The 55672-nt window shown below is 64.2% G+C and carries 57 protein-coding genes (2 of these 57 only partly in view); 32 read left to right on the forward strand and 25 right to left on the reverse strand.

Annotated features, from left to right (window positions below):
- Window positions 1-227 carry the end of an isochorismatase family protein gene (locus R3P93_RS15385; RefSeq protein ID WP_068048205.1) on the forward strand. Its footprint begins 346 nt before the window's first position, so 227 of the gene's 573 nt are visible here — the last part of the coding sequence; its start codon lies beyond the left edge, outside the window; its stop codon occupies window positions 225-227.
- On the opposite strand, the gene R3P93_RS15390 is transcribed toward R3P93_RS15385, so the two are convergent.
- The 3 genes from R3P93_RS15390 to R3P93_RS15400 all read right to left on the reverse strand — a co-directional run bounded on the left by R3P93_RS15390 (window position 224) and on the right by R3P93_RS15400 (window position 2483).
- Window positions 224-559, reverse strand: a complete 336-nt coding sequence (locus R3P93_RS15390; protein ID WP_149406597.1) for a cupin domain-containing protein — start codon at window positions 557-559, stop codon at window positions 224-226. The genes R3P93_RS15385 and R3P93_RS15390 overlap by 4 nt on opposite strands.
- Window positions 556-1797, reverse strand: coding sequence for a globin domain-containing protein (locus R3P93_RS15395; RefSeq protein WP_188078698.1), 1242 nt, complete (start codon window positions 1795-1797; stop codon window positions 556-558). Before R3P93_RS15395 ends, R3P93_RS15390 begins: the two co-directional genes overlap by 4 nt.
- Window positions 1798-1880: 83 nt before the next feature.
- Window positions 1881-2483: a hypothetical protein gene (locus R3P93_RS15400; protein ID WP_149406598.1), complete on the reverse strand. Its 603-nt coding sequence runs from the start codon at window positions 2481-2483 to the stop codon at window positions 1881-1883.
- Window positions 2484-2532: 49 nt separating this feature from the next.
- Between R3P93_RS15400 and R3P93_RS15405 the strand changes: the two genes are divergently transcribed.
- Both R3P93_RS15405 and R3P93_RS15410 read left to right on the forward strand, forming a co-directional pair.
- Window positions 2533-3945 carry a glucose-6-phosphate dehydrogenase gene (locus R3P93_RS15405; RefSeq protein WP_149406599.1) on the forward strand — a complete coding sequence of 471 codons (1413 nt, stop codon included), beginning with the start codon at window positions 2533-2535 and terminating at the stop codon, window positions 3943-3945.
- 146 nt (window positions 3946-4091) lie between these two features.
- Window positions 4092-4238, forward strand: coding sequence for a hypothetical protein (locus tag R3P93_RS15410; protein ID WP_156516122.1), 147 nt, complete (start codon window positions 4092-4094; stop codon window positions 4236-4238).
- Window positions 4239-4305: 67 nt separating this feature from the next.
- Here the strand turns inward: R3P93_RS15410 and R3P93_RS15415 are convergent, their stop codons facing one another.
- Window positions 4306-4512, reverse strand: coding sequence for a PspC domain-containing protein (locus tag R3P93_RS15415; RefSeq protein ID WP_068048215.1), 207 nt, complete (start codon window positions 4510-4512; stop codon window positions 4306-4308).
- A 155-nt stretch (window positions 4513-4667) separates the two neighbouring features.
- Here R3P93_RS15415 and R3P93_RS15420 point away from each other — a divergent pair, with 155 nt between their 5' ends.
- The 5 genes from R3P93_RS15420 to R3P93_RS15440 all read left to right on the forward strand — a co-directional run bounded on the left by R3P93_RS15420 (window position 4668) and on the right by R3P93_RS15440 (window position 11324).
- On the forward strand, window positions 4668-6560 hold the full coding sequence (locus tag R3P93_RS15420; RefSeq protein WP_149406600.1) for a lipase family protein: 1893 nt from the start codon (window positions 4668-4670) through the stop codon (window positions 6558-6560).
- Window positions 6517-7134 (forward strand): hypothetical protein, encoded by a 618-nt coding sequence (locus R3P93_RS15425; protein WP_149406601.1) that lies wholly within the window; start codon window positions 6517-6519, stop codon window positions 7132-7134. The genes R3P93_RS15420 and R3P93_RS15425 overlap by 44 nt, the downstream gene beginning before the upstream one ends.
- Before the next feature lie 260 nt (window positions 7135-7394).
- Complete coding sequence (ppk2, locus tag R3P93_RS15430; protein WP_188078699.1) at window positions 7395-8339, forward strand: polyphosphate kinase 2; 945 nt, start codon at window positions 7395-7397, stop codon at window positions 8337-8339.
- Between the two features lie 958 nt (window positions 8340-9297).
- The gene (locus tag R3P93_RS15435; protein ID WP_094668700.1) at window positions 9298-10131 is read left to right on the forward strand and encodes an alpha/beta hydrolase family protein; all 834 of its coding nucleotides are present in this window, start codon (window positions 9298-9300) and stop codon (window positions 10129-10131) included.
- A 122-nt stretch (window positions 10132-10253) separates the two neighbouring features.
- Entirely contained in the window at window positions 10254-11324 is a 1071-nt protein-coding gene (locus R3P93_RS15440; RefSeq protein ID WP_094641021.1) for an alpha/beta hydrolase, read from the forward strand.
- 3 nt (window positions 11325-11327) lie between these two features.
- Here the strand turns inward: R3P93_RS15440 and R3P93_RS15445 are convergent, their stop codons facing one another.
- Window positions 11328-13361 carry a prolyl oligopeptidase family serine peptidase gene (locus R3P93_RS15445; RefSeq protein WP_149406602.1) on the reverse strand — a complete coding sequence of 678 codons (2034 nt, stop codon included), beginning with the start codon at window positions 13359-13361 and terminating at the stop codon, window positions 11328-11330.
- A gap of 115 nt (window positions 13362-13476) precedes the next feature.
- On the opposite strand from R3P93_RS15445, the gene lpdA reads away from it, so the two are divergent.
- From lpdA to R3P93_RS15495, 10 genes are all read left to right on the forward strand, one after another.
- Entirely contained in the window at window positions 13477-14892 is a 1416-nt protein-coding gene (lpdA, locus tag R3P93_RS15450; protein WP_149406603.1) for a dihydrolipoyl dehydrogenase, read from the forward strand.
- A 226-nt stretch (window positions 14893-15118) separates the two neighbouring features.
- The gene (locus R3P93_RS15455; protein ID WP_068048004.1) at window positions 15119-15934 is read left to right on the forward strand and encodes an MlaE family ABC transporter permease; all 816 of its coding nucleotides are present in this window, start codon (window positions 15119-15121) and stop codon (window positions 15932-15934) included.
- Window positions 15935-16028: 94 nt separating this feature from the next.
- Window positions 16029-16808: an ABC transporter permease gene (locus R3P93_RS15460; RefSeq protein ID WP_231893723.1), complete on the forward strand. Its 780-nt coding sequence runs from the start codon at window positions 16029-16031 to the stop codon at window positions 16806-16808.
- Window positions 16809-16810: 2 nt separating this feature from the next.
- A complete protein-coding gene (locus R3P93_RS15465; RefSeq protein WP_149406604.1) occupies window positions 16811-17848 on the forward strand; it encodes an MlaD family protein in 1038 nt (345 codons plus the stop codon).
- The gene (locus tag R3P93_RS15470; protein WP_068048013.1) at window positions 17845-18852 is read left to right on the forward strand and encodes an MlaD family protein; all 1008 of its coding nucleotides are present in this window, start codon (window positions 17845-17847) and stop codon (window positions 18850-18852) included. The genes R3P93_RS15465 and R3P93_RS15470 overlap by 4 nt, the downstream gene beginning before the upstream one ends.
- On the forward strand, window positions 18849-19859 hold the full coding sequence (locus R3P93_RS15475) for an MlaD family protein (RefSeq protein ID WP_149406605.1): 1011 nt from the start codon (window positions 18849-18851) through the stop codon (window positions 19857-19859). The genes R3P93_RS15470 and R3P93_RS15475 overlap by 4 nt, the downstream gene beginning before the upstream one ends.
- Complete coding sequence (locus R3P93_RS15480) at window positions 19859-20968, forward strand: MCE family protein (protein ID WP_141215319.1); 1110 nt, start codon at window positions 19859-19861, stop codon at window positions 20966-20968. Before R3P93_RS15475 ends, R3P93_RS15480 begins: the two co-directional genes overlap by 1 nt.
- On the forward strand, window positions 20959-21993 hold the full coding sequence (locus R3P93_RS15485) for an MlaD family protein (RefSeq protein WP_317533376.1): 1035 nt from the start codon (window positions 20959-20961) through the stop codon (window positions 21991-21993). Before R3P93_RS15480 ends, R3P93_RS15485 begins: the two co-directional genes overlap by 10 nt.
- Window positions 21990-22934, forward strand: coding sequence for an MlaD family protein (locus R3P93_RS15490; RefSeq protein WP_317533377.1), 945 nt, complete (start codon window positions 21990-21992; stop codon window positions 22932-22934). Before R3P93_RS15485 ends, R3P93_RS15490 begins: the two co-directional genes overlap by 4 nt.
- A 16-nt stretch (window positions 22935-22950) precedes the next feature.
- Window positions 22951-23529 carry a hypothetical protein gene (locus R3P93_RS15495; RefSeq protein WP_156517177.1) on the forward strand — a complete coding sequence of 193 codons (579 nt, stop codon included), beginning with the start codon at window positions 22951-22953 and terminating at the stop codon, window positions 23527-23529.
- On the opposite strand, the gene R3P93_RS15500 is transcribed toward R3P93_RS15495, so the two are convergent.
- Together R3P93_RS15500 and R3P93_RS15505 are read right to left on the reverse strand one after the other, a co-directional pair.
- Window positions 23526-24308: a class I SAM-dependent methyltransferase gene (locus tag R3P93_RS15500; protein WP_317533378.1), complete on the reverse strand. Its 783-nt coding sequence runs from the start codon at window positions 24306-24308 to the stop codon at window positions 23526-23528. The genes R3P93_RS15495 and R3P93_RS15500 overlap by 4 nt on opposite strands.
- Window positions 24305-24865, reverse strand: coding sequence for a carboxymuconolactone decarboxylase family protein (locus tag R3P93_RS15505; protein WP_269595107.1), 561 nt, complete (start codon window positions 24863-24865; stop codon window positions 24305-24307). Before R3P93_RS15505 ends, R3P93_RS15500 begins: the two co-directional genes overlap by 4 nt.
- A 91-nt stretch (window positions 24866-24956) precedes the next feature.
- Between R3P93_RS15505 and R3P93_RS15510 the strand changes: the two genes are divergently transcribed.
- Window positions 24957-25880: an iron-siderophore ABC transporter substrate-binding protein gene (locus R3P93_RS15510; protein WP_317533379.1), complete on the forward strand. Its 924-nt coding sequence runs from the start codon at window positions 24957-24959 to the stop codon at window positions 25878-25880.
- Window positions 25881-25927: 47 nt separating this feature from the next.
- Here the strand turns inward: R3P93_RS15510 and R3P93_RS15515 are convergent, their stop codons facing one another.
- The 6 genes from R3P93_RS15515 to urtA all read right to left on the reverse strand — a co-directional run bounded on the left by R3P93_RS15515 (window position 25928) and on the right by urtA (window position 31442).
- The gene (locus tag R3P93_RS15515; protein WP_317533380.1) at window positions 25928-26596 is read right to left on the reverse strand and encodes a GntR family transcriptional regulator; all 669 of its coding nucleotides are present in this window, start codon (window positions 26594-26596) and stop codon (window positions 25928-25930) included.
- An 11-nt stretch (window positions 26597-26607) separates the two neighbouring features.
- The gene (urtE, locus tag R3P93_RS15520) at window positions 26608-27300 is read right to left on the reverse strand and encodes an urea ABC transporter ATP-binding subunit UrtE (RefSeq protein WP_094641033.1); all 693 of its coding nucleotides are present in this window, start codon (window positions 27298-27300) and stop codon (window positions 26608-26610) included.
- Window positions 27293-28123, reverse strand: a complete 831-nt coding sequence (gene urtD / locus R3P93_RS15525; RefSeq protein ID WP_317533381.1) for an urea ABC transporter ATP-binding protein UrtD — start codon at window positions 28121-28123, stop codon at window positions 27293-27295. Before urtD ends, urtE begins: the two co-directional genes overlap by 8 nt.
- Window positions 28120-29211, reverse strand: a complete 1092-nt coding sequence (gene urtC / locus R3P93_RS15530; protein WP_317533382.1) for an urea ABC transporter permease subunit UrtC — start codon at window positions 29209-29211, stop codon at window positions 28120-28122. The genes urtD and urtC overlap by 4 nt, the downstream gene beginning before the upstream one ends.
- The gene (gene urtB, locus R3P93_RS15535; RefSeq protein ID WP_037186827.1) at window positions 29208-30092 is read right to left on the reverse strand and encodes an urea ABC transporter permease subunit UrtB; all 885 of its coding nucleotides are present in this window, start codon (window positions 30090-30092) and stop codon (window positions 29208-29210) included. Before urtB ends, urtC begins: the two co-directional genes overlap by 4 nt.
- 72 nt (window positions 30093-30164) lie before the next feature.
- Window positions 30165-31442: an urea ABC transporter substrate-binding protein gene (gene urtA / locus R3P93_RS15540; protein WP_094641034.1), complete on the reverse strand. Its 1278-nt coding sequence runs from the start codon at window positions 31440-31442 to the stop codon at window positions 30165-30167.
- 181 nt (window positions 31443-31623) lie between these two features.
- On the opposite strand from urtA, the gene R3P93_RS15545 reads away from it, so the two are divergent.
- The 3 genes from R3P93_RS15545 to R3P93_RS15555 all read left to right on the forward strand — a co-directional run bounded on the left by R3P93_RS15545 (window position 31624) and on the right by R3P93_RS15555 (window position 33014).
- Window positions 31624-31836, forward strand: a complete 213-nt coding sequence (locus tag R3P93_RS15545; RefSeq protein WP_068046235.1) for a helix-turn-helix transcriptional regulator — start codon at window positions 31624-31626, stop codon at window positions 31834-31836.
- Window positions 31833-32354, forward strand: a complete 522-nt coding sequence (locus R3P93_RS15550; protein ID WP_068046232.1) for a hypothetical protein — start codon at window positions 31833-31835, stop codon at window positions 32352-32354. The genes R3P93_RS15545 and R3P93_RS15550 overlap by 4 nt, the downstream gene beginning before the upstream one ends.
- A gap of 225 nt (window positions 32355-32579) precedes the next feature.
- Complete coding sequence (locus R3P93_RS15555) at window positions 32580-33014, forward strand: hypothetical protein (protein ID WP_068046230.1); 435 nt, start codon at window positions 32580-32582, stop codon at window positions 33012-33014.
- A gap of 11 nt (window positions 33015-33025) precedes the next feature.
- On the opposite strand, the gene R3P93_RS15560 is transcribed toward R3P93_RS15555, so the two are convergent.
- The gene (locus R3P93_RS15560) at window positions 33026-34072 is read right to left on the reverse strand and encodes an agmatine deiminase family protein (protein WP_317533383.1); all 1047 of its coding nucleotides are present in this window, start codon (window positions 34070-34072) and stop codon (window positions 33026-33028) included.
- Window positions 34069-35055 (reverse strand): nitrilase-related carbon-nitrogen hydrolase, encoded by a 987-nt coding sequence (locus R3P93_RS15565; RefSeq protein ID WP_317533384.1) that lies wholly within the window; start codon window positions 35053-35055, stop codon window positions 34069-34071. The genes R3P93_RS15560 and R3P93_RS15565 overlap by 4 nt, the downstream gene beginning before the upstream one ends.
- 82 nt (window positions 35056-35137) lie before the next feature.
- On the opposite strand from R3P93_RS15565, the gene R3P93_RS15570 reads away from it, so the two are divergent.
- The 3 genes from R3P93_RS15570 (at window position 35138) to R3P93_RS15580 (ending at window position 37817) form a co-directional block, all read left to right on the forward strand.
- Window positions 35138-35755, forward strand: a complete 618-nt coding sequence (locus R3P93_RS15570) for a TetR/AcrR family transcriptional regulator C-terminal domain-containing protein (RefSeq protein ID WP_317533385.1) — start codon at window positions 35138-35140, stop codon at window positions 35753-35755.
- Window positions 35756-35819: 64 nt separating this feature from the next.
- Window positions 35820-37031 carry an MFS transporter gene (locus R3P93_RS15575; protein ID WP_317533386.1) on the forward strand — a complete coding sequence of 404 codons (1212 nt, stop codon included), beginning with the start codon at window positions 35820-35822 and terminating at the stop codon, window positions 37029-37031.
- An 18-nt stretch (window positions 37032-37049) separates the two neighbouring features.
- Window positions 37050-37817: a MerR family transcriptional regulator gene (locus R3P93_RS15580; RefSeq protein WP_317533387.1), complete on the forward strand. Its 768-nt coding sequence runs from the start codon at window positions 37050-37052 to the stop codon at window positions 37815-37817.
- A gap of 17 nt (window positions 37818-37834) precedes the next feature.
- Here R3P93_RS15580 and R3P93_RS15585 read toward each other — a convergent pair whose 3' ends face one another.
- The 4 genes from R3P93_RS15585 to R3P93_RS15600 are packed head-to-tail and all read right to left on the reverse strand — an operon-like array spanning window position 37835 to window position 43601.
- A complete protein-coding gene (locus tag R3P93_RS15585; RefSeq protein WP_068046212.1) occupies window positions 37835-39352 on the reverse strand; it encodes an APC family permease in 1518 nt (505 codons plus the stop codon).
- Window positions 39345-40199 (reverse strand): universal stress protein, encoded by an 855-nt coding sequence (locus R3P93_RS15590; RefSeq protein ID WP_317533388.1) that lies wholly within the window; start codon window positions 40197-40199, stop codon window positions 39345-39347. Before R3P93_RS15590 ends, R3P93_RS15585 begins: the two co-directional genes overlap by 8 nt.
- Before the next feature lie 28 nt (window positions 40200-40227).
- Window positions 40228-42165, reverse strand: coding sequence for a primary-amine oxidase (locus tag R3P93_RS15595; protein WP_317533389.1), 1938 nt, complete (start codon window positions 42163-42165; stop codon window positions 40228-40230).
- Window positions 42162-43601, reverse strand: a complete 1440-nt coding sequence (locus tag R3P93_RS15600; RefSeq protein ID WP_317533390.1) for a gamma-aminobutyraldehyde dehydrogenase — start codon at window positions 43599-43601, stop codon at window positions 42162-42164. Before R3P93_RS15600 ends, R3P93_RS15595 begins: the two co-directional genes overlap by 4 nt.
- Window positions 43602-43761: 160 nt before the next feature.
- On the opposite strand from R3P93_RS15600, the gene R3P93_RS15605 reads away from it, so the two are divergent.
- Window positions 43762-44757, forward strand: coding sequence for an MBL fold metallo-hydrolase (locus R3P93_RS15605; RefSeq protein WP_317533391.1), 996 nt, complete (start codon window positions 43762-43764; stop codon window positions 44755-44757).
- 6 nt (window positions 44758-44763) lie between these two features.
- Here R3P93_RS15605 and R3P93_RS15610 read toward each other — a convergent pair whose 3' ends face one another.
- Both R3P93_RS15610 and ramB read right to left on the reverse strand, forming a co-directional pair.
- Complete coding sequence (locus R3P93_RS15610) at window positions 44764-45546, reverse strand: LLM class flavin-dependent oxidoreductase (protein ID WP_317533392.1); 783 nt, start codon at window positions 45544-45546, stop codon at window positions 44764-44766.
- A gap of 33 nt (window positions 45547-45579) precedes the next feature.
- Entirely contained in the window at window positions 45580-46992 is a 1413-nt protein-coding gene (ramB, locus tag R3P93_RS15615) for an acetate metabolism transcriptional regulator RamB (RefSeq protein ID WP_068046182.1), read from the reverse strand.
- 147 nt (window positions 46993-47139) lie between these two features.
- On the opposite strand from ramB, the gene R3P93_RS15620 reads away from it, so the two are divergent.
- Window positions 47140-47544, forward strand: a complete 405-nt coding sequence (locus R3P93_RS15620; protein WP_094641043.1) for an SPW repeat domain-containing protein — start codon at window positions 47140-47142, stop codon at window positions 47542-47544.
- Between the two features lie 85 nt (window positions 47545-47629).
- Here R3P93_RS15620 and R3P93_RS15625 read toward each other — a convergent pair whose 3' ends face one another.
- Complete coding sequence (locus tag R3P93_RS15625; RefSeq protein WP_317533393.1) at window positions 47630-48586, reverse strand: DUF559 domain-containing protein; 957 nt, start codon at window positions 48584-48586, stop codon at window positions 47630-47632.
- 531 nt (window positions 48587-49117) lie between these two features.
- Between R3P93_RS15625 and aceA the strand changes: the two genes are divergently transcribed.
- From aceA to R3P93_RS15645, 4 genes are all read left to right on the forward strand, one after another.
- The gene (aceA, locus tag R3P93_RS15630) at window positions 49118-50407 is read left to right on the forward strand and encodes an isocitrate lyase (RefSeq protein WP_317533394.1); all 1290 of its coding nucleotides are present in this window, start codon (window positions 49118-49120) and stop codon (window positions 50405-50407) included.
- Between the two features lie 159 nt (window positions 50408-50566).
- On the forward strand, window positions 50567-51442 hold the full coding sequence (locus R3P93_RS15635; RefSeq protein WP_149406627.1) for a 3-hydroxybutyryl-CoA dehydrogenase: 876 nt from the start codon (window positions 50567-50569) through the stop codon (window positions 51440-51442).
- Between the two features lie 90 nt (window positions 51443-51532).
- Window positions 51533-51808 (forward strand): hypothetical protein, encoded by a 276-nt coding sequence (locus tag R3P93_RS15640; protein ID WP_068046176.1) that lies wholly within the window; start codon window positions 51533-51535, stop codon window positions 51806-51808.
- 96 nt (window positions 51809-51904) lie between these two features.
- A complete protein-coding gene (locus tag R3P93_RS15645; protein WP_068046175.1) occupies window positions 51905-52945 on the forward strand; it encodes an NAD(P)-dependent alcohol dehydrogenase in 1041 nt (346 codons plus the stop codon).
- Window positions 52946-53024: 79 nt separating this feature from the next.
- Here R3P93_RS15645 and R3P93_RS15650 read toward each other — a convergent pair whose 3' ends face one another.
- Window positions 53025-53882 carry a PPK2 family polyphosphate kinase gene (locus R3P93_RS15650; RefSeq protein ID WP_317533395.1) on the reverse strand — a complete coding sequence of 286 codons (858 nt, stop codon included), beginning with the start codon at window positions 53880-53882 and terminating at the stop codon, window positions 53025-53027.
- A 33-nt stretch (window positions 53883-53915) separates the two neighbouring features.
- Here R3P93_RS15650 and R3P93_RS15655 point away from each other — a divergent pair, with 33 nt between their 5' ends.
- Complete coding sequence (locus R3P93_RS15655) at window positions 53916-54377, forward strand: PPOX class F420-dependent oxidoreductase (protein WP_068046196.1); 462 nt, start codon at window positions 53916-53918, stop codon at window positions 54375-54377.
- 68 nt (window positions 54378-54445) lie between these two features.
- On the opposite strand, the gene R3P93_RS15660 is transcribed toward R3P93_RS15655, so the two are convergent.
- Both R3P93_RS15660 and R3P93_RS15665 read right to left on the reverse strand, forming a co-directional pair.
- Window positions 54446-55441, reverse strand: a complete 996-nt coding sequence (locus R3P93_RS15660; protein ID WP_317533396.1) for an iron-siderophore ABC transporter substrate-binding protein — start codon at window positions 55439-55441, stop codon at window positions 54446-54448.
- Between the two features lie 16 nt (window positions 55442-55457).
- Window positions 55458-55672 carry the 3' portion of a type 1 glutamine amidotransferase domain-containing protein gene (locus tag R3P93_RS15665; protein ID WP_317533397.1) on the reverse strand. The gene runs 331 nt beyond the window's last position, so 215 of the gene's 546 nt are visible here — the last part of the coding sequence; its start codon lies beyond the right edge, outside the window; the stop codon is at window positions 55458-55460.

Raw genomic sequence — 55672 nt, forward strand, 5'->3', positions numbered from 1 at the left:
TCACCGAGGATGGGACACCCCTGGCCGAGATACTCGCCGCCAACGAGGTCACCGACATCGACGTCGTCGGGCTTGCGACCGACTACTGCGTGCTGGCCTCGGCCAAGGATGCCGTCGCCGAGAAATTCGACGTCCGCGTCCTCACCGACCTCGTCGCCGGGGTTGCTCCCGAGACCTCCGCCGCGGCCCTCGACGAGCTGAGAGCATCCGGCGCTTCGGTGGTCTAGGCCGACGCGACCACCGTCGTCAACAGCACGGCTGCGTCGGTCATGGCTCGCAAGGAGTGCGGTGCTTCGGGGACGATCAAGAAATCGCCGGACATTCCGCACCACACATTGCTGCCGCTGACCAATTCGACCCGACCGGACAGGACATGCACGGTGGCCTCTCCTGGGTTGTTGTGCTCGGACAGTTCGGCACCGGCAGCGAGCGCGATCAGTGTTTGTCGGAGAGCGTGGTCGTGGCCCCCGTACACCGCCACCGCCGCCCGACGCGACGAGGCGGCGGTGGCTGCCGCGATCTGCGTGCCGACGAGTGCGTCGAGCGGAACCTTCTTCATTCGGTCACGGTGACGGGAGACCACAGGTCCGGCCCGAACACCTCGTAGGAGATGCGCTCCGGCGGTACGCCGCGCTGAAGGGCCGCGAGCCGGACGGCGCGCAGGAACGGCAACGGTCCGCAGCTGAGCACGTGGGTGTCCGCGGTGAAGGCGATCCGGTCGAAATTCATCAATCCGGTGAACGACGTCGAATCGTCCGCGTCGACGGTCTCGTACCAGGCGTGATCGACGACGTCGTCGAGTGCTTCGGCCGCAGTGGCGATCGCCTGTCGCAATGCGTGGTCGGCGCGGCTGCGGTCCGCGTGGGCCAGTATCAGCTTGCGGCCGGGCTGGGTTCGAGCGAGATGCTCGACGAGCGGCAGCACGGTGGTGATTCCGGCACCGGCCGTGGCGATCAGCAGCGGTCCTTCGCCGGTAGGTACTCCGAAATCACCTGCAGGACCGCTCACTTCGAGAATGTCGCCGACGTCGACGGCCTCCTGGAGGTGAGTCGAAACCTGCCCGGGCGGACCGTTCCGTACCTGTGCCACCGTGATCTGCAGGCGGGTGTCGGATGCGATGGACGAGACGCTGTACTGACGCGGCTGCCGCGTGCCGTCGGCGAGGTCGACGAACACCGTGACGTACTGGCCGGCCGCGAGTGCGGGAAGGGGAGCGCCGTCCGCGGGTTCGAGGACGAGCGAGACCGTGCCGGGGCTTTCCTGCGTGCGCCGCATCACGCGATACGGGCGCAGCGGATTGTGGGGGTCGATGTCTGCCGCTGCGTAGAGGCGCGCTTCGGTGGCGATGAGCTGCGTGGCGAACAGCCAGTAGACCTCGTCCCACGCGGCAGCGACGGCGGGAGTGACGGCAGCGCCGAGGATGTCGGCCACGGCACCGAGCAGGTGTCGGCCCACGAGGGTGTACTGCTCCGGGGTGATACCGAGGGTGATGTGCTTGCCGGCGATGCGGCGCAACACCGGCTCGAACGACGGTGCGTCCGGGTCGATCAGTTGCACGGCGTAGCCGACCACCGACGCGGCCAGTGCCCGACTCTGCTCTCCGGTTTCCTGATTCGCGCGATTGAACAGACGCCACAGCTCGGGGCGTTCGCCGAGCATCGACTCGTAGAAGCGGGCGCTGATCGTTTCGGAGTGTTCCGCGACCACACCGGCAGTGGCTCGGACGACGGCCTCGGCAGCGGGAGACAGAGCGGGGTGGGTGTCGGACGAGGGGCGGGGTGGTGCAGTGAGGGTCACGTCACCACCCTGGCCGCTGCGCTGCTGTCGCAGCAGCCCTTTACGTCCCGACGTCGAGGGACCTTCGTCCCTCGGGTGGCTTTCTAACTGTCGATCGTCGTGGTGATGGAGGTGACCGACGGTGCCGCCGGGGTGCTGCCGAATCCGAATGTCACCGGGGGAGTGACGGGGGTGAGCGATCCGAGGTCCTCGCCCTGCCACGATGCGGAGACGTCGGTGACGCGATGTTGGTGCCTGGCACCGTAGTACTCGCGTCGGCCCCCGCCTGCGCTGCCGCGGGTGCGGACTCCGCGCAGTACGACTCGGGCGATGGGGTCGCTGATCGCGCAGAACCACGGTGCCGTCGACACCGCGTCGGGCACGATGCTCAATGCGCGACCGAGCACGGTCGGCCCGGCGACGCGGATCCTGATCGACAGGTCACCGGCCTGCACCGATCGCCATCCATTCGGCTCCGCGGCGAAGGTCACCGGAACCAGTTCGGTGGAGTCGAATGTGTATGTGGCGGTGACGAATTCGCGCACGTCCTCGTTGGGGGCTATCAGCAGGCGCTGTCCGTCCGCGAACTGGACCATGACGTCGGTGAATTCTCCGAGCGGCGACCGCGTCCAATGCCCGACGACGATCCGCACGCCGGACGTCGTACCTACCCCGTAGATCTCACCGTGAAACCGTGATCTGGTCATCACACCGACTGTAGCCATGCTCGGCCCGGGTCGGTGCATAGTGGAGGTCATGGCGTCCTCGCAACCCACTGTATTCGTCCTGTTCGGCGCAACCGGAGACCTCGCGAAGCGAATGGTCCTGCCGTCGTTCTACCAACTCCATATCGAGGGCCTGCTGCCCGAGAAATGGGTCCTGATCGGCAACGGCCGCAAGGACACCTCCGACGACGAGTTCCGCGATCACGTCCGCAGCGTCCTCGACGAGTTCGCCGAGAACGTGGACGACGGCGATTGGTCCGAATTCTCCGAGCGAATCCGCTTCGCGGGCAACGGCTTCACCGTCGATGACCCCGGTAAGTTGCCCGAGGTCGTCGCCGAGGTCAAGAAGGACATCGGCGACGATGCCCAGCTGGTGCACTACATCGCTCTGCCGCCGAGCACCTTCGTCGATTACACGAAGGCCCTGGGTGCACACGATCTCGCCGAGGGTTCCCGGGTGGTCTACGAGAAGCCGTTCGGCACCTCTCAGAGCAATTTCGAGGAACTCGACAAAGCCGTTCACGAGGTCGTCGAGGAAGAGCAGGTCTATCGAATCGACCACTTCCTGGGCAAGGAAGCGACCCAGAATCTGCACGTGCTGCGGTTCGCGAACGGCATGATCAGCGGCATCTGGAACTCCGAGCACGTTGCGCAGGTGCAGATCGACGTCCCCGAGACCCTTGACATCGACGACCGCGCCGAGTTCTACGACGAGACCGGTGCCGTGCTGGACATGCTCGTCACGCACCTGTTCCAGGTCGCGGCCGAGGTGGCGATGGAACCGCCGGCGTCACTGAAGGCCGAGGATCTGCAATCGGCTCGGGAGACGGTGATCGGGAAGTTCCGGGCGCTGGACACCGACGAGGTGGTTCTCGGTCAGTACGACGGTTACCGCGACGTCGAGGGAGTCGACGACAATTCCGAGGTCGACACGTTCGTGGCGGCCAAGCTGTGGGTCGACACCGACCGCTGGCGTGGAGTGCCGTTCCTGCTGCGCACCGGAAAGATGCTGGGTGTCGGAGCGCAGCGGGTGTCGTTGGTGTTCCGCAAGCCCGCCGACAGTCCGCTCACCGAGCTGCCCGAGGACGGGGCGGTGCTGTCCTTCGATCTGTCCGGAGACGGCAGCATCGACATCGCCATGACGGTGAAGGAGCCGGGCCCGGATTTCGATCTGTCGGTCGGCCATCTGGCGTTGCCGCTGAAGTCGGTGCCCGACGCGGAGCCGCTCAGCCCCTACGCGCGCCTGATCCTCGATGTGCTCAGCGGAGACCGATCGTTGTTCACCAGGCCGGACGGTCTGGCGCACGTGTGGGATGTCGCGGCTCCCTTGCTGAGCAACCCGCCCGAGGTGAAGAGCTACGAGCCCGGTTCGATGGGACCCGCCGAGGCGGACGCGCTCGCCGCACCCTGTGGTTGGTTGATCACCGGGAAGACCGAGGGCTGAGTCTGCATCGCGTTTCGGGGCCCGAAACAGTCGGTGGGTCCTTTTTGTCCGAAACGATGGACTGTACCGAGTTGCCGACGATATGTTTCTGACGCTCTTACATCACCCGTCAGACCCCCTCGACGTTTCTCGAAAGGCCTTTACCCATGTTCTTGGACCTCATCACCGATCTCCTGCCCATCCTCGGTGGCGGCGAGGAAGGTGGCCTCGGCGACCTCATCACCGGCGGACTGCTCGACGGCTTGCTCGAGGGACTCCTCGGAGACAGCACCGGTAGCTTCGGCTCCAGCTAGATTCGGTACAGATCGGCCCCGCGTCTCTGATCAGAGGCGGCGGGGCCTTTCTGTGTCCGTCGCCGGGTCACGGCCGGAGCGGCATCAACATCAACCCCGCCAGGTAGATCAGCACGACGGTGCCGCCGGTCAGGACCGTGCCGGCAACGGTGGCGAGGCGGACGATGTTGACGTCCCAGCCGAAATATTCGGCAACGCCGCCGCATACACCTCCGATCATCTTCTGCGAACTGGACCGGGTGAATTCTCTGGGGGAACCGCTCTCGAATGTCATGGTGAAAAGTCTGCGTCATCAACGCCTTTCGGCGCATCGGGGATATCACCCATATCTACCCCGACAAACGGATCCGTTTGCGTTCCGAGGTGTTCCACGGACCTCGATCTGCGAATCCCTGCGCCCGTAGCCGTACCTGACTTACGCTGTGCGCCATGCGCCGTCGCCTGGGCAAGGCATCTTCTACCACTTCGATGCTGTTGACACTCGTCTTGGTGCTCGCGGCGTGCGGTCGCCACTCGGATGAGCCGTCGACGCCGGAACAGCCCGTGTCGCAGGACACCTCGGTGTGCAGTGGTCCGATGGGTGTCGGTTCGCAAGTGCCCGAGGGTGCCGGAACCGGCGATCTGATCAAGTCCGAGCCGTTGAATCCCGTCGGCAAACAAGCCGAAGGGTTTCCGGTACGGGCGACAGTGTGGCGAATTCTCTACGTGTCGATGGGCGTCGACGAGACCGATCTGCAGTTGGTGTGCGGCATGGCGGCGATTCCCGAATCCGGTCCCCGGGTAGTCGATGGAAAGGCCGACATTCTGGCCTGGTCACATGGAACGGTCGGCTTGGATCAGCGGTGCCTTCCATCGAGCAGCCCCGAGAAGCTGTTCTGGGGACCGATGCCGGGCGGAATCGGCGCGGTAGGGATCGGGAACGAACTCGGCGAGTACGAAGGAACGCCCGACAACGGCGCACTGCAGTACGCGCTCGATCAAGGATGGTCGGTTGCCGCAACGGACTATCAACCGAACGACACCTATGTCGTCGGCCGGGTCGCGGCGGCAAATGTCCTCGATTCGGTACGCGCACTTGCCCAACTGGTCGAGGAGCAGCATGCGGACTCGGAGAAGATCGATACGTACGAGATGGTGACCTGGGGCCATTCGCAGGGTGGTCATGCCGCGCTGTGGGCCGGGCAGATGGCCGACACGTACTACTCCAGCACCTCGCCGTCGAAGCCGACTCCGACGACCGAACTTGCCGGCGTCGTCGGGTTGGCTCCGGCCTCCACTTTCGTCGCCGCGCCCGGTTCCGATGCCCGAGGCTTGGCGGATTGGGAGATGCACAAGACGATCGAAGTTGTCGGATTGCCGATACCCGCGCTCGAACTGCAGATCGGACCGGCGCTGTTCTCCTACATCTTCGGGTCGTGGTCCAACTTCGCGACATCTGTGCCGATGTCGCCGGACGCCGCACTTCCGGCGTTCCCCGGGACCGGTGCGATCACTCCCGACGCCATTCTCACCGCTCAGGGGCAGCAGAGCGTCCGGACGATCACGTCGTTGTGCCTGGAAACCGAATCGAAGAAGGTACAGGCAGCGACCGCTCCGTACCGGGATGCGCGAACGAATCAGATGCTCGTGCAGTCGATCTGGAATCTTCCCGACCCGTACACGGTCGGTGAGTACTTTCCCGGTGGGCTCGACGCGGCCTGTGCCGCGCCGCCCGACGAAGGCATCGGTGCCTGGTGCGATTGGATCACTTGGAACATGCCCGGTCCGCGTGGAACCAGCCCGTACCCCGAAGTGCCCATGTCCGAGGGAAAGCCCGTCCCGATCTTGATCGGCCAAGGCATGGACGACTCGATCATTCACTGCATGCCGGCAGAGGACGCAAGCGTGTCCGTTGTTCCGCCGGCATCGGACTGCATGAGTTCGGCGCTGTTCGACGACTTGTCGCCGTACTACTGCGACGCCTCCGGGCCGGTGTCCACTCTGCATCTTCTGGCCTACCGGAAGGACGGGTCGGCAAGCCCCGCCAGTCACCTGTCGATACCCGGACAGTTGTCGGCCGCCGACCTCACCAGAGACGGAACACGGACTCGTTTCGCCGGCTCCCCCGTGCAGGAATTCATGTCCGGGGCCTTCGCGTCGAGTCTCACGCCCGGGTGCGTCGAAACCGTTGTCAACTCCTGGATTCGGGCAACCGAGAGATGGAGCCCGTCGCATCACCGAACCGGTCGGTCACCCGGCCCTCGACAGAAAGCAGGGCCTCGCAATGAAACTCCTCGCCGTGACCGCGCTCGCGTTCGCCACCGTGGCGCTCGGTGCGTGTAGCTCGAACAGTGCCGACGAATCCTCGTCCCCTTCGGCCACCGCCGCGTCGTCGACCACTCAGCCGGCTTCGTCGACGACGGCAAGCTCGGTGACGCCGCCACCCGAGCGCACCGGCAGTGCCGACGCGACCAGTGCCTCCGCGATACCGACCACGCAGCCGGAGGGACCGAACAACAGTGCCGAAGCTCAGCTGAAGTACCTCTGCTCGACGGGTGAAGCGGACCGATCGCTGTGCGAGCAGTCGCGATACCCCTATCCGGCGTCCGTGGACAATGCATCGTCGGCAGCCGAGGCTCAGCTGAGGTACCTCTGCTCGACCGGAGAAGCCGACCTCGCGTTGTGCGGGCGGTCCGGATATCCCACGCCGCCTGCTGACTCCGGCATCTCGAACGCCTCGGCCCAACTCGAGTACCTGTGTTCACTCGGCGATGCAGATCCGGATCTGTGCGCCGCATCCGGATACCCGGTTCCACCCGTCCTGGACGAGGGGACCACAGCAGCGGACGCGCAACTCGCCTACCTGTGCTCGACGGGAGAGATGTCCGAAGAGATCTGTCGGAAGGCAGCGGCGTGAAGCCGGCTGCTGTTCGATCGGGGGCCGGTATCGATCGAATTGGACCGTTCGCCGATCGATCGGTGCCGTACCAAGGTCCTGGACTTTTCTGACTCGAGCGCTGGACCTGGTTGTTCCTCGGTAGCTACGGTCGGTGTTCGACGCCACCGATTCCGTTCCGTCCCCCTTGCGGAGCGGTATCGGGGGCGCTGAAACCGGATGCATCGGGTGTTCACCGAATCGCCATCGGTCGGTCACCGATGAGCACTAACTTTCGGCACATGACCGACAATGATCTGCGCAACGGTGAGGCTCCACGCACGAACCTGAGCGACTTGCTCGACATCACCAAGGCGGTAGATCTTGCCGACACCTCGGGCTTCGCCGTCGACGACTCCGATGACGACGATCCGATTCTGCTGACCGTCCCCGACGGCCACGTCGTCGACACCTGGCGCGAGAACTACCCGTACGACGAGCGCATGACGCGCGCCGAGTACGAGCTCGAGAAGCGTCTGCTGCAGATCGAACTCCTGAAGTTGCAGATGTGGACCAAGGAGACCGGGCGACGGCACGTCATCGTCTTCGAGGGCCGAGATGCCGCCGGTAAGGGCGGCACGATCAAGCGATTCATGGAACACCTCAACCCGCGCGGTGCGCGTGTGGTTGCGCTGGAGAAGCCGTCGGCGCGCGAGTCGACCGAGTGGTACTTCCAGCGTTACATCGCACACCTGCCCGCGGCCGGGGAGATCGTCCTGTTCGACAGGTCCTGGTACAACCGGGCGGGCGTCGAGCGTGTCATGGGTTTCTGCACCGACGAGCAGCACGCCCACTTCGTTCGCCAGGCACCGCTGTTCGAGCAGATGCTCGTGGACGACGGCATCAGTCTGACCAAGTTCTGGTTCTCGGTGTCGCAGCACGAGCAGCGCACCCGTTTCGCAATACGGCAGGTCGACCCGGTGCGGCAGTGGAAGCTCTCGCCCATGGACCTCGCCTCGCTGGACAAGTGGGATGCGTACACCGCGGCGAAGGAAGAGAATTTTCGCGCCACCGATACCGATGTCGCACCGTGGACGGTCGTCAAGAGCAACGACAAGAAGCGGGCTCGCATCAACGCGATGCGTTTTGTGCTCAACAAGTTCGACTATGCCAACAAGGATCCCGAGATAGTCGGGGAAACAGACCCGTTGCTCGTGGGCCGCGCGAAAGACGTGATCGGCGAATAGTTTTCACTGCAGAACCGGTTAGATTTCCGGTGAACCGTTGCGGCACCATCTTTCCGGGGTCTCGAGTTGACACCGGGTGCTGCGCCGAACCTTAGCGTGCGGTAAGAACGAGGGAGGTCGTATTACCTACGGCTGTACGTACACGCGAGCATCAGGAGTTCTCATGGGTTCAGTAGCACAGTTCATTTCCGACATCGCTTCGGGAGTCTACGACGGCATCGTCGACGCGATCGTCGATCAGATCGTCGGCGTGCTGACGTCGGGTAGCGCCGCTTAATCGTCCGTAGCGCGTCGCGGTCGCAGTCGGGGGCGGCCGCGACGTCTCGGCACCGTCACCGTTTTGTGATATCGCACCAAGATTTTCGACTTTTACTGTCATTTCCGTGTACACAGCGTGACCTTCTGAGGTAGAAATCTTCTTGCAGAGATCATCGCGTGACACAAGTCACAGCAGATCTGCACACCCCCCTCGATGAAGGAGCAGTTCCATGTCCGCTGAACTCGGTGACCTTTTCGCGATCCTCCTCCAGCTGTTCTCCGGTATCAGTTCCTCTTCGGACTGACGTACCTCGGTTCCGTACCGTCGGCCTCGGTTTCGTGAGCACCCGGTCGGAGCCTCCAGCAAGGTCCACCCGCGACATCGGCGCGGTATTCGTGATGCCGGTTCGGCATCGAATCCCACTCTCTTCAAGGAGAATTCATGGAATTGCTCGCGATCTTGCTTCAGCTGCTCGCGCTGGGTAGCTCGGAAGGTAGCGGCTCGGGCACCGTCGAGATCCCCGGTCCGTCCATCTGATCCACGACCATCAGCCGGGCTCGACGCGACGTCGGGCCCGGCTTTCGTGGTTCGAAGTAGTTGGATCGGTCGAGAAGTCCTGCAAGACTCGATGATTCGGTAGCGGTCCGATTCCCAGGGGCATCGGGGCGGGCCGGTGAGTCCTCGGCATAGGGTTGCCCGATGCAGACGGTTCCGATTCAGATGCCCGACGGTTCGACGGTGCCGGTCTCACTGTTCCCCGGTGAAGGCCGCGACGATGCGCCCGTCATCGTCGTTCTTCCCGGCCTCGGCATTCCCGGTGGTTACTACCGACTGTTCGCCGAGGCGCTCGTCGCGCGCGGCTTCCATGCCGCGATCGGCGACCTGCGCGGCCAGGGAGACAGTGTGCCCAAGCCGAGTTCGGCGAGTCGGTACGGGTATCAGGAGCTGGTGTCGGTCGACTTACCGGCGATCTTCGAGGTGGTTCGCGAGCAGTTCCCGGAGGCGACGCCGTACTTGCTCGGGCACAGCATGGGTGGGCAGCTCGGCTCGATGTACGCCGCGCGCATCAGGGGCAGGCTCGGCGGATTGATCCTGGTGGCGTCGGGCTCGCCGTATCACCGCGGTTTCGGTACGACTCGCGGTGTACCGCTGTACGTGGGCGCGGCGGCGATGGCGATCACCAGCAACATCGCCGGGTTCTGGCCGGGGGATCGCATCGGCATCGGCGGATTCGGTCGGCAGTCGAGGGTTCTGATCGACGATTGGTCCCGGTTCGCGCGCAGCGGGTCGATCGAGCCTGCAGGGGCCGACATGGACTACGAGGAACGGATGGGCCGTCTGACGCTGCCCGTGCTGGCGGTGACCATCGAGGGCGACGACCTCGCGCCTCGCGGCTCGATGGACAACCTCGTCCGCAAGCTCGCCCGTGCCGATGTCACCTCGGTACACGTCGACGAGCCACTCGGGCACAACGGTTGGATCCGTAACCCCACGGCGGTCGCCGACCTCGTTGCGGAGTGGATGCACAGGTAATTCGCTCGAACTAAATTTTGGTCGTTTCACACGCTATTCGTCATTTCTACCTACTTTCGGTTCGTTTTGGTGTAAGAAGTTTTTGAACCAGCAATTGTTCGACGACGATAGTGAGCACGACTATGAACGGCCAGGGGGATTCGGTAGGTCGAATCGGTGGTGGGGAGCGGTGTCGCCGATCGCGTGCGCTGTGCAGAGTCGTCGTCCTGTGTGTGGTGGCATGCGTCGCAGCAGTAGCGCACCCACTCGCCTCCGCGGCCCCGGCCGACTCGGTGGCCGGTCCGACGGAGTCGTACGTGGTGCGCACCGAGGTGGCCGACGACACCGCGATGACCGCGTTCGTCCACTCCGCCGCGATGAACCGAACGATCCCACTCAAGATCCTGCGATCTCCCGATCGGACGACTCCGAGCCCCACTCTGTACCTGCTCAACGGCGCGGGCGGCGGACTCGACGGAATGGACTGGTACACCCAGACCGACGTCGTGGCGTTCTTCGCCGACAAGAACGTCAACGTGGTGACTCCCGTCGGCGGGGCCTACTCCTACTACACGGACTGGCAGCAGGACGATCCGAGGCTCGGACGCAACCAGTGGGAAACGTTCCTCACGGCCGAACTGCCGCCGCTCGTCGACGATCTGTTGGATACCAACGGCCGCAACGCGATTGCAGGTATCTCGATGGCTGCGACCTCGGTCCTGAACCTCGCCGCGCACCACCAGGGGCTGTATCGAGCCGTCGGTTCCTACAGTGGATGCGCGTCGACCACCGACCCGTTGGGGCGGGCATACGTCAAGACCGTCGTGTCCATGGCGCTCGGCGCGAACGTGACGAACATGTGGGGGCTGGACGACCACCAGGACTGGGTACGCAACGATGCGGTGGTCAACGCCGAAAAGCTGCGTGGCACAGCGCTGTACATCTCCAACGGTAGCGGACTGGCCGGGGCATCGGACACCCTCGACGGCACCAATCCCAACGGGCCCGGCTTCGTGTTGCTCAACCAGATGGTCGTGGGCGGTGCCATCGAGGTGGCGACCGGAGACTGCACACGGAGGCTGAAGACGGCCCTCGAACAGCTCGACATCCCGGCCCACTTCGAGTTGCGTGAGCGCGGCACCCACTCGTGGGGCTACTGGCAGGACGACCTGCACGATTCCTGGCCGATGTTCGAGGACGCGCTCGCCGGCTGAGAATCAGCTGCGAGCGAGGTGCCGCCACAGAAATTCGTAGGTCAACGCCGTCTTGAACGCCAACTGCGCATTGTCCGACGCCCCGCCGTGCCCACCTTCGATGTTCTCGTAGTAGCTCACGTCCTGACCGAGTTCGGCCAACCGAGCGGCCATCTTGCGTGCGTGTCCCGGATGGACGCGATCGTCGCGGGTGGACGTGGCGATCAGAATCGGCGGATACGGACGCTCGGATGCAGCGACGACGTTCTGGTACGGGGAGTACTGCGAGATGAACTCCCACTCGTCCGGGTCGTCGGGGTTGCCGTACTCGGCCACCCAGGACGCGCCCGCGAGCAGCAGATGGTACCGCTTCATGTCCAGCAGTGGGACCTGACATACCAACGCGCCGAACAGTTCCGGGTACTTCGTCACCATGATGCCCATCAGCAGGCCGCCGTTGCTGCCGCCCTGAGCGGCCAACTGTTCGGTGGTGGTGATGCCTCGGGTGACGAGGTCGCGTGCGACAGCGGCGAAGTCCTCGTGCACCAGATGGCGTCCGGCACGCAGTACCTGGGTGTGCCACGACGGCCCGTACTCGCCGCCGCCGCGGATGTTGGCGACGACGTAGGTGCCACCACGTTCGAGCCACGCGCGTCCGGTTGCACCGCTGTAGCCGGGTGTCATCGAGATCTCGAAGCCGCCGTAACCGTAGAGCAACGTCGGTCCGGGTCCGGAATCCGCGCGTCGGACGACGAAGTACGGGATGTCGGTACCGTCGTCGGACCGGGCGAAGAACTGCTCCACCGTCAGGCCGTCGGCGTCGAAGAACGCCGGAGCCTGTTTGAGGACTTCGAGCTCGCCGCCCACCGTGCCCACCAGCAGTGTCGCCGGTGTCAGGTAGCCGGACGACGAGAGGAAGTACTCGTCACCGTTCTCCTCGGCGTCGGTGCCGACGATCTCGGTGGACGTCAGGTCCGACAGCCCGTCGATCGTGCTGACGTCCCACTCCTTCGCGCCGGGGGTCAGCACGTGCAATTTCGTCCGTACGTCCTGCAGCGTCACCAGCAGCAGGTGATTCTCGGTCCACGCGTACTGGTGCAGTGACGTGTGCGCGTCCGGGGCGAAGAGGACCGTGAGAGCGATTGTGCCGGAGACGAACTCGTCGAAATCCGCAGCGAGCAGCGCGCCGGCCGGATAGGTTCGGTCGCCGACCGTCCACGGCGTCATCGTGCGGATCAGCAACCAGTTCTCGTGCACCGAGGTCGACGCGTCCGTCGGCGTCGCGATCCGGGTCAGGGCAGAACCGTCCAACACGTAGGTCTCGGAGTTGTAGAAGTCGGTGGCACGCTGGACGAAGTCGCGCTCGAAGCCGGGGGTCCGGTCGTGCCAGGCGGAGATCGAGATGTCCTGTGCTGCACCCTCGTACACGGTCTCGGCGTCGACGAGTGGGGTGCCGCGATGCCACCGCTTGGTGATACGCGGATAGCCCGATTCGGTCAGCGAACCGGGCCCGAAATCCGTTCCTACGAAGACGGTGTCGGCGTCGATCCAACCGATGTCGGTCTTGGCCTCCGGTAGCGCGAATCCGCCGTCCTCCAGGGCGCGAAAGGTGCGGGAGTCGAGATCGAACTCACGGACCACCGTCGCGTCGGCCCCGCCGCGGGAGAGCGTCACCAGTGCCAGTCGTTGATCGGGACGCAGCACCTGCGCGCCACCCCACACCCAGTTCTCGTCCTCGCTGCCGGCCAGCGCATCGAGATCGAGCAGCACGTCCCACACCGGATTCTCGGTTCGGTACTCGTCCATCGTCGTTCGACGCCACAGGCCGCGGACGTGTTCGGCGTCGCGCCAGAAGTTGTACAGGTACTGCCCACGACGACGGGCGTACGGAATGCGGGCGTCGGTGTCGAGTACCTCGCGGATGCGGGACTCGGTGGCATCGAACTCGTCTCCGGCCAGTTCCTCGACGGTCACCCCGTTGCGGGTGCGAACCCAATCGAGGGCCTCCTCGCCGGTGACGTCTTCGAGCCAGAGATACGGGTCGTCCGAGATTGCCATTCCACAGTTCTAGCAGCAGATGCGCCGTCGGGTCGGTCGGCGCTCGCATGGCTACCGGCTGGTAACGAAGACCAGGTCGAGACAGCGTCGGAGGTCACGACTACGCTGGGGACTCGTGACCTCACACTATGACGTCGTTGTCCTCGGAGCCGGTCCCGGTGGGTACGTCGCTGCTATCCGCGCGGCACAACTCGGACTCAGCACTGCCATCATCGAGAAGAAGTACTGGGGCGGTGTGTGCCTGAACGTGGGCTGCATCCCCTCGAAGGCACTTCTCCGTAACGCCGAGCTGGCGCACCTCTTCACCAAAGAGGCGAAGCTGTTCGGTATTTCGGGTGAAGCGTCCTTCGACTTCGGCGCAGCGTTCGATCGCAGCCGCAAGGTCGCCGACGGCCGCGTCAAGGGCATTCACTTCCTGATGAAGAAGAACAAGATCCCCGAGTACGACGGCAAGGGCACGTTCACCGATGCCAACACCATGGAGGTCGAGCTGACCAAGGGTGGCACCGAGACGATCACGTTCGACAACGCGATCATCGCGACCGGCAGCACCACCAAGCTGCTCCCGGGAACCGAGCTGAGCAAGAACGTCGTCACGTACGAAGAGCAGATCATGACCAAGGATCTGCCGGGTTCGATCCTCATCGTCGGTGCCGGTGCGATCGGCATGGAGTTCGGGTACGTGCTCAAGAACTACGGCGTCGACGTCACCATCGTCGAGTTCCTCGATCGTGCGCTGCCCAACGAGGACAAGGACGTCTCGAAGGAAATCGAGAAGCAGTACAAGAAGCTCGGCGTCAAGGTCATCACCGGCGCGGGCGTGCAGAGCATCGACGACGACGGCTCCAAGGTCACCGTCGCGATCAAGCACAACAAGTCCGGTGAGAGCGAGACCTTCACCGTCGACAAGGTGATGCAGTCCGTCGGATTCGCGCCCCGCGTCGAAGGATTCGGCCTCGAGAAGACCGGCGTGGAGCTCACCGATCGCGGTGCCATCGGCATCACCAACACGATGCAGACCAACGTGCCGCACATCTACGCCATCGGCGACGTCACGGCCAAGCTCCAGCTGGCCCACGTGGCCGAGGCTCAGGCTGTCGTTGCTGCCGAAACCATCGGCGGCGCAGAGACATTGCCGATCGACGACTACCGCATGATGCCGCGTGCGACGTTCTGCCAGCCGCAGGTCGCGAGCTTCGGCCTCACCGAGGACCAGGCCCGCGAAGAGGCTCAGGCCCGCGGTTCCGACATCAAGGTCGCGAACTTCCCGTTCGCAGCCAACGGCAAGGCACACGGACTGGGCGACGCCACCGGCTTCGTCAAGCTCATCGCCGACACCGAGCACGGCGAACTGCTCGGCGGACACCTCATCGGACCTGACGTGTCCGAGCTGCTTCCCGAGCTGACCCTGGCCCAGAAGTGGGACCTCACGGTCAACGAGCTCGCCCGCAACGTCCACACGCACCCGACGCTGTCGGAGGCACTGCAGGAAGCGATCCACGGCCTCGCGGGCCACATGATCAACTTCTGATCCCTGCCCTACGACGACAACGGCGGCGACCACTTCGGTGGTCGCCGCCGTTGTCGTCGGTGCCCCTCGGCCCGGTCGCTTTTCGGAACCTTCACGCGGCCCGGCGAAGTCTGTGACTTGTCATAGCTCGGTAAGTGAAGAAAACGTCACTTGCTCGACGGTCGGCTGGTAATTTCCGTTCCTGCGCGGGGGAGTCGCACTGAACAGAAAGCCGGGGGGTGGGGAATTGTCGTCGCCGACATCGACGCTCGCACGCGTCAGCGACGGAGTTGCCAGTGGATTCCGGACGTTCGGGCGAACTCTGGAGCTGGGTGTACTGGCCTTCGTCCACCTCGTCCGCGACATACTCACACTGCGACATCCGTGGCGCGACACCATCGATCAGGCCTGGTTCGTCGTCACCGTCACGGTGGTGCCGGCAATACTGGTGTCCATTCCGTTCGGCGTCATCGTGTCCGTTCAGGTCGGCAGCCTCACCGATCAGATCGGTGCGACGTCCATCGCCGGAGCCGCGGGTGGCCTCGGGGTCATCCGCCAGGGCGCACCGATCGTCGCGGCACTGCTGTTGGGCGGTGCGGCAGGCGCGGCAGTGGCAGCCGATCTGGGTGCGCGCACCATCCGGGATGAGATCGACGCGATGTCGACCATGGGAATCGACCCGGTTCGCCGGCTGGTCACACCACGGCTGGCGGCCATCCTCCTGGTGGCACCGTTCCTGTGCATCCTCATCATCTTCATGGGACTGGCCGCGGGCTATGCGATCAACGTCGGTTTTCAGAGTGGGACGCCCGGTAGCTACATCAGCTCGTTCGCGTCCTTCGCCTCGGTGACAGATCTGGTCGTCGCGCTGGTGAAGACCGAGATATTCGGGGTCATCGTCATTATCGTGGCCTGCCAGCGAGGGTTGTCCGCCGCACACGGACCGCGCGGGGTAGCCAACGCGGTCAACGCGTCCGTCGTGCTCGGTGTGGTGTCCGCATTCACCGTCAACGTCGTGATCACGCAGTTGGTTGCGATGTTCATGCCGCAGAAGTTGGGCTGAGATGGCAACTCCTTCGCGGTACACCGTGCACGGCACCGCTCACCTCAGCCGCAGTGTCAGGTACCTCGGTCGTAGGCCGTTCGATGTACTCGAAATGTTGGGTCATCAACTGACGTTCTGCGTCAAGGTTCTCGCCGCGATACCCCATACGGTCCGCTCCTATCGGCGTCAGATGCTGCTCATCCTCAGCGACATCACCTGGGGCAGTGGCAAATTGATCGTCGGTGGCGGAACCGTGTCGGTGCTGGTCGTGCTGGGGGTCGCGGTGGGTGCGTCCGTCGGGATCGAAGGGTTCAATTCCCTCGGCATGGTGGGGATGGAGCCGTTGACCGGTTTCATCTCGGCGTACGCCAGCACTCGGGAACTGGCCCCGATGATCGCGGCCATCGGATTCGCGACGCAGGCGGGATGCAGGATGACCGCCGAGATCGGTGCGATGCGTATCTCGGAAGAGATCGACGCCCTCGAAGCTCAGGGGATTCAGTCGATGCCCTTCGTCGTCACCACCAGGGTGATCGCGGGAATCGTCACGATCGTGCCGCTCTACCTGCTGACCCTCATTCTGAGCTACCTGTCGTGTGCGGTGGTGGTTCGCGTTGTCGGCGGACAGTCCTCGGGCACCTACGACCACTACTTCAGTGCCTTCCTGCAGCCGGTCGACGTGCTGTTCTCACTCCTGAAGGCCGCGGTGTTCGTCGTGACGATCATCCTGATCCACGGCTATCAGGGGTACTACGCCTCGGGCGGCCCGGAGGGAGTCGGGCGCGCCTCGGGCCGCGCCATCAGGGCCAGCCTCGTTGCCGTGGTGGTACTGGACATGATCATGACGCTGGTCCTGTGGGGATTCGACTCGGGCATAAGGATTTCGGGGTAGAGATGGCAGTTTTCGACGATCTGACGGGACGATCGGCCGGGCCGGCCACGCTACGCCTGCGAGGGCTGGCGGTGGCCGTTGCCTTGGCAGTGTTCGCAGGCGGCCTCACCGCCTACGCACGCGGGGCCTTCGATTCGCCCTTCGAGCTGACGCTCGATGCAGCATCGGTGGGGGACGGTCTGACGCCCGGGTCGGAGGTGAAGTTCCGTGGTCTGTCCATCGGCACGGTCGACAACATCGAGACCGTCGGCTTCGGACGGCAGCGGCTGCAACTGGAGATCGATCCGAGCCAGGCGGGCGAGCTCACCGACACCATGCAGGCTCAATTCTCGTCGTCGAACGTATTCGGTTCCACTGCAATAGAACTGGTCTCCGATGGCACGGGGGCACCCCTGGCCGACAACTCGACCCTCGAAGTGTCGAAAGACCTGCGAGGCGCAACGGTGACCGGAGTCTTCCGGCGAGTCGCCGACCTCACCGAGGTTCTCGACACCGAACAGGTGGACCACCTCCTGGACCTCATCGCGAACACCTCCGTCGAGGTGAGTCGAAACCTGAAGCCGTACTTCGACACTGCTCAGATGATGGCGAACAACCAGATCGACCCGCTGGCCTGGAAGCTGCATCGCGGTGCCGAACTGGGCGAAGGAATCGGCAACCTGGTTCCGCCCTTGCTCGATCTGGTGGTGGGAGTGGTGGACAAGAGCGTGTACGTCGAGGCACCCGCCGACCGAGCGCGAACCATCGCCGCCAACAACGGTCTGAGCGATCAGTTGATGATTCCGGTGGGCGACTTGCTGAAGGCGAACAATCCGAACCTGTCGAAGCTGCTGTCCACGGTGCTGGACCTGCTGGTGCCCATCACCGCGTCGATCGGCACATTGGCGCCCAGCTACGACCGAGTGCCGCAGGTGCTCGACGGTATCTCCGACGCATTTCCCGTCGTCGACGGGAAGCCTCAGCTGCAACTCGACCTGATAGTCGAAACCATGCCCGATCTGGCCGGAGCCGTTGCCGCACACGAGGAGGCGAACGGATGAAGAAGGTAGCGGGCCCCGCGGTCAAACTGCTCGTCTTCTTCACGGTGACCGCGGTGTGTGCGGTGATCATCGTCGCTGCTCTTCGCACCCCGGTCGGCGGACCGCTGTCGTCCTACGGCGCGGAGTTCGACGACGTGTCGGGTTTGTACGTGGGCGACGACGTGCGCATGTCCGGGGTGCAGATCGGCAAGGTGTCGTCGGTCGAACTCGACGGTGCCCTCGCGCGGGTCGAGTTCGAGATCGAAGACCGACGGCCGATTTTCGCCAACACCCAGGCTGCGGTTCGGTACCAGAATCTTCTGGGGCAGCGGTACGTCGAACTCGTGCAGAAGGATTCGGCGACCGGAGCCCCGTTGGCGGTCGGGGCGACCATCTCCAAGGATCGAACGATCCCGTCCTTCGACATCTCCAAGCTGTTCAACGGCTTCGAGCCGATCTTCGACACCCTCGACACCGCACAGCTCAATCAGTTCACCGAGAACATTCTCCGGATGGTTCAGGGTGACGGGTCCGGACTCGGTCCGGTCCTGCGCGACGTGGATCGCATCACCCAATTCGCAGTACAGCGTGAATCGATCATCGGGCTCCTGATCGAGAACCTCGGCCAGATCTCGGACTCGATCGGTGGCCAATCCGCGTCGGTCGCAGACCTTCTCGAACAACTGCACGGTCTGGTCTCCAAGCTCAGCACCCAGATGGACGGCGTGCTCGCGTCGCTGGATCAGGCCAATTACGGGCTGCGACCGTTCGTGGGGCTGATGGAGGGCCTCGAGCGGGCGTACGACAACAGCTACGCGCCGGTCGACGGGGCACTGCGTCGAATGCTTCCGCAGACCGAACAGGTGACCGAGATGTTGGCACTCGCGCCGGGATTGTTGACCGGACTCAATGCGAGCATTCCGGACCCGGGCGCACAGACGTACTCCTGCAGTCGCGGACAGCAGGATATCCCTGGGATCGGGCAGATCGTGCTCGGCGGACAGAATTTGGTGGTGTGCCGATGAGCCGCGTACTACGCAAGGGCGTTCGTGACGAGCAATCGGAGAACAAAGCGCACTTCTTCTGGGGCGCGGTCGGTGTCGCGGCCTCTCTGGTCCTGCTCCTGATCGCGGCGGCGTTGTACACGATTCCGTTCGGCGAGCGGACCTACACCGCGGAGTTCGGCTCGGCAGCCGGGGTGAAGCCGGGCGACGAAGTGAGGATCGCCGGTATCGCGGTCGGGTCGGTGCGTTCGGTCGAGCTGGCCGGTGCGCATGTCGATGTCCAATTCAGTGTCAGCTCCGATGTTTTCGTCGGCGATGCGTCGACCGTCACGGTGAAGTTGTTGACACCGATCGGCGGTCACTACGTGATGCTCACCTCGCACGGTGACGGCGAGCTCGGCTCGGCACCGATTCCGCCGGAGCGGGTCGAGCTGCCCTACGAACTGTCCGACGCGATCGAGTCGGCAACACCGCTGGTTCGCGACATCGACGGTTCGACGCTGCGGGAGACCGTGGCCGAGTTGGACAAGGCCGTCAGCGAACAGCCGCAGTCCACTCGCGCGATCGTGGACAACCTGTCTGCGCTCACCGACACGCTCGCGACGCGGTCCGATCAACTCGAGCGCGGGCTCGTCGTATCCGACGAGTACGTCGGTGCATTGGCCGCCGATCGGGTCATGCTCACCGAACTCGTACGCGAGCTCGGCACCCTGACCAAAGGATTCGGCGACAAGCGCGTCGAGGTCGTCAGTGCTTTCGACCTCCTCGGGAGAATGTTCGAGCTCTTCCACCGTCCCGTGGTCGCATTCGAGAAGGGGCTCGAGCCGTCGATCGTCCAGCTCGAGGAGATCACGCAGAAGCTGTTCGCACAGTTGGGTGACGTGGACGGGGCGATCACGACAATGAAGGAAAGCTCGGACGGTCTCGCCGCTCTGATCGGCGGCGGGCAGGGTCCCGTGATCGACCAGTCGCAGGACACGGTCGTCGGTGTCGGCGTGTGTATTCCGTTGCCGGGGAGGGTGTGCTGATGAGACGCAGATCGGTGCGGATCGCCGTGGCGGCAGCAGTCGTCGTCACGCTCGTCGGTTCGGTTGCGTCCGCCACATCGGTCATCGACCCCGGTGCGGGCAACTCCTCGCTGTGTGCCGAGTTCACCGACACGGTCGGGTTGTACGAGGGTAATTCGGTCATGATGCTCGGTGTGGTCGTCGGAACGGTGACACGCATCGAGAACACCGACACCGCGGTGGTGGTCACCATGGATATCGACGACAGCCTCAGGCTGCCCGCCGAGGTGGGGGCCGTGACACTGTCGAATTCGATCGTCACCGACCGGCACGTGGAATTCACGCAGCCCTACATCGACGGTCCCGAGTTCGACCGGTCGAGTTGTATTCCGTTGGATCGCACCAGAACTCCACTGGGAATCAGCGACACACTCGACGCCGTGTCGGGCCTGGCGTCCGATCTGCTCGGTCCGGCCGACGCCGAGGGCAACCACGACGAGATCCTCGGCGACACCTTGCGTTCGGCCGACGATTCGCTCCGCGGCTCCGGCACCCAGCTCAACGACAGCCTTCGGCAACTGGCGCAGCTGGTCGGCGATCCTGCCGACAAGGACACCACCGTGCGGCGTCTGATCGACAACCTCGACGGCCTGATCGACACGTTCGTGGTGAGCTGGCCCGAGGTGGCGAAGCTGCTCGACAATCTGAAGCGGGGGATGATCACGCTGTCGGAGTTCACCCAGTCCTTCGGCACCACGGTCGCTCTGACCACCGAGTTCATTCCGCCGCTGGCGCGCAACGTCGCGAAGTACGACGAGAAGGTCTACGCATTTCTCGACCAAGCGGTGCCGGTGGTCGACGTACTGCTCGGACGGGTGGGCGATATCAAGGACATCCTGGCGCAGGTGCCGACCGTAGGCGAGAACTTGATGACGATGTACGACAACGATTCCAGGAGCGGTCGGGTGATCTACCACCCGCCGCAGTTCGAGATCGACACCAATTCTCCCAACGAGGTCTGCGCTCTGCTCAACAAGTACAGACCGACGTGCTCGGCGGACCAGCAACGAGGCGATGTCATCGATGTCGGTCTGGTGCAGCTGATACTGGGTTCGGCGGGATGGCGATGAGGCGCGCGATCACCGGGTTGTGCTGTGTCGCCCTGCTGTCGGGGTGCAGCGTCGACCCGGCCGACCTGCCGATTCCCGGCAGCTACGTGGCAGGCGACAAGTACTCCCTGCGAATCGAATTCGCGAGCGTGCTCAATCTTCCGGAAAAAGCGAAGGTGATAGTCGAAGGCGTCGACGCTGGCGTCCTCGACACCGTCGAGTTGGTGGGGTCGACCGCCGTGGCAACGGTGGACCTGTCCACCGATGTGCAGCTGCCGTCCGACACCGTCGCCGAGCTTCGGCAGTCGTCGATTCTGGGCGAGATCTACATCTCGCTGCAGCCGCCGGCGGATTCGACTCGCGCCGGAGAGGGCGACGCCGGGCCGTACCTTCGAGACGGCGATGTCATTCCGGTCGAACGTACGGTTCCGGCCGACAACGTCGAGGACGTGCTGCGAGGAGTGTCGAATCTGGTGACCGGTGGTCACTACGTTCAGCTGCAGGAGGCGGTGAACAACGTCAACGCCGCGATTCCTCCCGATCCGGCGGAGATCGACAAGGTCAACAACGCGGCGCGGATCGCACTGACCGACATCGGCGACAACACCCCCGAGATCGATCGAATCCTCGGAGCGGCGGAGAAGGTGTCGAACACCGTCGTGACACAGCGAGACGGCGTCGAACGCGTCCTCGAACTCGGTCCGAGACGATCGGACGGACTGGCCGAGGTGCTGTTCAGCGTCGTCCACATGATCTTCACGCTGGGGTACATGTCGCAGAACATCGGTGACGTCCTCGCCGGTCCGTACCCGGAACTCGCGGGCGCGGTCGAGACGATCTCACCGGCACTGATCGCGATCGCCAATTCCGACTCCTCGGTACCGATGAACATGGAGAAGGCGAACACCCTGTTGCGCGAGCGGTTGATTCCCTACTTCGAGTCGACACCGAACATCGCAGTGCGCTCGGTCTCGACCGATGGCGGAGCCGGTGCACTGGCGGACGACATGATCGGGATCCTGCGCGGGATAGGAATCGTGCGATGAGGCCGGGCACAGTCGTTTCACTCCTCGCATTGATGGCCATGACGGTTGTCGGTGTCGTCTACCTGACGGTCGGCGTCCTGGACATGAACCCCACGCGGAGTACCAACCGCATTGTGGTGCACATGGATACGTCGGGCGGTTTGATGGACACCTCGCAGGTGACCTCGCGCGGAATCCACGTCGGTCGGGTCGAGAGCATCGCGGTGGTGCCGGGCGGGCTCGACGTCACTCTCGCCCTCGACGCCGATCATCGAATTCCCGCGGACTCGGAGGTGGTCGTCGCGAATCTGTCCGCTGCCGGGGAGCAGTACCTGGATCTGCGCCCGCGAGGAACCGGGGGTCCCGACCTGACGGACGGGGACGAGATCGGCAACGAGCAGGTCCGCGCGTCGATCACCGTCAGCGAGGCGCTGAGTCTCGGTGATTCCCTTGCCGCACAGCTCGATACGAATGCAGTGAAGGGGCTGACCGAGACCGCGTCGGCAGCGGTCGACGGTCGCGAAGGCGATGTCGATCGCCTGGTGGAGGCCTTCCGATACCTGTCGGCGACGCTGCGTGACAAGAGCGGTGAGATCCGAAGGCTCTACGACAACGCTCAACAGGGCGGACGCAACGCCTACGGTTACGGCCCGGTCATGACCGACGCCGCGCCGTGGGTCGGTGCGACGGGTTCGGGTGTGGCCAATCTGCTCGAGGGATTCAACGACTACTCGTACGTCGGCGCGGACGTCTGGGACGATCCACTGGGCAAGATCGGCCCGAAGATAGATCAGTATCTGACGCCCCTGTCACCCGACCTTGCCCTCATCGCAACGCTTCTCAAGCCGTACACCGCGCCCATCAAGCCGATGCGAGTGGACGCCGGTTCCATCGTCGACATGCTTCAGGCCGTCTTCCCTCCGGGCGGACCGGCCAAACTGTCCGTCCAGATTCCGAACTGATTGGAGTGACCCCCTCATGGTCGAAGTAGATGCATCCGAAAAGAAGACAGAAACAATGCCCGAGGACAAGACTGCGACTGCGCCCGAGAACCCCGAGCGGCGACGCCGTATCCGGTGGTCCGTCGTGGGTGCGGCGGTACCGGGGGTAGTGCTGGCAGTGGTGTTCGGCGTGCTGTGGCATTCTGCGGCAGGCGATCTGGCAGCCGAACGTGCACACGAGCAGGACCGGCAGATGGCGCTGAACACGGCCACCGAGTACACCGCACGGTCGTTGACGTACGACTACCGCAACCTCGACGCCTTCTTCGAAGGAGTCGACCAGGGCGCGTCGCAGTCACTGCAGGACAGGTACGACGGTGTCCGGGAAGCACTCACCGCGATCATGAACGAGTCCCAGGTGGTGGCGACCGGTGAGGTTCTCTCGGCGGCAATCGATTCCGAATCCGGTGGAGAGTACAAGGTGGCGGTGTTCGCCCAGCAGACGACACAGAACGTACAACAGCCCGACCCCGGCAACGTTCCCAATCTCCTGCTGGTGACGGTCACCGACCAGGACGGTCAGTGGATCGTCAGCGACTACGGTCCCAAGACCTAGATCCGCTCCGTTGCGCGGGCATTGGTAGCGCTGACGAACTGCGCGAGGCCGCGCACTTCCTGCTCGATCTCGGTCAGTCCCGATGCCTCGAACACGTCGACGAACAGGTTCTTCGGGAACATCCTCACACCCGCCAGGCCCGTTCCGAAGCCGACGACGGTACCCAGCGGTGCCGGGCGTGGCTCGCAGCTGGTCATGATTGCGATGCGTCCACCCGGGCGCACGACGCGAATCAGCTCGTCCAGCACCGTCATGGGCTTCGGGACGAGATACAGTGCGGCGTAGCAGCATACGGCGTCGAACGCGCCGTCGGCATAGGGCAGTCGGGCGGCATCTCCCCGCACGTACGCCGCGCGGGGGCCGCGGTTGTCTCGCACCGCGCGGGCGATCATCGCCTCGGAGATGTCGAATCCGACGGCGAGCCCATCACCGGTGAGAGCCTCCGAGAGGAACCTGGTGAAGTTGCCCGGGCCGCACGCGACATCGAGTACCCGTTGCGGGCCGTTCAATCGAAGGTCGGCAACGGCTTTCGCACGTTCGGCCGACATGGACATGCCGGCGACGCCCATCACCGATACACCGAACGGGCGCCACACCTTCTCGTAGATCGCCGCCACCACGCGGTTGTTCATCGCGATGCTGGCCGGCGACGGATTCGGTGCGGGCACGTTCGGTAAGAGTTCGACGTACCCGCCGTCGGTGCGCGCCAGCCCCCGCAGCACCTCGGGCTCGATCATCTCGAGTGCGCGGTGCAATGCGGTCTCGGCAGAGTCGATCATGGTCGCGGAGGCCGGTCGCCGTAGTCCCGCTCCACTCGCAGAACGCCGAGAGTGGTTGCCAGGCCATCGTATTGAGTGACCAGCAGGACGAATTCGATGAGTCGTCGCTCGTCGAACTGGGTGGCGAGTTGGTTCCAGGTCGCGTCGGAGAGGATTTTGGTGGCGATGAGTTCGTCGACCGCAGTGAGGATGGTCCGATACCGCGTCGACAGTCCCGGTGCGTCCGGTCCGGTCTTGATCAGCTCGAGCAGATCCCGGTCGATGCCCGCCCGCTTGCCCAGCCGGATGTGATGGTCCATCTCGTACGCGGAATCGCGCAGGTGCGCCACGCGCAGGATCACCATTTCGGTTTCCTTGCGTGAGATCTTCCCGCCGGGCATCAGGTGGCCGCTGTAGAACAGCCATGCCCGATACAGCCCACCGGTGCGCCCGAGGGTGGTGAACAAGTGCGGATTGGGCACCCCCGCACCCTTGGCGATCACCTTGCAGATGACCCAGTTGATGGGCCCGAGGGTTCTGGCGGTACCGGACGGAATGCGTGGTGTGGTCACAGCCACACCGTACCGACTGCCCGGCCGGACGTCACCGGGACGAAGAAGGCTAGGCTACCCTTCTTGTCATCCAGCACAAACTTTCCTCGGAGGACCCTTGACGAAGTCCCATGCCCGCATCACGGCCCTCGCGCTCACCATCGCCGCCCTCGGAGTGACTGCGACGGCGTGCTCGTCCACCGACCCCGCCCCCGACAGCGCAGGCAGCGCCACGAGATCGATCGAGACCGTCCGGGGAACGGTCGACGTGCCCGAGACCCCGCTGCGCATCGTCACCCTGGAGCCGGTCGAGCTCGACACCACCGTCGCCCTCGGCGTAATGCCCGTCGGCACCGCCGTGCTCAGCGAGACGAGCGGCGTGCCGTCGTACCTCGGTACCGAAGCGGCGAACATCGCGACCGTCGGTACGGTTGCCGAACCGACCATCGAGGACATCGCGGCCCTGCAACCCGATCTGATCCTGGGCACGGAGACTCGACACGCCGAGTACTACGACCAACTCTCCGCCATTGCACCGACGGTGTTCATGGCATCCCAGTCCGATCCGTGGCGCGAGAACGTCAGGTTCGTCGGGCGCACTCTCGGCAAGGAGAACGACGCCGAGGAACTGCTCACCGACTACGACGACCGGTGTGCCGAGATCGCCGAGGAATTCGACACTGCCGGGCAGACGGCACAACTCATCAGGCCGCGCAACGGTGAGCTGACCCTGTACGGGCCGTCGTCCTTCGCCGGGAGCACCCTCGAATGTGCAGGCTTCACCACTCCGCCGCGGCCGGAATGGGCGGACGAGATCTCGGTCGACATCTCGCCCGAGCTGGCGGCTCAGGCGGCAGCGGATCTGATCGTCGTCACCGCCGCCGACCCGTCGGACCCCGCGGCGATTCCGGCGTCGATCACCGCCAACGCAGCGATCCTGCCGAACCCGCACGCGGTGGACATGTCGTACTGGATCACCGGGGTCGGGCCCATGGGTGGGCAGACCGTGCTCGACGACATCGATCGGATTCTCTCGGACTAGTTGGGTCGTTCCGCAGGCTCCACTCCTGGCGGGTCGCGCCTGACGCATCAGATACGGACCGCGCCGGCCAGCGCCGCCGCCTGCTGCGCCCGCGCGACCACTCGATCGCGTGATGAATCGATATGGGCGAGTAGCAGTTCCAGTGCCGAGTCCAGGGTCCCGGCGAGCACGCGTTCGACGATGTCGATGTGTTGATCGATCGCCGAGACGACGGCTGCGGCGTCGAGTCCGCCGAGTATCCGAACCGGACGCACCTTGGCGTTCACGGTGCACAGCGCCTCGGTCAGAGCCGGATTACCCGACGTGGCCAGCAAGGTGACGTGAAAGTTCTCGTCCAGGGACACCAGATCGTCGGTGGTGCCGGGAGGGTCGTCCCGCAAACCGATCCAGGTGTCCAACAGGTTCGACAGCGACGCCCGGTCGACGGACTGGGATGTCGAGCGCGTGATGCCGCGAGCCTCGAGAGTGGCCCGTAGCTCGTACAGATCGGGCAGGTCGCTCAGTCGTGGACGATAGGCGTGCAGCCCGGCGTCATCGCGAGTGACGAGACCGTCGGCCTGCAATCTGGCCAAGGCTTCACGCACCGGAGTGCGCGAGACACCGTACAGCTCGGCGAGACGCTCCTCGCCGAGCCGTTCGGTGGAACTGATGGCACCGGAGATCAGATCCCGGCGCAGTGACGAATAGACCTTCTCGCGAAGGTCCCTGCGCGGCACGATGCGTCCGGTCAGATCGCCATGGCTGCGCGGACGTCTGCCTCGGACTCGGCTCCGCCCACGCCGGTGGACGTGATGCGGCCGGCCTCGAGGATGTAGTAGTTCTGCGCCGACTCCAGAGCGAAACCGATGTGCTGCTCCACCAACAACACTCCGAGACCGCCGCGTCGAGTGAGTTCTATGACGGTGCGTTCGATCTCGGCGACCACCGACGGTTGGATGCCCTCGGTGGGCTCGTCCAGGATCAACATTCGCGGTTCGGTGATCAGGGCCCTCGCGATCGCCAGCTGCTGGCGCTGTCCACCCGAGAGCAATCCCGCTCTGCGACCGAGCAATTCCTTCAATGCCGGAAACAGATCGAGTGCCTCGTCGATCAGCGCCTTGCCGCGCTTGCGGCCGTCGGCGACCACCTGCAGGTTCTCGGCCGTGGTCAACTGGCCGAACGACTGCTGACCCTGCGGCACATAGGCGAGCCCCCGAGCGACGCGGGCGCTGGGGCGCAACGCGCTCACGTCCTCGCCGTCGAACAGAACCTTGCCGGAATTGACCTTCAGCAAGCCGACCGCTGCCCGCAGCAGGGTGGTCTTGCCGGCACCGTTGTGCCCCATCACTGCGGCGACACCGTCGGCCGGAACCGTCAGCGACGCACCGTGAATGACTTCGCTGCGGCCGTAACCGGTACGTACATCGACCAGTTCAAGCATGACCGGCTCCCTCTTCTGCGATGTGATCGAGTTCCTCGCCCGCAGCCGCGGTGCCGAGGTACACCTCTTGGACCTTCGGATCGGCCTGTACCTCGGCCACTGTGCCCTCGGCCAGGACCCGTCCGGCTGCCAACACCGTCACCGAAGTGGCGAACATGCGCATGAAGTCCATGTCGTGCTCGACCACCACGACCGTCCGCTCACCGCCGATGCGCTGCAGCAGCTGGCCCGTTTCCTCGCGTTCCTCGTGACTCATGCCGGCGACCGGCTCGTCGAGCAGCAGCACGTCGGCGTTCTGCACCAACAGCATTCCGATCTCGAGCCACTGCTTCTGACCGTGCGCGAGAATTCCTGCCGGCTTGTCGCGCTCGGCCATCAGGCCGATGGTCTCGAGTGCCTCCTCGATCTGCGGCAGCACCGATCCTCGACGACGCAACATTGTCAGCACCGACCGACCGGACCCGGCGGCGATGTCCAGGTTCTGCAATACCGTCAGATTCTCGAAGATGCTGGCGGTCTGGAAGGTTCGGCCGATGCCCAGGCGGGCGATCTGATGCACCTTCTTGCCGAGCAGTTCCACGCCGGATTTGGTGACCGAGCCGGTCGCCGGGACGAGGCCGGTGATGGCGTCGATCAGCGTGGTCTTGCCTGCGCCGTTGGGCCCGATGAGGAAACGCAGATCGCCCTGCATCAGCGTCAGATCGACGTTGGTGTTGGCCTTGAAACCGTCGAAACTGACTGTCAGGTCTCGGACTTCGAGGTACTGACTCGACATGCCGGCGTTGCCGCCGAACGTGGGTTGTGGACCTTCGACGTGGATCATCGCGTCAGTTCCTTCTCTGGCTCGTCGCTCGGTTCGGGTACCGCTTCGGCTTCCTTCTTTCGTTTTCGCAGCGCGAACAGTCCTGCGATACCGGCGGGGAAGAACCCGACGACCACCACGAACAACAGTCCCTGCGCGTACGTCCAGCCCGACGGGAACTGCTCGGACAGTGTGGTCTGAGCCCAGGCGACGCCGAGTGCGCCGAGGACCGGGCCGAGCAGGGTTGTACGACCGCCGATCGCGACACCGATGAGGAACGCGATGGACGGGACGATGCCTACGTCGTTGGGGGAGATGATGCCGACGATCGGAACGAACAGCGCGCCTGCGAGACCCGCGAAGAACGCGGCCGCCACGTAGGCCACGATCTTGACGTTGGCGGGGTCGTAGCCGAGGAACCGCACCCGCTCCTCCTGGTCGCGTACCGCCACCAACAGTTCGCCGTAGCGCGAGTACATCAGCTGGCGGGTGATGGCGACGACGACGAGGAGTACGCCTGCAGCGATGAAGAACAGCATCTGCTTGTTGGCCGGGTCGTTGAGGTTGAACCCGAAGAAGGTGCGGAACCTGTTGAGGCCGTTGGATCCACCGGTGGTCTGCTGGCCGATGAGCAGAATCGCGAAAGCCGCGGCCAGTGCCTGGCTGAGGATCGCGAAGTACGCGCCCTTGACCCGACGCTTGAACACGCCGAGACCGAGTACCAGCGCCACCAGGGCCGGCACGAACAGAATGCCCAGGATCGTGGTGATCGGCGAGGTGAACGGCACCCAGTACGAGGGCAGTTCGCGAATTCCGGCGATCGACATGAAGTCCGGTACGTCGTCGCCGCGGAGATCGGCGTCGGAGATCTTCAGATGCATGGCCATGATGTAGGCACCGATACCGAAGAAGACACCCTGACCGAGGGTGAGCATTCCGCCTCGGCCCCATGCCAATCCGATACCGACGGCCACGATGGCGTAGCAGATGAACTTGCCCAGCAGGTTCAGCCGGAAGTCGCTGAGGACGGCCGGAGCGACTGCGAACAACAGAATCGCGGCGAGCGCGAATCCCAGTAGAGCGCCGCGCTTGGCGATGAACTCGCTCATACCAGGCTCCTTGTCTTGACGGCGAACAAGCCCTGCGGTCGGGCCTGCAGGAAGATCACGATGAGCACGAACACGATGACCTTGGCGATCGACGCCGTGGTGCTGTACTCGATGAACGAGTTGAGAATTCCCAGAGCGAAGGCCGCGATGACCGCGCCCTTGATCTGGCCGAGACCACCGACGACGACCACCAGGAAGGCGTCGATCAGATAGCTCTGTCCCACAGTGGAACTGGTGGAACCGATCAAGGTGAGTGCGACACCCGCGACGCCGGCGAGTCCGGAGCCGAGGAAGAACGTCGAGATATCGGTCCTACGACTCGAGATGCCCGAGGTCTCCGCGAGATCGCGGTTCTGCACCACCGCGCGGATGCGTCGACCCATCGCGGTCTTCTTCAGCGCGATCGACAGCGCAACAACGGCGACGACCGCGAGGACGAGGATGAAGATTCTGGTCTTGGGCACCACGGCACCGAGGATGTCGACGCCGCCGGTCAGCCACCCCGGGGACACGACGTTGACCGCCGGTGCCCCGAAGATGTCGCGAGCGAGCTGCTGCAGGATGAGCCCGACGCCGAACGTGACGAGCAGGGTGTCGAGTGGTCGGTGGTACATACGCTGAATCAGCGTGACCTCCAACAACACTCCCATGGCGCCGCCGACGAGGAAGCCGACGATCAGAGAGATGAACAGTGATGCGCCGCCGGTGGAGACGATCTGCTGCACCACGTAGGCCGTGTACGAACCGGCCATGATGAACTCGCCGTGCGCCATGTTGATGACGCCCATCTGACCGAACGTCAGTGAGAGCCCGAGGGCGGCGAGCAAGAGAATGGATCCGATCGACAGGCCGGTGAACAACTGTCCGATCACGACGTCCATAGGGGAGCTCCTTCGGAGCATGTGAGTGGAACTTCGTAGCAGGCTACGAAGTTCCACTAACATGGGTGGTGGTCAGTTGAGGTCGGCGGCCCAGTCGTAGGTCTCCAGGAACGGGTCGGGTGCGATCGCCTCGGGCGACTCCCACACCGTGTAGATCAGTCCGTCGGCACGGATCTCACCGATGCGGGCGGTCTTGGAGATGTGGTGGTTGTCGCCGTCGATGACGACCTCACCCTCGGGAGCGGCGAAGCTGACTCCGTCGGCCGCGGCCTGAACGTCCGCCACAGCAAAGGAATCGGCCTTCTCGACGGTGTTCTTCCACAGGTAGACCGAGGTGTACGCGGCTTCCATCGGGTCCGAGGTGGGCTTGTCGGCGCCGTACTTCGCCTTGTAGTCGGCGACGAACTTGGTGTTCTCGGGGCTGTCGACGGTCTGGTAGTAGTTCCAGGCGGTCAGCTGGCCCTCGATGTTGGCCGCACCGATTCCGGCGACTTCTTCCTCGGCGATGGAGACCGAGATGACCGGCATGTCAGCAGCTTTGAGGCCGGCGTTGGTGTACTCGCGGAAGAACGCGACGTTCGAGTCGCCGTTGAGGGTGTTGAACACCGCGTCCGCGTCGGCCGAGCGAACCTTGTTCACGATGGTGGAGAAGTCCGTCGAGCCGAGCGGGGTGTAATCCTCGCCCTTGATCTCGATGTCGTTCGCGGCCGCGTAGGCCTTGATCTCTCGGTTGGCGGTCTGCGGGAAGACGTAGTCGCTACCGACGAGGTACAGCGACTTCACACCCTGTTCCTTGAGGTAGTCCAGTGCCGGAATGATCTGCTGGTTGGTGGTGGCACCGGTGTAGAAGATGTTGTCCGACGCCTCGAGTCCCTCGTACTGCACGGGGTAGTAGAGGAGAGCGTCGTTGTCCTCGAACACGGGCAGCATCGCCTTGCGCGACGACGAGGTCCATCCACCGAAAACCGCTGCGACACAGTCGCTGCTGATGAGCTTCTCGGCCTTCTCGGCGAACACCGTCGGCTCGGACGCACCGTCCTCGGCGACGACCTCGATCTGCTTGCCGTTGACTCCGCCCGCTGCGTTGATCTGCTCGACGGCCAGTGCGATCGAATCACGCACCGTCACTTCGCTGATCGCCATGGTGCCGGACAGGGAGTTGAGCGAGCCGACCTTGATGGTGTCACCGGAGGTGTCGACACACGAGGTGGCAGAACCGCCGCCGCCGTCGGCAGAGGCGGTGTCGCTCGCCTTGCTTCCGCAGGCGGTGGCAACGAGGCTCAATGCAGCCAGCGCTGCGGGAACGACCATGACGCGCTTGAAGGACATGCGCTTCGAGACAGCAGGCATCTACGGCCCTTTCGGAGGTTTTGTATACGGAGTTGTATTCGCGATTGCGAACAGTAAAGGGAAGTTATTGCGTCGGTATGTTCTGCGGTCACGAGTCTGTTTCCCGCGTTACGCGGACGTAAATGCCGCGGGATGACAACTCCTCTTGACATTTCATGACAAGCAGAGTTGACTTTCTGGCATGTCCGGAACGAACAACGTTCGCGCGCATCGCAAACAGGCACGGATCACCCAGGCCGAACTCGGCAAAATCTGCGGGGTGAGCCGTCAGAGCATCGTCTCCGTCGAAGGCGGCGACTATGCGCCGAGCGTCTACCTGGCGCTGCGATTGGCCCGCGCACTCGATACGACGGTGGAAACACTGTTCGGAAACGAAGGAGAGGCAGAATCATGAGCGCATTCGTCAGAGCAGCCCGATTCGTCGGCGACCTCGACGACGAGTTCTACGCCGACGAACTCCAACGCGACATCTGGAACGAGGCCTCGGCCGTCGGATTCCAGTCGCTGCTGTGGATCGGGCTGATCGCAGGCGCGATCCTGCCCTTCGCGGCAGGCGTGACCGGAGCGTGGGTGGCGTTGGGCATCTACGTCGCGCTGATCGTCGTGGCCTACGTGGTTATCGGGTACGCACGCGCGCGAGGGATCGACATGTACACCGTGCAGGAGCTTCGGCGTGCCCGCATAGCCGTTGCCTCGGCGCTCTTCGTCCTATGTGGAGGGGGAGCCGCAATTCGTCTGCTCGCTCGCTACGGTGACGGCAATCTCGGGTCTCTGTGGATCGGGGTGGCCGTCGGTGCGCCGCTCGGCTTCGCCGCGGCGGTCGTTGGAGTCAAGGCGCATCAGCGTCGCCGGCGAGAAGCCGAGCTCGCCGCCGAGAAGGCCGAACTACAGGGCTTCGAGGAAACGGACTGACTCTCGTGTCCTTGATCACTCGCGCCGAGTATTACATGGTGCAAGGATACGTAAAGATATCGTTTCGAACAGTCCGCTCGCAGATCGGAGGAGCGAGAGGTATGTTCTGACCGATGACATCGAGATTCCCTGGATGTTCGCGGCTGCGGGTGGGCTGGTCGGAGGCGGGTTCGTAACGCGGACGATTGCGCCCCCGATGTAAAGAGAGGCTCGGGGTCGAGGCCGATGACGACGTGTGAAACCAATCCGTCTTCCATCGCGCCACGAAGCACCAACGAGACCACGTCGGACGTCCACCTTCTGGTGGAGCACGCTAACAGGGAAGTCGAGGCCGTGCGCAGAGACAAGAGTTACCTCAGACTCGTCGGGTCGAGCACGCCGCAGCCCACCATCGAGGCACTCGGCGGACCGAAGGCCATCACGGTCCACGTCGACAACGTCCTGCCGGGTCAGATGTGCGAGGTTCTGCACAACGGGATGCTGTCGTTGAGTCAGCGCGTGATCGTGGACGAGAATGCCACCAGCATCACCATCACCACGTTCAACCTCAAGCCGGGCGAATACAACGTCTCACTGCGTCTCGACGGACGCTTGGACTGCGTGACCGAATCGCTCACCGTCACCGTCGGCGAGGAGCTCGAGGTTCGTCGCAGCTCGTAGGACCCCACTTCTCACTGGAGATTCCTCGCCGCAGGCTGATGCTGGGTGATGCAGTGGATCCCGCCGCCTCGCTCGAACAGTGGCCTCGCATCGACGGTCACCACATCCCGGCCCGGGTACGCGTCGCGCAGGATCGCGGCCGCTTCGGCGTCGGACGGGTCGTCGTAACTGCAGGCGATCACGCCGCCGTTGACGACCAGATGATTGATGTAGCTGTAGTCGACGAATCCGTCGGCATCACGCAGTGTCTGCGGAGCCGGCACCTCGACGATGTTCCAGTCCGCACCCGAGCCGTCGTGGGTGGCCCGCAAGGTGTCGACGATCAATGAACTGACCTCGTAGTCGGGGTGAGCCCGGTCGTGTTGCCGATGCACCAGCACGGTTCCCGGTGACGGAATGGCCGCGACGATGTCGACGTGTCCTCGGGTACCGAAACGCATGGAATCGCGCGTCAGTCCGCGCGGCAGCCAGATGACGTGCTGCGCACCGATGGTTCGTGCCAGTTCTGCTTCGATGTCGGCTTTCGACAGTCCGGGGTTGCGCCCAGGATCGAGCTGTACGGTCTCGGTCACCAGCACGGTGCCTGCGCCGTCGACCGCGATGCCGCCGCCCTCGTTGACTATCGGCGACGTGATTCGCGGTACCGCAGCCTGATTCGCGACGAACTCGCCGATACGACTGTCCTTGTCCCACTGCGCCCAGTCCTGCGCACCCCAGCCGTTGAAGACCCAGTCGACGGCGGCGACCGAACCGTCCTGTGCGTGAACGAATGTCGGACCGATGTCGCGCATCCAGGCGTCGTTCAACGGTGCTTCGACGATGTCGATGTCGCGCGAGAGGTACGTCGCAGCCACGGCGCGTTCGGCCGGATCGACGACGACGGTCACCGGCTCGAACGCGGCAACAGCGTGTGCGACGGCCGCCCACGTGGAGCGGGCCTCGTGCTTGGCCGCCGGGTCGTCTCCGAGGGAGTAGCCCTCGCACGGGAACGCCATCCACACCTTGTCCTGCGGAGCGGTCTCGGACGGCATCGTGAATGTCGCTGCAGTGGTTGTCATTTGATCACCGGAGTCGCGGGATGTCCGTCACCGTACGGGGCGTCGGTGTTCACCGGCTCGGTGAGGCGGCCGTACGTGTCGGGTCTGCGTGTCAGTAGGAACGGAAAGAGCTCCAACCATTCTCGACGCTGATCGAGGTCGAGATCCGCGACGAGGACGGCCGATTCGTCTCGGGGTGCCTGAACCAGGATGCGGCCGAACGGATCGGAGATGAACGACGAACCGTAGAAGGTGATCTCGCCTTCGTTTCCGCAGCGGTTGGGTACCACCATGAACAGGCCGTTCGAGATGCCGTGGCCGACGATGACGTGTTGCCACAGCGGTTGGGTGTCGAAGGCCGGGAACGACGGCTCGGACCCGATGGCCGTCGGATACGCGAGAATCTCTGCGCCGCCGAGCGCGTAACTGCGCGCGACCTCGGGGAACCACTCGTCCCAGCACGTGGGTAGGCCCACTCTCGCTCCGCCGAGTTCCGCGGGGGAGTACACGGGATACGGGTCCTCGGCCGGACCGGCCCGGAAGTAGGTGTCCTCGTAATAGCCGGCCGAGATGGGGATGTGCAACTTGCGGGTTCTCGCCAGCAGTTCTCCCGTCGGCGAGACCATGATGGCGCTGTTGAACCCCAATCCGTCTGGGGCTTCGGACTTCTCGTACAGCGAGGCATGAACCACGATGCCGTTCGCGGCTGCGGCCTCGGCAGCGAGAGTGAACGTTGGCCCGGTCAGCAGATCCTCGGCTTCACTGCCCGGGTTGGCTCCGGCGCGGGTGTCGGCGGGGTAGCGCAACAGGGTGATCTCGGGCAGGAAGACGACCTTCGCCCCGAGGTCCGCGGCAGCGGCGATGGCGTCGAGCAGTTCGGCCTTCAACGCTGCGGCATCGGGATTCCAACGATGCTGCACCAGTCCGACGCGGAGCGGCGCGCGATCGGTCGGGGTGGTTCGGGTCAGGGCCTCGGGGGCCGAGAGATTGGTGAGTGTCAGCATGCTGATCTCCTGTTAAAACGAATGTGATTCGTTAAGTATCGTGGATGTCTGCCTCGAACGCAACAGATACGGGAGAAATGCTGTGGGACGACCGTCGGCACCCCTTCTCGACCTCGATCGCATCACTACGGCGGCCCTGACTCTCGTCGAAGAATCGGGTGGATTCACCATGCCTCAGCTGGCCAAGAAGCTGAAGGTCAGTCCGTCCTCGCTCTACAACCACGTGTCCGGACGTGACGAGATCATCGAGTTGCTGCGGGGCCGGGCGATGTCCGAGGTGGCGATGCCGGAGGTCGGTATGCCGTGGCGTGAGGCGCTCGCCTGGATCGCACGCGGCTACCGAAACAGCTACGGACGCTACCCGCGGCTGATTCCACTGCTGACGGCTCAGGCCGTGAACAGTAGCGCTGCGTTCGGGATGTACAACACGCTGGCGCGGGTGCTGACAGACGCCGGCTTCGTGCCCGCCGACGTGCTCCGCATCATCACCGTGCTCGACAGTTACGTGTTGGGTTCGGCGTTGGATCTGGCAGCTCCCGAGGCACCGTGGCTCAGCAGTCGCGACGTGGAACCGGAACTGAGAGCTGCCCTGGACACCGCGGGAGATCTGCGCGAGCGATCCGAGGATGCCTTCGAGTACGGACTCCGAGCGCTGCTGGCCGGATTCGATCCCACGCCTGCGGACATGCTCGACGGTTAGGTCATCGGCAACAACTGCAGGCGCACCTTGACCTTGACGCAACGTCAATGCCGATCATCGAAGCATGAGTCGAATCCGTCTTGCTGTCCCTCTGTACATCGGTGGCGCTTCGTTGTCGCTTTTCGGCAACTCGGCGATCACGATCGTCCTGCCCTGGTTGGTGCTGGCCACGACCGGAAGTCTGTCGTCGGCAGGTCTGATCGCTGCGGCAGCGGGCATTGCGGCGGTACCGGCAACATTCGCCGGTGGTCGTCTGATCGATCGATTCGGGGCACGCAACGTGGCCGTAGTCTCCGATCTCGGTAGTGCGACTGCGGTTCTCGGCTTGATCGTGGTGAGTGCGACGGTGGGGTTGTCGGTGCCGTGGTTCGTGGTGCTGGGTGTTGCAGGCGCGGTCTTCGATGTTCCGGGGATGACGGCTCGTCAAGCGATGCTCGCCGACGTCGCGTCGATCTCGGGAACGTCGGTCACCGCGGTGGCCGGGTTCTTTCAGACCGGGTTCTCGCTGGCGTTCCTGGCCGGACCGGCTCTGGCGGGCCTGCTGTTGAGCGTGCTGAATCCGATCGACGTCGTTGCCGTCACGGCCGCATCGTCGGCGGCCGCAGCGGTGCTGACCGCGTTGGTACCGGTCATGGGGCAGGCATTCCCGACTGCCGCCACGGGCTCCGGGAGTGCCCTCGACCTGATCCGTGCCACGCCCGCACTGCGGGCGATGCTGATCTTCGCGTTCCTCGCGAGCCTGGTCACCCCGCCGATGATCAGCCTGCTGCTGCCCGGCCACTTCAACGAGATCGGCGAACCCGGGCAGCTGGGCCTGGCGATGTCGGCGTTCGCGATCGGTGCGCTGGCGGGGTCGGCACTGTTCGCTGTGTTGGCCGCCCGATCGCGACGGGCCACCTTCGTGACGGGAATGGGGGCGATGACGGCCGGCATCTGGCTGTTCGCACAATTGCAAGGGTTCTGGATCGGCGCAGCGGGGATGCTGGTCATGGGTCTCGGATCCGGGCTGTTCGGTCCGATCTGGAACGTCTACGTCGCCGAGCGTGTCCCCGCAGACGTTCGGGGGCGCGTCCTCGGCTGGCTGAACATGGGCGGGCTCGTGGCGGGTCCGATGGGGTTGGGGCTGATGTCGGTGGTGCTCGTCGGCGGAGATCTCGGTCTCGGGGCTGTCGTCATGGGCGTCGGATGGACCGCTGTCGCCGCCTATGCGGTCCTGAGTCCGGGTGCACGTGAGCTGACCGAACCGCTGCCGCAGTCTGCCCGGGTGGACGATTGATCGGCCAGAATGGTTGCCATGCTGCGCATCGGTGAGCTGGCTTCCTACGTGGGAGTGACAACCCGAACCGTGCGGTTCTATCACCAGCAGGGTCTGTTGGACGAGCCGCAGCGCACTACATCGGGCTACCGCCTCTACGACGGGGAGGCCGTCCTGAGGCTGTCACGCGTCGTTGCTCTTGCCTCCGCCGGCGTGCCACTGGCGCGCGTTCACGAGCTACTCGACGCCTCGCAGCAATCGCTCGACCTCGCCTTGGCCGAGATCGACGCCGACCTGAGCAACAGGATCGAACGTCTGGAAAAGGATCGCGACAGACTCCGGCTGTTGCGTGCGGGCGACGCGCTTGTCCTTCCAGATGTGATCGTCGGCCTGATCGAGCACCTGCGCGAAGCGGGTATCGACCCCGACGTTGTCGATCACTATCGCGATGCCTGGGTGCTGACGTATGCCGTCTACCGGCCCAGACTTGATCCCTGGCTGAAATCGGTAGGCGGCGTCATGCTCCGGGACCCGGGCTATCTGGAACTCATGGTGCGCTCTTTCCGAGCAGCCGAGCTCGAACCCGAGGACCCACAGATCCAGCAGCTCGCGGACGACACGGTCGAGTGGATGGTGAACGCCTGGGACAGTGACGCCCTCGAGTGGTCGTTCGAGCGCGGTCTCGACGACCCGGCGGCCAACTCGCTGCTCGAGGCGCAGTGGGCCGATCGGCCCGCCTGGGTGCGCGTCACCGAACTGATCGTGCAAGGGCTGCAGGAGCGCGGCATCGAACACCCTCGACCCTGACGAGGGCCGAGGGGCGGTCAGTCTTCGACGATCAGCGACGGAGTATCACGGCGGAGAATGTTGCCCTTGAAGAATTCCGGCTTGCGCAGTGCAACCACTGCCATGACGACCATGCCGAGAACGATGATGCCGACGCCGATGAGGAACACCATACCGATGCCGAACAGTGATGAGCCACTGCCGAATTCGGGGTCCCAAGCATCGACCGAGGTCTGTACGAACACCACTGCCATGCCGACGCCACCGAGCAGCGGAGCCAAGAACTTGAAGAACACGTTGCGTGTGCTGGTGAACAGCTCTTCGCGGAAGTACCAGACACAGGCGAATGCAGTGATGCCGTAGTAGAAGCAGATCATCAGTCCGAGCGCGGCGATGGTGTCGGTGAGAACGTTGTCGCTCACCACCCGCATCACGGCGTAGAAGCCTGCGGACGCTCCTCCTGCCACCAGCGTCGCGAAGCCCGGGGTGCTGAATCTCGGTGTGATGGAAGCGAACCGCTTCGGTAGGGCCTGGTAGTGCCCCATCGCCAGCAACGTGCGGGCCGGCGAGATGAACGTGGCCTGCAGCGAGCTGGCGGAGCTGCTCAACACGGCCAGGGACAGCAGGATCGCGAACGGACCCATCACCGGCCCGGCGAGGGCGGCGAACACGTTGTCGGTGGTGTCGGGATTCTGCAGTCCGTTTCCGGTGTCACCGGTGCCGGCGAAGAGCAAGGTGGCCACTGCGGTGAGCAAGTACAGCACGATGATGAAGAACACTGTGACCAGCGCAGCGCGTCCGGGAATCTTTGCGCTGCCGGAGGTTTCCTCGTTGACGGTCAGACAGACGTCCCAACCCCAGTACATGAAGATCGACAGCGACAGGCCGGCCGTGAACGCCGAGAAGCTCGGAATGCCGAACGGATCGAACCAGTCCAGGCTGAACGAGATGTCCTCGGCCCCGTCGCCTGCACCGACCTTGACGAACGCGGCCACGATGAACCACGCCATGACCAGCAGTTGGAAGCCGAGCATCGTGTATTGGACACGCTTGGTCTCCTGCATGCCGCGATAGCAGAGCCACGCTGCCAGCGCCATGAACACCAGGCAGGTGACGATGTTGACGAGCTTGTTGCCGGTCAGGTCGGCCAGTGAGTCGTTGCTGGTGACCTGGGCGAGAAAGAGGTAGAAGAAGTCGACGGCCACTCCCGCCAGGTTCGAGAGCACGATGATGGTGGCCGCGATCAGGCCCCATCCGCCCATCCAGCCGACGTACGGGCCGAAGGCCTTCGACGCCCACGTGAACGACGTGCCGCTGTCGGGCTCGGCCGCGTTGAGTTCTCGATAGCCCAACGCCACCAACAACATCGGGATGAAGCCGACGATGAAGATCGCGGGCAGGTGCACCCCCACCTCGGTGACCGTCGGCCCGAGCGAGGCGGTGAGCGCGTACGCGGGTGCGATGGTCGAGATGCCCAGGACCACACTCGCGAGCAACCCGAGCTGGCCGGCCGACAGGCCCTTGGACTCGACGTCCACTACCTTGTGCTCATTCATCGCCGGCCTCTCTCGGAACAACGATCATCGGAACGGGAACGACCCGAAGCATCTTGGCGGCAACAGATCCCAAGAACAGGCGGTGAGGTTGGGCCAGTCGCGACGACCCCACCATCAACACGTCGCCGTCGTGCCAGTCGAGCGAGGAGGCGGCCTTCTCGATGCCGGAGCCCTCCGCCACTCGCAGCTGCACGTCCGATCCCGCGGGCATTTCCGCTTGCACGGTGCGCAGCACTTCCTCGGCCTTGGCGAGACCACTCTGTCCCCGTGCCGATTGGTCTTCGGCGGACACGAGGGAGAGCAGGCGCAGCGGCAACTCTGCGGTGACGGACAGGTCGGTGGCTGCCTCGATGAGCTCCGCTGCCCCTGGACGATTTCCGATGGCGCAGGTGATCTCGCGAATGCGTTGCGGCGGAGAATGTCGATACCCCCGCGGAGCCAGCGCGAGCGGCACATGAGCCACGTGCAGCAGATCGCTGGTGACGGTACCGATCGAATGGCGTCCGAGCAGACCGTCACCGGCCGCACCGACCACGATCATGTACGCGTCGAACTCACGGACGGCGTCGAGCAGGCCCTGAGCGAAGGACTCGTCGAACAACAGGTGCGCGCGTGCCTGCACGTCCTCGGGTACGAGGGTGAGTGCCTCGTCGAGCCAGCCGGTGGCCCGATCGATCAGGATGTCGTCGTATCCGGCCTCGACCGGCGCTTTGGACGGCACCGGACGCTCCTGCGGCAGCACCAGACAGATGTCCAGCGACGCCTGCAGCGAACGCGCAAGCGTTGCCCCCAGGGCGATTCCGTCAGCGCCACTCGGTGTTGCCTGGTACCCCACGATCAGACGCATGGGCGGACCTTCCCTGAGGTTGGGCGAGCTAATGGCAGGTGCTACCGGGATCGGTGTGGCACGACTTCGGTTCCGACGGTGCGACGTCGAGCGAGGGGTTGCGATCGAAGAACCCGAACGGCTTGAGCCAGAACGAGACCGTGTCCGCGGGCATCACCGGCCAGTCCTCCGGCCGAGTGATGTGGTGGATGCCGAAGGTGTACCAGACGACGACATCGGTGTTCTCGATGCTGCGATCCTTCTCGGTCCACTCCGGAAGCCCGTGGTCGACGCCGCTCTGATTGACGAACTCGCCGCTGGGCCAACGCTCGTCGGGTGAGTTCGGGGTGACCCAGACGGTGTGGCCGATCACCTGGGCGCGCTGGAAGATCGGCGACGCGGGATCGAACATCGACGGAATCGCCGCTCCCGGAACCAACTTGTAGGCGGGCCGGGTGCCGAGGCCGTTGGTGACGTTGTCGTTGACGACCTTCCACGCCTTCTGGGTGTTCCAGTCGTAATCCTGCTTGCCCTCGGACTCGGTGGTCAGGGGAGTGTTGACCTGAGTCAGTGCGAGACCGTAAGGATTGTCCGGACCCATCGGAACTCGTTGCGTCTCACTGGCATACACGGTGTTCTCGGTGCCGTCGATGTCCAGATCGAGTCGGGCGACCAGGAAGTGCTGGTGGTAGGGCGCGTAGGTCCGGTTGTCGACCAGAGTTCCCGACGGATGCGTGCCGCCCTCGGCAAAGTGCGTGACGACCATGATGCCCGTAGCACGAACCTCGCACTCGATGTTGCCGTCCTGATAGAACCGCCAGTAGACGAGGTACTCGTAATTCGCCACGGTGGCATGGAAGCTGACCGTGAGGCGACGCATCCGCCGCACCTCGGCTCCGGCGTCGTGATCGACGTGCTTCCACAGCACGGCGTTGTCTTCCTCGTGGATGCAGATCGCGTTGGTGATCGTGTACGGCTCACCCTTGCTGTTGTGCAGCACCGCGTCGAGGTAGCGGATCTCGCCGAGGCAGTCGCACCCGAGCTCGAGGGAGGTGGTCATGAAACCGAGACCCCACTCGCCGATGTCGAACGCGGTGCGTCGATAGTGATCCTCGGTGTGATCGCGATAGGGAACCACCATCTCCGCGAACGACATTCGATTGGCGACGGACCGCACGTTCCCGTTGTCGTTGTAGCTGACGGCGTGCAGCGTCATGCCCTCGCGGTAGTTGAAGCCGACTCGCAGCGACCAGTTCTGCCACGTCAACTTGTTGCCGTCGAGCTCGAACGATGGCCCGTCGGACTGAGTGATCTCGAGGCGCTTCAAGGGCGGGCGTGTACTCGCGTTCCTGATTCGCTCCGGAATATGGCGAGGGACGTACTCGCCCATGATCTCCGGCCGCTCGACGCGATACGTGTCCTCGATCTCGAGCAGTTCCATCGTGTTCACGTCGATCACGCAGTGGAATCCGCCCACCGGTCCGGCGTAGGGATTGGCACCCTCGGCAGCTTTGACCCACGTGTCGGACCAGCCGAGGCGTCGACCCTTGTACTTCTCGGGCGTCACCGCCTCGCCGTAGGTCCAGGTGTCCATGAACACCAGATCCAGATCGGTGATACCGCGATCGGCAAGGGCGGCAATCACATCGGGGTGGGCACGGAGGGCCGCATCGGCCTCCTCCCACTCGTCGACGGTGAAGTTGGGCTGCACATCCGGGATGTGCGTCCACGATTCGGTGGTGCGATCGTCCAGCGACACGACGGCCTTGAAGGTCGTGTTCTCGGTGCGGTTCAACACCACCGAGACAGCTCGACGCGCAGGCACTGTTCCGTCTGCGTCGAACGCGGCGATCTCGGACTTCGCGGGTTCGATCATCTCGATCGAGGCGTAGCGCCAACCGTCGCCGACGCCGTGATCGCGGCCGAGAACCTCGGCTACGGCGGCGAATTCGTCGCTGGACAGGGGATCGAGGGGATGAAAGGTCATCGAAGAGTCTCCGTCGAGCTCATGACGTGCTTGATGCGGGTGTAGTCCTCGACGCCGTACGCCGAGAGGTCCTTGCCGTAGCCGGAGTACTTGAATCCTCCGTGCGGCATCTCCGCCACCAGTGGAATGTGACAGTTGACCCAGACGGCACCGAAGTCCAGCGCTGCCGAGATGCGCAGTGTGCGTCCGTGATCGGAGGTCCAGACGCTCGACGCGAGACCGAAGTCGACGTCGTTGGCGAGCGCGATGGCCTCCGCCTCGTCGCTGAATTTCTGCACCGTGAGCACCGGGCCGAAGGTCTCCTCCTGCACGATGGGATCGGACTGCTGCACGCCGGTGATGATGGTGGGCTCGAAGAAGAAGCCCTTGACGCCGATGCGCTTGCCGCCGGTGACGACGGTGGCATGAGCGCCGATGCCGTCGACCTTTGCGCTCACCTGACCGAAGTGGTTGACGTTGTTCAGTGGGCCGAGGAAGGTATCGGGGTCGTCGGGCAGGCCGACCTTCAGCGTCTTCGCCTTGGCGACAAGGGCATCGACGAGGGCGTCGTGTACCGACTCGTGCACCAGGACACGGGTGACGGCGGTGCAATCCTGGCCGGCGTTGAAGAACGCAGCCTCGGCAATTCCGTCCGCGGCCTTGCTGATGTCGACATCGTCGAACACGATTGCCGGTGCCTTGCCGCCCAATTCGAGGTGGGCCCGCTTGAGCTGCTTGGCGGCGGCCACGGCCACCGCGATGCCGGCGCGGACAGATCCGGTGATCGAGACCAGTCCAGGAGTCTTGTGTTCGACGATCGCCGCTCCGGTGCCGCCGTTGCCGAGAACGACGTTGAACACTCCGTCCGGAACGATGCCCTTGGACAGCTTCGCCAACACCAACGTGCTCTCGGGAGTGGTGTCACTTGGCTTGAGCACGATGGTGTTTCCGGCGGCCAGCGCGGGACCGATCTTCCAGATCGCCATCATGAACGGGTAGTTCCACGGCGTCACCTGGCCGACGACACCGATCGGTTCGCGTCGAACATAGGAGGTGAAGCCGTCCATGTACTCGCCCGCCGACTTGCCCTCGAGCATCCGGGCCGCGCCGGCGAAGAATCGAATCTGATCGGCACCGACGGTGACTTCCTCGGCGGCGATGGTGGCTTTGGGTTGGCCGGTGTTGCGGCTCTGCGCCTCGACGATCTCGTCGCTGTGCGCCTCGATGGCGTCGGCCAGCTTCAACAGCACCTTCTGCCGTTCGCCCGGCGTCGTCTTGCCCCAGGTCTCGAACGCGCTGGCAGCGGCCGACATCGCGGCCTCCACATCGGCGGCGTCGGACACGGGGGAGTGGGCGACAACCGACTCGTCCACCGGATTCACCACATCGAGCATCTCGGTGCCCGAGGGCGTCACGAACGCCCCGTCGATGTAGTTCTGCAGGACAGGCACCGTCATCACTGAAACCCCTAGCGTCGACTGTTTCGGTTCTGCAAAGCCTGCACCTACGGACGAGACTTCGCCACCCGACAAGATGTCCAATGCGTCCCTTCGAATCAGGACGAGATGTCGGGCTGTCTCGCACCCGAGCGAGCTGCTCACCGGCTAGCCTGTGGCGGTGGCAGACACAGAGGTGGGGTACCGACAGATCGCCGACGACACCTGGGCATTCATGCGGCCGCCCGGAAGTTGGGGCCAGACGAACACCGGTCTGATCGTGGGGCCGGGTTCTGCGTCGATGCTGATCGACACGGTGTGGGACGTGAACTGGGCAGAACGCGTCGTTGCCGACACCGCCGAGCTGGTGGCCGACGCGCCGATCACCGAAGTGCTCAACACCCACTCCGACGGTGATCACTGGTGGGGAAACGACACCGTCCCCTCCACGGCTCGCATCACCACCAGCGCCGCTTCACTGCACGCCATGAAGGAGGAAACACCTCCGAAAGGTGTGCACGCGTTCGCCTCCCTCGGTGCGAAGATCGGTTGGGTGCCGGGACCGGTCGGTGCAATGGGCTCTTACATGAACCAGGTCCGCGGTGACGCCACCTTCCCCGGCGCTCTGCCGCGGCTGCCGGACCACACCTTCGAGACCACCGAGACCATCGATGTGGCAGGACGATCCGTGCACCTGCGCTACCTGGGCCCGGCGCACACCGAAGGCGACCTCATCGCACACGTACCCGACGTCGGAGTGGTGTTCGCCGGCGACCTGTTGTTCATCGACGCCACCCCGGTGCTCTGGCACGGTCCACTGCAGAACTGGATCGACGCCCTCGACCACCTCCTCGAGCTCGATGCCGCCGTCTACGTCCCGGGCCACGGACCCCTGTGCGGCACCGCCGAAATTCGCGCCCTCCGCAACTACTGGACCTGGGTGTCCGAGGCCGGGCGCATCTGCTTCGACGCCGGACTCGCGCCCACCGAAGCCGCCCAGAACCTGCTCAAGTCAAGCGAATTCGGACAGTATGCGCACTGGGACTCACCCGAACGACTCATCCTGAGCATGAGCACCCTCTACCGCCTGTGGCGAGGTGAGCCGCCTGCGCCACCCACGCTGACGCGTCGAGCACGTGCGTTCGCGGACGCGGGGAGGTACTTGCGAGAGCACTAGGTGTGCTCACCGCGAGTGCGGCTCCGGCGCACCGAACTGCTGTGTCAACGATGCCGCGTGGGCGAACAGTATGGTCGGATCCGGTTCGGCTGCAGAGGGTTCCAGTACGAGGGTGGTGGCACCGGCATCGATCCAGCGTTGCAGGTTGCTGGCCGCGGCATCGGAGCTTGCGGCAACGTAGACCACCACGTCGTGGTCGGGCCCACCGTCGATGTGCTCGATGGCCGTTCGCACCTGATCCGGTGACGTTTCGCTGGTGAGGATCGTTCCCACAGCGGTGCGGCCGCTCAGGGCGAGAGTCTTCGGCCCCGTCGCACCGACGAGCAGCGGCGGTGGTTGCAGCGGAGGCCAATTCAGCTGCACGTTGTCGAGTGAGACGTACCTGCCCTGCACGGTGACGCTCTCGCCCGCCAAGAGTGCGGTGAGCGCGGTCATCTGCTCGCTCAGCAACGTCAGCGGCGATTGCACACGCGCCCCGATCTGACCCATCCACGACTGCACACCGTGTCCGAGCCCGACGCGCAGCCGTCCTGGGTGGACCCGGGCGACGGTAGCGATCTCCATGGCGGTGGCCGCCACGTTCCGCATCGGAGTGGGTAGCACCCCGATTCCGACGTTCAGGCGTTCGGTGTTCGCGAGAACCAGTGCAGCGGTAGTCAGTCCGCCGGAGTAGAAGCAGTCTTCCCATATCCACACTTCGTCGATGCCTGCCCGGTCGGCTGCACGTGCCGCCTCGACGAGATCCTCCGGCGCAAGTTCGGGTCTGAGTACGACGCCGATTCGTGTCATTGCAGTCTTCCTTTCTTCTCAGCGAACGTATTCTCAGCGAACGAGGTAGGGGGACACGGAACTTCGGTGCTCGTCGATGTCGAGGTCCTTACCCAGTGGCGGGAATGCGCGTTGCGGGCAGTTCGATCGCTCGCACACCCGACAGCCCGCTCCGATCGGTGTCGCCGCTGCCGAACCCTGCACGTCCAGACCGTCCGCGTACACCAGCCGTCCAGCGTGTCGCAGTTCGCAACCGAGGCCGATGGCGAAGGTCTTGCCGGGCTGGCCGTATCGCGCGGCGCGTCGCTCCACGGTGCGCGCGATCCACAGGTAACTGCGGCCGTCGGGCATCTCGGCGATCTGCGTCATGATCTTGCCCGGATACGCGAACGTCTCGTACACATTCCACAGCGGGCATGTGCCGCCGCTGGACGAGAAGTGAAAACCTGTGGCGGACTGACGCTTCGACATGTTCCCGGCGCGGTCGACGCGCACGAACGAGAACGGCACACCCCGCAACTCGGGTCTCTGCAAGGTGGAGAGTCGATGGCAGATGGTCTCGTAGCTGACCGAGAAGAAGGCCGAGAGCCGCTCGATGTCGTACCGGAAATCCTCGGCCACGTCATGGAACTGGTGATACGGCAACACCGTCGCGGCCGCGAAGTAGTTCGCGAAGCCCAGCACCGCCAACTTCTTCGACGACTCACTGGTGAAATTGCCTTCGTCGGCCATCTTCTGCAGCAGGTCCCCGCATTCGAGATACGCGAGTTCGGCGGCGTACTTGAACACCTTCTGCCCGCCGGAGAGATGCGGTGAAATCTCCAGTACTCGCGTCTGGGGATCGAATCGGTGCAGCACGTTCTCGCCGAGGTCGATCCGATTGACGATCTGCACGTCGTGGACCGTCCGCAGCCGCTTGGCGATCTCGCCACCGATATCGGCGCGATGGAACCGGATCCTCGAGGTCAGAGCCTCTGCCGCAGTGTCCAGTTCGTGCAGATAGTTCTGCCGCTGATAGAAGTAGTCGCGCACTTCCTCGTGCGGCTTGCTGATGGAACCGCTGCCACTGCCGTCCGAGAAACGCTCCTCGGTAGCGGCCAACAGCTGAGCCGTCGTATTGCGGTATCGGCGGTGCATGTTGACCATCGCCCGCGCCAGCTGCGGGTGCGAGCTGACCATCTGCGCGATCTCGTGCGCGTCGGCGTCGATCCCCATGTCCTGATCGAGCGCGACCTCCCGGAGTTCGGCAACCAGTCTGGTGTCGTCCTCGGAGGAGAAGAACGACGTGTCGACGCCGAACACCTCGGAGATCCGCAGCAGCACCGGCACCGTCAGTGGACGCACGTCGTGCTCGATCTGGTTGAGGTAGCTGGCCGAGATTCCCAGCTTCTGCGCCAGCGACACCTGACTCATGCTGCGTTCGCTGCGGAGCTGCCGAAGCCGCACGCCGACGAAGGTTTTGGACATATCGCCAGGCTACGCCTGCGAAGAATTGCCTTAACAGTATTGGCAACTAGCTGCTGGATCACAATTCGGTGTTCTTCGGGAACATTAGCCGAAGTAAAGGCGTATACCGGTATACGAGCTATTCACCACGCACCACGAGGAGCGGTCATGTCCAACCGTCAACGCACATCGGAAATTTTCAGGGACGTCGTCGTATTCGTCACCGGAGCGGTACTCGTCGCATCCACCGTCTGGCTTCCCGTCCAGGGCGACCAGGAAGTCACCGGTGCCATCCTCGTGCTCGGCATTCTCGCTGCATCGACCGCGCTGTGGGCCATCGGATCGTCGTCGAGGCAAAGCCACTGGACCCACGTCGGCCTCGGCCTGCTGCTCGCGGTATCGCCCGCGCTGATGGTGTTCCCGTCCGGATTGCTGGCTGCTGACCTGTTCGCCATCGTCGGCGGACTCGTGATCGCCGCGATGGGTGCGCTCGGGGTGCTCTCGTCGCGTCGGACACCGACCACGTCGCGAGTGGTTGCGTCCAGTGACGAGCGCAGCGGCGTCCGTATCTGAGCTTTCTCTGCAACTGGTGCTCCACTTCCGGGGGTATGTGCGATGAATGTCGTGCACGGCTCCGGGAGTGGAGCATTCTGTGCAGTCATCGCCTCGATTCCCGACGTCGTCGGATCACCGACGCAATCTCGCCGGCGATGACGTCCGGTGCGGCCAGTACGTCGAATGCCGAGTACCGCAGCACCAGCCAGCGATCGAGCACCAGCGCGTTCTGCCTGCGCCGATCCTTGCTGAATACCCCAGCTGCACTGTGGAATTCGCGTCCGTCCACTTCGATGATCGTTCGGCTGCGACGGTCGACGAGGTCGCAGATGTACGGACCGACTGCCGCATTCATCTCCAGGTACAGCCCGATCCGGTGCAGCGCACGTCCCAGTGCCCGCTCCGGTTCCGAGGCGAATCTGGTCACTGCCAGCCGAACTTGGCGAGCCAACTCTGTGTTGCCGCGTCGACCCGGGAATCGTTCGAGCAGGCGGAGCAGCGACGCGGGGTCGAGTCCGAACTTCAGGCGTTCGTCGATCAGCAACTCGGCCTCGGCACGGGGGAGCACCGCCAGGCAATCGAGAATCGTCTGTGCGGGAGTGGTGCACGGCAGGGTCTCGACCTCGTCGACGAGCCTGGAATCGAGTGTCCGACGGTGCAGCCGAAGCCAGGGCGGTGGCCGCAACCTCGCCGAGCGAGGGACCGTGGCGTCGAGGGTGGTCGGTTCGGTCGTCCAGCCCCGTAGGTATGCGGCCGACCGGTGGCTGAGCACGGCGTCCGGTCGCCACAGCGAAACGGCCCGACATCGATCCATCGTCGACGGTTCCCCGCGCATGTGGACCGTCGGCAGAACACGGGTGAAGCGTCGCGAGACGGTGCTGGGGTGGAGTCCGGAGGCCAGGAGCTGCTGAAAGGTGGCGGGGCCGGGAGTGGAGCCTGCGGAATGACCCTTCGGTCCGGGAGTGGAGCCTGCGGAATGACCTGTGGGTCCGGGAGTGGAGCCTGCGTAATGACCTGTGGGTCCGGGAGTGGAGCCTGCATCGGTGTTGTCGGGTGTCATGGGTGCAGCGTCGGGGATGGTGCAGATGTCCCCCAAAGCTCGACCTGGGGGAATGGAATGCCCTGTGGATAGCTGCGTGTCTGTGGATGAGTGCACGTTGCGCTCCACTCGGGGGCGTCGGACGCGTGATTCCCGCGGCAGAGGCGTCGAGTGGAGCACCCGGTGCATGTCCACATTTTGAGATCGGAGTACTGTGATGTCGGTCACAGAAGCGTCGGTTTCTGACTCGATTCAGACGGCTGCGTCAAACCGTACAAGCGTCCTGTATGAGTTTTTGTTCATTGCGTTCATCAACTGGGGATTCATCGCTACTGGCGAGTAACCATGGCGTCCGATCCGAGAGGTTTGCGTCGACCAAAACTTTGCAACATTAGCAAGGTGCTCGGGAAAGCTAGCCAAGATTGGCACTAACAACTGGTAGACGCATGTTTTCGGTTGTGCCATTGTTTTGGAGTACACCAGAAGGGCCTGGCAACGATGTGAAGATTCGTCTCGAGGCAGGCCGAGAAGCAGAAGAGACTGGAGCTGAAGATGTCGACCACCGGCACCCCGAAGACCATCGCCGAGATCCAGCAGGATTGGGACACCAACCCCCGCTGGAAGGGCGTCACCCGTAACTTCACCGCACAGCAGGTCTCCGACCTCCAGGGCACCGTCGTCGAAGAAGCGACCCTCGCTCGCCGCGGCAGCGAGATCCTGTGGGACCTCGTCAACAACGAGGACTACATCAACTCGCTCGGTGCCCTCACCGGCAACCAGGCCGTGCAGCAGATTCGCGCCGGCCTCCAGGCGATCTACCTCTCCGGCTGGCAGGTCGCAGGCGACGCCAACCTCTCGGGCCACACCTACCCGGACCAGAGCCTCTACCCGGCCAACTCGGTCCCCTCGGTCGTCCGTCGCATCAACAACGCACTCCTGCGCGCCGACGAGATCGCCAAGATCGAAGGCGACACGTCCGTCAAGAACTGGGTCGCCCCGATCGTCGCCGACGCCGAAGCCGGCTTCGGTGGCGCACTGAACGCCTACGAGCTGCAGAAGGCCATGATCGTGGCCGGCGCCGCAGGCGTGCACTGGGAGGACCAGCTCGCATCGGAGAAGAAGTGCGGCCACCTCGGCGGCAAGGTTCTGATCCCCACCCAGCAGCACATCCGTACCCTGACCTCGGCACGCCTCGCGTCCGACGTCGCCGACGTCCCGTCGGTCATCATCGCCCGCACCGACGCCGAGGCAGCCACGCTGATCACCTCCGACGTCGACGAGCGTGACCGTGAATTCCTCGACGGAACCCGCACCGCAGAAGGCTTCTTCGGCGTCAAGAACGGCATCGAGCCCTGCATCGCCCGTGCGAAGGCCTACGCCCCGTACGCAGACCTCATCTGGATGGAGACCGGCGTGCCGGACCTCGAGGTCGCCAAGAGGTTCTCCGAGTCGGTTCGCAGCGAGTTCCCGGACCAGCTGCTCGCCTACAACTGCTCGCCTTCGTTCAACTGGAAGGCGCACCTGGACGACGCGACCATCGCCAAGTTCCAGAAGGAACTCGGAGCCATGGGCTTCAAGTTCCAGTTCATCACCCTCGCAGGCTTCCACTCGCTCAACTACGGCATGTTCGACCTGGCACACGGCTACGCCCGCGAAGGCATGACCGCGTTCGTCGACCTGCAGGAGCGCGAGTTCAAGGCTGCCGAAGAGCGCGGCTTCACCGCCATCAAGCACCAGCGTGAGGTGGGCGCCGGCTACTTCGACCGCATCGCCACCACCGTCGACCCCAACACCTCGACGGCAGCACTGAAGGGCTCCACCGAAGAAGGCCAGTTCCACTGAGCCGCCTCTCCTGATCTTCAGCGCACTAGTCAGGCGGCCCCAGCGTTTCGCTGCGGGCCGCCTGTTCTGTATCACGAAGGTCTTGGGCGTTCCCCCGAAGAGTTACCCTCATCTCGCTTCAATCTGTTGTGCTGCAACATTATTCGCTAGGAGTTTGCCTTGACGGTCGAGAGGGTGGGGATCGTCGGAGCGGGGCAGATGGGGGCAGGAATAGCCGAGGTTTGTGCCCGCGCCCATGTCGACGTGTTGGTCCACGAACAGACCCGCGAACTGACCAGCGCCGGACGCACCCGCATCCTGAGGTCCCTCGATCGCGGAGTGAGCAGCGGCAAGATCACCGAACGCGAGCGGGAGCACGCCGCGGCCAGGCTGCGATTCACCTCCGACCTCGCCGACTTCGGCGATCGCCAACTCGTCGTCGAAGCAGTACTCGAAGACGAGAAGATCAAAGCCGACATCTTCGCCGAGCTCGACTCGGTGGTGACCGACCCCGACGCCGTCATCGCCTCGAACACCTCCTCCATTCCCATCGTCAGCCTGGGAGCCGCGACGACGGCACCCGGCCGCGTCGTCGGTCTGCACTTCTTCAACCCGGTCCCGGTACTGCCACTCGTCGAACTCGTCACTACCGACCTGACCGCACCGGCAGTGGCCGACCGCGCCGAGCGCTTCGCAGGCGACGTTCTCGGTAAACAGGTCGTGCGCTCGGCCGATCGCTCGGGCTTCGTCGTCAACGCGTTGCTCGTGCCGTATCTGCTCTCTGCGATTCGCATGGTCGAATCCGGATTCGCCACCAAGGAAGACGTGGACAAGGCGACGGTGCTCGGTCTGGCGCACCCGATGGGGCCGCTCGCGCTCGCCGATCTCGTGGGGCTCGACACGGTCAAAGCCATTGCCGACGCCATGTATTCGGAGTTCGGAGAACCTCTCTTCCTGGCGCCGCCGCTGCTGCTGCACATGGTCGAATCGGGGCACGTGGGCAAGAAGGCCGGAGCCGGGTTCTACCGCTACGAGAACGGCCGGATCGCAAAGTAGACGCCGCAGCGGGCGGGTTGCCCCGCGTCGGTCGTCGGAGCGCTATTGTCGGTCTGCGAACGCAGTCACTTCGATCACAGGAGCGTGTCAGTGAGCAAGTCCACGAAGTCGAACGGTGTGGTTCCCAAGGCATTCGGGATCGGGTTGGCCGCAACCGGTGCCGCCCACTTCGTGGTGCCGGAGGCGTTCGAGGGAATCACCAAGCTCCCGTTCCCCAAGGACACTCGAACTTGGATCAGTCGCAACGGAGCCACCGAATTGGCCGTCGGCGCGGCGATCGCATACCCCGGGACGCGTAAGATCGGACTTGTCGGTCTGGTGGCGTACGTTGGGTGGCTCGGCATCAATATCGCCAAGAACAGCTGACGTTACTGTTGCGAACGACTCGTTTAGAGCAGGAATAGCCTGGTCGAGGCGGTAGCTGCCTTGCGCTCGCACTGATGCGTAGGTAGCAATATAGATATGACTTCAGCTACCGCTTACCAGGCCACCGCTCCGGACGCCCCGCTCGAGAAGGCGACGATCGAGCGACGCGCCGTCGGACCGAACGACATCCTCATCGACGTCAAGTTCGCCGGCATCTGCCACTCCGACATCCACACCGCCCGTAACGAGTGGGGCGGCACCACGTACCCCGTCGTCCCCGGGCACGAGATCGCCGGCATCGTGGCCGAGGTCGGCTCCGAGGTGACCACCCGCAAGGTGGGCGACCGCGTCGGCGTCGGCTGCTTCGTCGACTCCTGTGGCGAGTGCGAGGCGTGCAAGGACGGCGACGAGCAGTACTGCACCAAGGGTGTCGTACAGACCTACAACTCGGAGACCTACGAGGGCGAGTTCACCCACGGCGGCTACTCCACCCAGATCGTCGTGACGGAGAAGTTCGTCCTCGGCATCCCGGAAGGCGTCGAGCTCGACGTCGCCGCGCCCCTGCTGTGTGCAGGCATCACGCTGTACTCGCCGCTCAAGCACTGGGGAGCCGGCCCCGACAAGAAGGTCGCCATCATCGGTATGGGCGGCCTCGGACACATCGGCGTCAAGATCGCCCACGCCATGGGTGCCCACGTCACCGTCCTGAGCCAGACCGACGCCAAAGAGGCCGACGGCAAGGCCTACGGTGCCGACGAGTACTACGCAACCAAGGACACCACGGCGCTGAAGGATCTGCAGGGCAAGTTCGACCTGATCCTCAACACCGTCTCGGCGAACCTGCCCATGGGCAAGTACCTCGGACTGCTCGCCCGCAACGGCACCCTCGTCGAGCTCGGCGTTCCCGAGAAGCCGCTCGAGGTGCCCGCCTTCAACCTGCTGGCCAACCGTCGTTCGTTCGCAGGATCCATGGTCGGCGGCATCGCCGAGACCCAGGAAATGCTGGACTTCTGCGCCGAGCACCACATCGGTGCCGAGATCGAGGTCATCCCGGCCGAGAAGATCAACGAGGCCTACGACCGCGTCATCAAGTCCGACGTGCGCTACCGCTTCGTGATCGACGCAGCCACGCTGTAACCCTCTCCTTGGACGAGTGAATGGTCCGTTGACCTGCCCAGACGGGGGTCGATGGACCATTCACGCTTTCGAAGTGGGTTCAGCTCTCGGCCAGTCGCTTCTTCTCGTGCTCGACGTCGAAATCCGCAGCGGGCCAATCGAGATCGAGCTTCTCCAGAGTGTCGATCAGAATCTCCGTGACGGCCAAGCGGCTGTACCACTTGCGGTCGGCAGGGACGACGTACCAGGGCGCATGATCGAAGTCCGTGCGATCGAGAACCCGCTGATACGCCGCCCGGTACTGCGCCAGGAATCCACGCTCGGTGACGTCGCCCGGGTTGTACTTCCAGTGCTTCTCGGGTCGGTCGAGTCGCTCCTGCAGTCGCTTCTTCTGCTCGTCGGCCGAGACGAACAAGGCCACCTTGACCACGACGGTGTCCTCGTCGACCAATTCCTTCTCGAAGGCGTTGATCTCGTCGAAACGCTTCTCCCACACCTGCCGCGGCACCAGATCGTGCACCGCGACGACGAGAACGTCCTCGTAGTGGGACCGATCGAACACCCCGATCCGGCCGGCCCGCGGAAGTGCCTTGCGGATGCGCCACAGGTAGTGGTGCTGCTTCTCTTCCTGAGTCGGCACCCCGAACGAGGCGAGGTCGACGCCCTGCGGATCGACCATCCCGATGACGTGTTTGACCATGCCGCCCTTGCCTGCGGTGTCCATGCCCTGCAGCACCAGCAGAACCGACTTGGTTCCGCCTGCGCGCCCGTGGGCATAGAGCTTCTCCTGCAGCGCTGCCAGCACTGCACCGCGCTGCTCGAGCACGTCGTTGCCGTGCGCTTTCGCGCCGTCGAAACCCGGAGTTGCCGTGAAGTCGATGTCCTCCACACGGGGAGAGGAACTGGCCCGCAGCACATCGACGGGAGAAAGAGTCCACAGTTTCGACTTGTCGGCCATAGGCGAGAAGACTACTTCTCTACCATGGGATTCATGGCCCCCACCATTGCAAAAGCAGAGACCGTGTCGCGTGAGCAACTGCTCGAATTCGTATCTCCGCGGCACCACCACACCCTGATCACCCGCAAGCGCGACGACGGTCTGCAGGTCTCCCCGGTCTCGGCCGGAGTGGACTCGGAAGGCCGCATCGTCATCGCCACCTATCCCGAGCGCGCGAAGGTGCACAACATCCGCCGTAATTCCGCCGTCACGGTGCTGGTGCACAGCGACGACTGGAACGGCGACTACGTCCAGGTCGACGGCACCGCCGAGATCATCGATCTTCCCGACGCCGTCGAGCCGCTGGTTGAGTACTTCCGCAGCATCGCCGGCGAGCACTCGGACTGGGACGAGTACCGCGCGGCGATGGTGAAGCAGGGAAAGTCGTTGATACGCATCGTGATCGACACCTGGGGCCCGATCGCCGCGGGTGGATTCCCACCAGGGAGAGTGTGAACAAGCCCCCGGGAAGGGTGTAACAAGCCCACCAGGGAGGGTGTGACGATCCCCGGCGGGCTTGTGATCTAGCCCTTCAACGGTGCCGCGAACAGTGGCACTGCGTTTTCCAGTGCGTATCGGGTGCCTGCGACCGAGGCGGCTGAGAATGCGTTGGACAGGTCGGTGTTACCGAGGACCACGAGGCGTCCGTCCCGTGCCGACGGCAGGCCCTGGATCGACGGGTTGTCGGTGATCACCTCGGGTCCGGTGCCGATGGGAAACATGACGGTGAGGTCGGCGTCGAGAGCGGAGATGTTCTCCTCGGACAGTTCGATGCTGAACGCTCCGGGCTCGGCGCGGTCCTGGACGGCCGGTGTGTTGGTCAGGCCGAGCGATTCGAGGAAGTCGACGCGGGTGTCGCCGCGGACGTAGGCACCGACCTGTCCGCTGTAGAGCGTGCCGACGGCGACGGTCTTGTCGGCGAATTCGGGGTTGGCCGCGATGGTGTTTTCGAACAGTGCCCTGGTGTCGTCGACGAGTTGCTTGCCCTCGTCGACCTTGCCCAGCGCCTGCGCGACGATCTCGGTCTGCCCGTCCCAGGTGGTGCCGTAGGCGACGTCGGTTCCCGGAGGTGCCGCGACGGTGGGCGCGATGTCGGACAGGTCGTCGTAGACAGCCCTGTCGTTGGTGCTGCGCGTCCACAGAATCAGGTCCGGTTCCAGAGCCGCCACCGATTCCATGTTCACGTCGAAGGTGCCGACGATCGTGGGGTCGGTGTCGTAGGACTCGTCGACCCATGGACCGAGGCCGTTACCGCCGACGCCGAGCCAGTCACTGGCTCCGACGGGTTGTACACCGAGGGCGAGCGCAGTTTCGGCATCGGACCAACCGAGTGCGACCACTCGCTGCGGGTTCGCAGGGACTTCGACGTCGCCGAACATGTCGGTCACGACGACACCGCCGGCCTCGGAAGGGTCGGCGCTGTCGCTGTCGCTGTCGCCGGCGTCGGAGCTGCATGCGGTCAGGGTGAGAGCGAGGGCGAGGACTGCCGCAGGCAGAGCCAAGGAACGAGAAATGCGCATAGGGCACGCTAACCTATCAAGCGCTGAAATGCTCCACGATCTTCGCGCAGAAGGCGGGCAGGTCGTCCGGGTTCCGGCTCGAGATCAGATTGCCGTCGACGACCACTTCCTCGTCGACGACCGTGCCACCGGCGTTGCGAATGTCGGTTCGGATGCTCGGGTAGGACGTCAACGTCCGGCCCTTCAGAACGTCGGCTTCGACGAGTGTCCAGGCACCGTGGCAGATCACGC

The organism is Rhodococcus cerastii (assembly GCF_033042195.1).
In the GTDB taxonomy this organism is placed as follows: Bacteria; Actinomycetota; Actinomycetes; order Mycobacteriales; family Mycobacteriaceae; genus Rhodococcoides.

Bases quoted from the DNA above. Each gene is read 5' to 3' on its own strand.
- R3P93_RS15435 (WP_094668700.1), top strand. From the start codon at position 9,298: ATGCAGACGGTTCCGATTCAGATGCCCGACGGTTCGACGGTGCCGGTC.
- R3P93_RS15620 (WP_094641043.1), top strand. From the start codon at position 47,140: ATGTCCAACCGTCAACGCACATCGGAAATTTTCAGGGACGTCGTCGTA.
- R3P93_RS15600 (WP_317533390.1), bottom strand. From the start codon at position 43,601: ATGACGGTGCCTGTCCTGCAGAACTACATCGACGGGGCGTTCGTGACG.
- R3P93_RS15625 (WP_317533393.1), bottom strand. From the start codon at position 48,586: ATGACACCCGACAACACCGATGCAGGCTCCACTCCCGGACCCACAGGT.
- R3P93_RS15585 (WP_068046212.1), bottom strand. From the start codon at position 39,352: ATGAATGAGCACAAGGTAGTGGACGTCGAGTCCAAGGGCCTGTCGGCC.
- R3P93_RS15555 (WP_068046230.1), top strand. From the start codon at position 32,580: ATGACGACGTGTGAAACCAATCCGTCTTCCATCGCGCCACGAAGCACC.
- R3P93_RS15645 (WP_068046175.1), top strand. From the start codon at position 51,905: ATGACTTCAGCTACCGCTTACCAGGCCACCGCTCCGGACGCCCCGCTC.
- R3P93_RS15550 (WP_068046232.1), top strand. From the start codon at position 31,833: ATGAGCGCATTCGTCAGAGCAGCCCGATTCGTCGGCGACCTCGACGAC.
- R3P93_RS15495 (WP_156517177.1), top strand. From the start codon at position 22,951: ATGGTCGAAGTAGATGCATCCGAAAAGAAGACAGAAACAATGCCCGAG.
- urtE (WP_094641033.1), bottom strand. From the start codon at position 27,300: ATGCTTGAACTGGTCGATGTACGTACCGGTTACGGCCGCAGCGAAGTC.
- urtA (WP_094641034.1), bottom strand. From the start codon at position 31,442: ATGCCTGCTGTCTCGAAGCGCATGTCCTTCAAGCGCGTCATGGTCGTT.
- R3P93_RS15575 (WP_317533386.1), top strand. From the start codon at position 35,820: ATGAGTCGAATCCGTCTTGCTGTCCCTCTGTACATCGGTGGCGCTTCG.
- R3P93_RS15470 (WP_068048013.1), top strand. From the start codon at position 17,845: ATGAAGAAGGTAGCGGGCCCCGCGGTCAAACTGCTCGTCTTCTTCACG.
- R3P93_RS15610 (WP_317533392.1), bottom strand. From the start codon at position 45,546: ATGACACGAATCGGCGTCGTACTCAGACCCGAACTTGCGCCGGAGGAT.
- R3P93_RS15655 (WP_068046196.1), top strand. From the start codon at position 53,916: ATGGCCCCCACCATTGCAAAAGCAGAGACCGTGTCGCGTGAGCAACTG.
- R3P93_RS15420 (WP_149406600.1), top strand. From the start codon at position 4,668: ATGCGCCGTCGCCTGGGCAAGGCATCTTCTACCACTTCGATGCTGTTG.
- R3P93_RS15595 (WP_317533389.1), bottom strand. From the start codon at position 42,165: ATGACCTTTCATCCCCTCGATCCCCTGTCCAGCGACGAATTCGCCGCC.
- R3P93_RS15440 (WP_094641021.1), top strand. From the start codon at position 10,254: ATGAACGGCCAGGGGGATTCGGTAGGTCGAATCGGTGGTGGGGAGCGG.
- R3P93_RS15405 (WP_149406599.1), top strand. From the start codon at position 2,533: ATGGCGTCCTCGCAACCCACTGTATTCGTCCTGTTCGGCGCAACCGGA.
- urtB (WP_037186827.1), bottom strand. From the start codon at position 30,092: ATGGACGTCGTGATCGGACAGTTGTTCACCGGCCTGTCGATCGGATCC.
- R3P93_RS15400 (WP_149406598.1), bottom strand. From the start codon at position 2,483: ATGACCAGATCACGGTTTCACGGTGAGATCTACGGGGTAGGTACGACG.
- R3P93_RS15650 (WP_317533395.1), bottom strand. From the start codon at position 53,882: ATGGCCGACAAGTCGAAACTGTGGACTCTTTCTCCCGTCGATGTGCTG.
- urtD (WP_317533381.1), bottom strand. From the start codon at position 28,123: ATGATCCACGTCGAAGGTCCACAACCCACGTTCGGCGGCAACGCCGGC.
- aceA (WP_317533394.1), top strand. From the start codon at position 49,118: ATGTCGACCACCGGCACCCCGAAGACCATCGCCGAGATCCAGCAGGAT.
- R3P93_RS15485 (WP_317533376.1), top strand. From the start codon at position 20,959: ATGGCGATGAGGCGCGCGATCACCGGGTTGTGCTGTGTCGCCCTGCTG.
- R3P93_RS15490 (WP_317533377.1), top strand. From the start codon at position 21,990: ATGAGGCCGGGCACAGTCGTTTCACTCCTCGCATTGATGGCCATGACG.
- R3P93_RS15660 (WP_317533396.1), bottom strand. From the start codon at position 55,441: ATGCGCATTTCTCGTTCCTTGGCTCTGCCTGCGGCAGTCCTCGCCCTC.
- R3P93_RS15390 (WP_149406597.1), bottom strand. From the start codon at position 559: ATGAAGAAGGTTCCGCTCGACGCACTCGTCGGCACGCAGATCGCGGCA.
- R3P93_RS15590 (WP_317533388.1), bottom strand. From the start codon at position 40,199: ATGCGTCTGATCGTGGGGTACCAGGCAACACCGAGTGGCGCTGACGGA.
- R3P93_RS15565 (WP_317533384.1), bottom strand. From the start codon at position 35,055: ATGCTGACACTCACCAATCTCTCGGCCCCCGAGGCCCTGACCCGAACC.
- ppk2 (WP_188078699.1), top strand. From the start codon at position 7,395: ATGACCGACAATGATCTGCGCAACGGTGAGGCTCCACGCACGAACCTG.
- R3P93_RS15465 (WP_149406604.1), top strand. From the start codon at position 16,811: ATGGCAGTTTTCGACGATCTGACGGGACGATCGGCCGGGCCGGCCACG.
- urtC (WP_317533382.1), bottom strand. From the start codon at position 29,211: ATGAGCGAGTTCATCGCCAAGCGCGGCGCTCTACTGGGATTCGCGCTC.
- R3P93_RS15580 (WP_317533387.1), top strand. From the start codon at position 37,050: ATGCTGCGCATCGGTGAGCTGGCTTCCTACGTGGGAGTGACAACCCGA.
- R3P93_RS15475 (WP_149406605.1), top strand. From the start codon at position 18,849: ATGAGCCGCGTACTACGCAAGGGCGTTCGTGACGAGCAATCGGAGAAC.
- R3P93_RS15500 (WP_317533378.1), bottom strand. From the start codon at position 24,308: ATGATCGACTCTGCCGAGACCGCATTGCACCGCGCACTCGAGATGATC.
- R3P93_RS15410 (WP_156516122.1), top strand. From the start codon at position 4,092: ATGTTCTTGGACCTCATCACCGATCTCCTGCCCATCCTCGGTGGCGGC.
- R3P93_RS15445 (WP_149406602.1), bottom strand. From the start codon at position 13,361: ATGGCAATCTCGGACGACCCGTATCTCTGGCTCGAAGACGTCACCGGC.
- R3P93_RS15460 (WP_231893723.1), top strand. From the start codon at position 16,029: ATGTTGGGTCATCAACTGACGTTCTGCGTCAAGGTTCTCGCCGCGATA.
- R3P93_RS15560 (WP_317533383.1), bottom strand. From the start codon at position 34,072: ATGACAACCACTGCAGCGACATTCACGATGCCGTCCGAGACCGCTCCG.
- R3P93_RS15415 (WP_068048215.1), bottom strand. From the start codon at position 4,512: ATGACATTCGAGAGCGGTTCCCCCAGAGAATTCACCCGGTCCAGTTCG.
- R3P93_RS15545 (WP_068046235.1), top strand. From the start codon at position 31,624: ATGTCCGGAACGAACAACGTTCGCGCGCATCGCAAACAGGCACGGATC.
- ramB (WP_068046182.1), bottom strand. From the start codon at position 46,992: ATGTCCAAAACCTTCGTCGGCGTGCGGCTTCGGCAGCTCCGCAGCGAA.
- R3P93_RS15480 (WP_141215319.1), top strand. From the start codon at position 19,859: ATGAGACGCAGATCGGTGCGGATCGCCGTGGCGGCAGCAGTCGTCGTC.